We start from the raw sequence: 54070 nt of genomic DNA, 5'->3' as shown, positions 1-54070 counted from the left end.
GGCGACTGGCTGGTGGAGGAGCCCACGCTCGAGGAACTGGTCCTCGCCCATCTACGCAACACCGGGGTGCCTGCCCTGCTCACCGCCGACGCCACGCCCGCCCCCGTGTCCCCCCAGGAGGCCGCCGTATGACCGCCGTCGCCCCTCCCCCGCGCCCGCCCGCCCTGCGCGGCCTGCCCTGGTCGGTGGTGCGGCTGCATCGCGTGGCGCTGTGGTTGTGGATCGCCTTCGTCGCCGCCGGAGCGGGCTGGCTCCTGTGGGCCCTGTGGCTGACCGCGGGGTACGACCCCGCCTGCGCGCCGCGCTGCATCGACCGCGAGCCCTACAACGCCTTCATCCCCCTGCTCCTGCAGGGTCGCGTGATGGCGCTCCTTCCGCTCGCCGTCGCCGCGTTCGCGGGCGGCGCCCTGATCGGCCGGGAGATGGAGCGGGGCACGGCCGCGCTCGCCTGGACCCAGTCGGTCTCCCCGGCTCGCTGGCTCGCCGCCAAGCTGGCCGTCCCGGCGCTGCTGCTGACCGCGGGCACCGCAGGCCTGGCGCTGCTCTTCCGGTGGGTGTGGACCACGGGTCACCCGGAGGACCGTCCCCGGTGGTTCGAGAACGACGTCTTCCTCGCCACCGGCCCGGCCGGCCTCGCCCGTGTGCTTCTCGCCCTGGCCGTGGGGGCGCTGGCCGGGACGGTGGTGCGGCGCACGCTGAGCGGGATGGGACTGGCCTTCACCGCCACCCTGCTGACCACCGTCGCCCTCGCGCTGGCCCGGTCCCACCTGTGGCCGACGACCCGGTGGACCGGTTTCGAGGCGGCCCGCCTGCCCATCGGCTCGGACCGGATGGAGGTGGGCATCGTCACCGCCGGCGGGGAACTCGTGCCCGGGATCGAGTGCAACATGGACCGGCCGGGAGATCTCGAGCAGTGCCTGAGGGACAACGGGTGGACGGACGTCTACGCCGTGGGCCACCCCGCCTCGCACTACTGGCCGCTGCAGCTCGTCGAGACCGGCACCGTGCTGGCCCTCGCCGCCCTCGCCTGCTGGGCCTGCTTCGCGCTGCTCCGCCGCCGGACCGCCGAGGTCGGACCCGTAGGGTGATCGGCACAGCATCGTCCCGCCCGGCCCGGAGGCCCGATGACCCCCGACCAGCTGCCCATCTCCCGCATCCCGCGCACCGGACTGCCACCGTACGCGGTCGTCGTCGGCGACCCGGCGCGCGCGGCCGCGGTCGCCGCGCTGCTCACCGACCCGCGTGAGGTGTCGCACCACCGCGAGTACCGCACCTTCACCGGCGCCTGGAAGGGCACCCCTGTCGTGGTGTCCTCGCACGGAGTCGGCGCGCCGGGCGCGATGTGCCTGTTCCAGGAGCTGGCGGAGGCGGGGGTCCGGACCATCCTGCGCCTGGGCACGGCGGGCGCCATCCGCGCCGGGATAGGCGACGGCGACCTGGTGATCGCCGAGGCGGCGGTGCGGGACGACGGCGTGACCCAGCAGTTGCTGCCGCCGGAGTACCCGGCGTTCGCGGCGCCGGAGGCGGTGCTGGCGCTGCAGCGTGCGGCGCGGGCGGCCGGGGCGCCGCACCACCGGGGTGTGGTCTGGACGCGGGCGGCCTTCCAGCCGGGCTTCCTGCCGCTGCCCGGGGCCGCGTACGCGGCGGCCGGGATCGCCGCGATCGAGATGGAGCTGTCGGCGCTGCTGGTCCTGGCCTCGACCCGAGGCCTGGTCGCCGGCGGGGCGCTCATCGTCGACGGGGCCAACGCCGACGAGCTCGTCGACGTCGAGACCACCGGCGGCTACGACCCCCACCGGCGGGTGGTCGCCGAAGGGGTCGCCCGCGGCAGCCGGGTAACGTTGGACGCCTTGCATCTGCTGGCCACCGAGTACGGAAGCGACGAGAAGTGAGCGCTCAGGACGCCGATCTGCTGGTGCACGGCGGCGATGTGCTGACCGTCGACGCGTCGGGCACCGTCGTGCCGGGCGGCGCGGTCGCCGTGCGGGACGGCGAGATCGTCGCCGTCGGCCCGGCGGAGGAGGTGCGCGCGGCCCACCGCGCCGCCAAGGAGATCGACGCCTCGGGGTGCCTGGTGCTCCCCGGGCTGGTCAACACCCACACCCACCTGGCGATGACCCTGCTGCGAGGCTGCGCCGACGACGTCGACCTGCAGGAGTTCCTGGCCCGGGTCATCCCCCGCGAGGCCGAGCTGCTCTCGCCGCGGTCGGTGGCCGCGGGCGTGCGGGTGGCCGTGGCGGAGAGCGTACGTGCCGGCGTCACCACGGGCCTGGACATGTACTGGTTCCACGAGGCCGCCGAGCAGGCCGCACGGGCGGCGGGCTGGCGGCTGCTGGCCGGTCCGACGTTCATGGACGTGCCGGGGCCGCCGGACGGCCGTCCCTACGGCGACCGCATGGCGTGGGCCGCGGCGGACCTGGCCGCGCGCACCGCTCCGGCGCCGGGCACCCGTCCGGTGGTCTTCGCACACAGCGCCTACACCCTGGGCCCCGAGCAGCTCGTCGACATCTCCGCGCTCGCCCGCGAGCACGGCGCGCTGCTGCACATCCACGCGGCGGAGAACGCGGCCGAGGTCGCCATGGTGGTCGAGGCGCACGGCAAGCGGCCGGTCGAGCTGCTGGACTCGCTCGGTGTCCTCGGGCCCGACGTGCTGCTGGCGCACGCCGTGGACCTGACCGACGGCGAGATCGCGGCCCTGGCCAGGACCGGCACGTCGGTGGCGCACTGCCCGGTCTCCAACCTGAAGCTGGGCTGCGGCATCGCCCGCGTGCCGGATCTGCTGGCCGCCGGGGTCGCGGTCGGCCTCGGCACCGACGGCGTGGTGAGCTCCAACACCCTCGACGTCCTGGGCGCGGTGCGGGCCGCCGCGCTGGTCCACAAGGCCGGCGGCGACCCGACCGCCGTCGGCGCGGAGCAGGCGGTGCGGATGGCGACCATCGAGGCGGCCCGCGCGCTCGGCCTCGCCGACCACCTCGGCTCCCTGGAGCCGGGCAAGCGGGCCGACCTGGCCGTCCTGGACCTCGGCGGGCCGCACCTCGCGCCACGCCACGACCCCTGGTCGACGCTGGCGTACGCGGCCGCCGCGGCGGACGTACGGGACACCGTCGTCGACGGCCGGGTCCTCATGCGCGACCGGGTGCTGCTCACCCTCGACGAGGCGGCCGCGCTGCGGGAGCTCGAGGCGCTGGAGCTGGAGCACCCCGCATGAGCTCCGCCGTCGAACCCACCCGCGGTTTCACCGGGCGCGGCGCCGCCGGGGAGCGCGACCCGCGGCTGCCTCCCGGCCAGTACGACGCCCGCGACACCTGGCCGGTCCTCTCCGCCGAGGTCACGCCGACGATCGCGGCCGAGGACTGGACGCTGCGGGTGGACGGGCTGGTGGACCGCCCGCGCACCTGGGACTGGGACACGGCGCACTCCCTGCCCGCCTCCGAGTACCGGGGCGACATCCACTGCGTGACCGGCTGGTCCAAGTTCGGCATGCGCTTCGGCGGGGTGTCGGTCGACGCCTTCCTGGAGGCCGTGCGCCCCTCCCCCGCCGCCACCCACGTCGTCGCCTGGTCCCACACCGGCTACGCCGCCGATCTGCCGCTCGCCGACGTCACCGGCGGCCGCGCCTGGATCGCCTGGGAGTACGACGGCGCGCCGCTGCCCCCCGAGCACGGCGGCCCGGCCCGGCTGATCGTCCCGCACCTGTACTTCTGGAAGAGCGCCAAGTGGATCGCGGGCCTGCGCCTGCTCGACCACGACGAGTCGGGCTTCTGGGAGCAGCACGGCTACCACCCCCGGGGCAACCCCTGGCAGGAGCAGCGCTACGCCCATGACTGACCTCACCACCCCGGCCCCCGCACCCGTCCCGGCGTTCGTTCCGCCGACCCGCTTCGCCGTCCCCGGCCGGATCCCCGTCCCCGAGGCCGCGTCCTCGGTCTGGCGGCGCGCGGTGATCACGCAGATCCGGCCGGAGACCCCGCGCACGTCCACCTTCCGGCTGGCGGTGCCGGGCTGGGCGGGCCATCAGCCCGGCCAGTACGTGACGCTGCGCCTCACGGCCGCCGACGGCTACACGGCGCAGCGCAACTACTCGGTCGCCTCCGCCCCGGACTCCTCCGGCCACATCGAGCTGACCCTCGACCACGTGGTCGGCGGCGAGGTCTCCGGCCACCTGCACACCGTCGCCCGGCCCGGCGACACCGTCGAGGTCCGCGGCCCGCACAGCGGCTTCTTCGCCTGGAGCGGGGACCGTCCGGCGCTGCTGCTGGGTGCCGGGTCGGGCGTCGTCCCGCTGATGTCGATGGTGCGCCACCACCGGCTGCGCGGCCTGGACGTGCCGCTGCGGCTGATCGTCTCGGCCCGCACCCGTGAGGACCTGATCTACGCCGCCGAGTACGGGCCGGAGACGACCGTGCTGCTCACCCGTGCCGAGGGCCGTCTGACCGCCGCCCACCTGGCCCCGCACCTGTCGGATCCGCCCCGCGGCGGCTGGGAGGCGTACGTCTGCGGTGGCAACGGTTTCGCCGAGCACGCCTCGCGTCTGCTCGCGGACGGCGGGCAGCCGCTCGACCGGATCCGCATCGAGCGATTCGGCTGATCAGCGAGGTTCGGGTATCCTCCTCATTACGTGATCTTCCGGGGCGCCGCCCCGGGGGCCTCACCGGGACGTGGCGCAGCTTGGTAGCGCACTTGACTGGGGGTCAAGGGGTCGCAGGTTCAAATCCTGTCGTCCCGACGGTGATGTCGTGAGCCGCAAGGCCGTGTCCGCTGCTGCGGACACGGCCTTGCGGCGTTCTGGGGCCGAAGCGGTGGAGCGGGCCCTGCGACGAGGCCTCCCCGGAGGCGGCCGTGCGGGCATAATGGGCCGATACATCGGATGTCCGGGGAGGCGAGGGACTGATGTCGGTCACCGACGAGGCGATCGAGAAGATCAAGGACATGATCGTCTCCGGCGCGCTGCGCCCCGGCGACCGGCTCCCCAAGGAGAGCGAACTGGCCGCGGAGCTCGGGCTGTCGCGCAACTCCCTGCGCGAGGCGGTCCGCGCGCTGTCCCTGATCAGGATCCTCGACGTACGGCAGGGCGACGGCACCTACGTCACCAGCCTGGATCCGCAGCTGCTGCTGGAGGCGCTGAGCTTCGTGGTGGACTTCCACCGCGACGACACCGTCCTGGAGTTCCTCGCGGTGCGCCGCATCCTGGAGCCGGCGGCCACGGCGATGGCGGCGGCCCGCATATCCGAGTCCCGGCTCGACGCCCTGTCCGAGCAGCTGGACGCGCTGGGCGCGGCGCCCTCGGTGGAGGAACTGGTCGCCGGTGACCTGGAGTTCCACCGCGGCATCGTGCAGGCCTCGGGCAACTCGGTGCTGTGCTCGCTGCTGGACGGGCTGTCCGGGCCCACCACCCGGGCCCGGATCTGGCGCGGGCTGACCCAGGAGGACGCGGTCAGCCGGACCCTGCACGAGCACCGGGCGATCCTGGCGGCCCTGCGGGACCGGGACGCGGAGGCGGCGCGCTCCTGGGCGACGGTGCACGTCGCCAGCGTGGAGCAGTGGCTGCGCTCCACCCTCTGACATCCCCGGCGGCGCGCCCCGTATCCCCGGTGCCCCGCCCGCGGGCGAACCGTTCCGTGCCGGGGAGCGTCCGATCCTTCGTCTGTGTAATCGAGAAGAGGGATCGGATGAATCCACACCTCACGCTGCGCCTGCGCCGCCCCTCGGCCCGCACGCTGCGCCGCGCCGCGCTGCCGGCCGTCCTCGCCGTCCTGCTCCCGGTGCTCGCCGCCGGGCTCGCCCTGCGCCTGGAGTACGTCGGCGACCCCTCCGGCGCCGGCGCCGACCGGGGCCGGAACGCGGTGTGGCTCGGTCACGCGTGGGTGGACGGGGAACGGGGCAGCGCCGAGCTTGCCGAGCTGGCCCGTGAGGTGCGCGGCAGCGGCACCCGGGACCTGTATGTGCACACCGGGCCCCTGGAGTTCGACGGGCGCCTCGACGCCGGCCTCTACCCGGGCGCGCGGGACATGATCCGCCGACTGCACACCGCGCTGCCGGGGGTGCGCGTCCAGGCGTGGCTCGGCCAGGTCCTGTCGCACGACGGTTCCGAGGGGCTGCGCCTGGACGACCCGGCGACCCGCGCCCGCGTCGAGGCCGGCGCCGCCCAGGTCCTGGCGGCCGGCTTCGACGGGGTCCACCTGGATCTGGAGCCGATGTACTCCGACGACCGCGACTTCCTCACCCTGCTGGACTCGGTGCACCGGCTCACCGCCGCCCGGGGGGTTCCGCTGTCGGTCGCCACCCACCAGATCGACCCGCTGCCCTCCCTGCACACGGTCGGCGGCACGCTGTTCGGCCACCCGAAGTGGTGGTCGCAGCGCTACTTCGGCGAGGTGGCCCGGCGGGTCGACCAGGTCGCGATGATGACCTACGACACCGCCCTGCCCCTGGAGAGCCTCTACGGCGGCTACGTCGCCCAGCAGACGGCGCTGGCCCTGGAGGTGACCCCGGCGGACACGGACCTGCTCGTCGGCCTGCCCGGCTACCACACGGACAGCTGGGGCCACCACGCCGCGGCGGAGACCGTCGCGGCCGCCGTGCGCGGCGCCCGGCTGGGCCTCGCCCGGCAGGCGCCGGCCCGCGAGCGCTTCGGCCTCGCGCTGTACGTCGACTTCGCCGCCACCCCGGCGGACTGGGCCGCGTACCGCTCGGCCTGGAGTGGCGGATGACGACGCGTACGTCCGATGACGCGGGGGATCATCCCCTGTGAAGGCGGGGCGGCACCTGCCTCGCGAAGCCGTAGGCTGGTGCCGCACGCGAAGGAACGGCAGCCGGCGGGGGTGGACACGCCCCCTTCCGGCCGGAAGGAGGCGCTGGGTGATCGAGCTCGAGGGGGTTCCCGAGCTGATCGACCCGGTCATGGTGGCCGCGTTCGAGGGCTGGAACGATGCCGGGGACGCCGCCTCCGCCGCGGTCGGGCATCTGGACCGGGAGTTCAAGGGCGAGGTGTTCGCCGCGCTGGACGCCGAGGACTACTACGACTTCCAGGTCAACCGCCCCACGGTCTGGATGGACGGCAGCACACGGCGGATCACCTGGCCGACCACGCGGCTGTCGGTCATCCGCATCGAGACCCCCAAGCCACGCGACCTCGTCCTCGTACGGGGCATCGAGCCCAGCATGCGCTGGCGTTCGTTCTGCAACGAGATCCTGGGCTTCGCCCATGAGCTCGGCATCGAGATGGTGGTGGTCATGGGGGCGCTGCTCGGCGACACCCCGCACACCCGTCCGGTGCCGGTCACGGCCGTCACCTCCGACCCGGACCTGGCGACCGCACTCAGCCTGGAGGAGTCCCGCTACGAGGGCCCCACCGGCATCGTCGGCATCCTCCAGGAGGCCTGCACCCACGCAGGCATCCCGGCGGTCAGCCTGTGGGCGGCCGTGCCGCACTACGTGTCGCAGCCGCCGAACCCGAAGGCGACGCTGGCGCTGCTCAACCGTCTGGAGGACCTGCTCGACCTGCGCATCCCGCTCGGCGAGCTGCCGGAGGACGCGCGTGCCTGGCAGGTCGGCGTGGACCAACTGGCGGCCGAGGACAGCGAGGTCGCCGAGTACGTGCAGACGCTGGAGGAGGCCCGCGACACGGCGGAACTGCCGGAGGCCTCGGGGGAGGCCATCGCCCGCGAGTTCGAGCGCTACCTGCGGCGCCGCGACCCGCAGGCCGGTGAGTCCGACACGGGCCCCTACCTGCGGGACATGTCGCCGAAGCCCAAGGACGACCGGGACGAGAAGGAGGACGGCCCCGACGGGGAGTGACTCGGCGGGCCCATCCGGCCTCCTGCGGCCCACCAGCGCCATGCGGCCCACGGGCCCTTCCGGCCTGCCGGGGGCGGCCACGGCGAGGGCCCGGGACCTCGATGACGTCAGGAAAGCGAACGGCCCGGCCGCCGCCCCGCACGGGGACGGCGGCCGGGCCGCCCGTTTCCGCGGGAGCCTCCGGAAGGCTCCCGCGGCGCGTCAGAGCGCGACGCCGAGCAACGCGTCCACGGCGCGGGAGACCAGGCCGGGGGCGCCGGTGTCGCTGCCGCCCTCGGTCTCCTGCCGGGCGGCCCAGCGGTCCACGGCGGCGAGCGCGGCCGGGGCGTCCAGGTCGTCGGCGAGGGCCTCGCGAATCTCCTCGAGCAGCGCCTCCGCCGGCGGGCCGTCGGGCCGGGCGACGGCCGCGCGCCAGCGGGCCAGCCGCTCCACGGCGTCGGCGAGCACGGCGTCCGTCCACTCCCAGTCCGCGCGGTAGTGGTGGGCCAGCAGGCTGAGCCGTATGGCCGCCGGGTCCACCCCGTCGCGGCGCAGCCGGGAGACGAAGACGAGGTTGCCCTTGGACTTGGACATCTTCTCGCCGTCCAGCGCGACCATGCCGGCGTGCACATAGGCCTTCGCCATGGGGAACTCGCCGGTGAGTACCTGGGCGTGCGAAGCGCCCATCTCGTGGTGCGGGAAGGCGAGGTCGGAACCGCCGCCCTGCACGTCGAAACCCATGCCGAGGTGGTCGAGGGCGATGGCGACGCACTCGATGTGCCAGCCGGGACGTCCCCGGCCGAGGCTGCCGCCGTCCCAGCTGGGTTCCCCCTCGCGCGCGGCGAGCCACAGAACGGGGTCGAGGGGGTTCTTCTTGCCCGGGCGGTCCGGGTCGCCGCCGCGCTCGGCCGACAGGGCGCGCATCGCGGCCGCGTCCAGGTGGGAGACGCTGCCGAAGCGGGGGTCGGAGTCGACGTGGAAGTAGATGTCGCCGTCGAGTTCGTACGCTGCGCCGGCCTCGATCAGCCGCTCGACCAGCGGGACGATCCCCGGGATGGCCTCGACGGCGCCGATGTAGTGGGCCGGCGGCAGCATCCGCAGAGCGGTCATGTCCTCGCGGAACAGAGTGGTCTCGCGCTCGGCGAGGGCCGTCCAGTCCTCGCCGGTCTTGTCGGCCCGCTCCAGCAGCGGGTCGTCGACGTCCGTGACGTTCTGGACGTAGTGGACCTGGCGCTTCGTGTCGAGCCACACGCGCTGCACGAGGTCGAACGCGTTGTACGTGGCCGCGTGACCCATGTGGGTGGCGTCGTAGGGGGTGATGCCGCACACGTAGATGCGGGCTACCGGACCGGGGCTCAGGGTCACCGGGCCACCGGTCGCGGTGTCGTGGAGGCGGAGGTCGCGCCCTGTGCCCGGGAGGGCAGGGACGGCGGAAGCGGGCCAGGCATGCATGTCATGAGATTAACCGCCCGCGTCCGCGACAAACGACCCGGTGTACGCGCCGGGACGTCCGGGGCCGCGGATCAGATGGGCGGCCAGGGGATCGCGGGCCACTCCCCGGAGGGCTCGGGATGGCGCCCGGAGGCCAGCAGCGCGGCGACGCGGTCCCGCAGCGCCCCGAGCTCGTCGGCCGTGATGAGCTCCGCGAGCCGGGCGCCGAGGCTGCCGTCGGCGAGCTGCGCGGAGAGCGTGCCGAGGACTTCGACGATCTCGTCGGTGAGCGCTTCGCCGGCCCAGCCCCACAGCAGCGTGCGGAGTTTGTTCTGCGTGTTGAAGGTCACGCCGTGGTCGATCGCGTACAGCTGCCCGTCCGCGGCCGGCAGCAGGTGGCCGCCCTTGCGGTCGGCGTTGTTGATCACGGCGTCCAGGACGGCCAGCCGGCGCAGCCGGGGGTCGTCGGCGTGGACCAGCAGCGCGGTGCGGCCCTCGCCGACCTCGGCGAAGCCGACGGCCTTCCAACCCTCGCCCGGCTCCTCCCCCTCGACGAGAGCGAGGAGCCCTTCGCCGTCCTCCGGCGTGGTCTCGATCCACAGCTGGACCATCCCCTGGCCGTACGGGCCGTCCCGCAGCACGGTCGGCGGCACCAGGCTCCAGCCGGTGGCCTCGGAGACCAGATAGGCGGCGACCTCGCGCTGCGCGAGCGTCCCGTCGGGGAAGTCCCACAGCGGCCGCTCGCCGGCCACCGGCTTGTACACGCAGTGGGCGGACACCCCGTCGTGCTCGACGGCGCAGTAGAGCACCGCGTTGGAGGCGTCGCGCAGCCGCCCGCGCACGGTCAGTTCGCCATGCGTGAGCAGCTCGGCCGCTATGTCCCCGCTCAGGCCGTCGCCGACCGCCGGTACCCGTTCTGACGCGGGCATACGTGTCCTTCCGGATCCAGGGGCAGGCTGCACAGCGGGCAGGGCGGGCGGCCGGCCGCGACGACGTCGAGGGCGCGCTTGGCGAAGGAGCGGGCCTGGGCGCCGGTCAGGCGCACCCGCAGCAGCGGGGGCCCGTTCTCCTCGTCCTGCAGGAGCATCTCCTCGGCCGCCTCGAGGCCGTCCTCGTCCTCGGCCTCGATCTCGACCAGCGCCTGGGCCTCGAGGATCATCCGTTCCTCGGCGCCGTCCCAGGCCAGGGCCATCGTGCCGACCCGGAACTCCTCCTCGACGGGGACCTCGAGCGGCTTGTTGTCCATCAGCTCCGCGGGGGCCACGGCCGGCACCGGGGCGGCGCCGCCGGTGCGGCGCACGACCTCGTCCAGCAGTTCGTCGATGCGCTCGGCGAGGGCCTCGACCTGGGTCTTCTCCAGCGCGACGCTGGTCGTCCGGCCGGCGGCGCTCGCCTGCAGGAAGAAGGCGCGTTGACCTGGTTGGCCCACGGTGCCGGCGACGAAGCGTTCCGGCTTGTCGTAGAGGAACACCTGACGAGGCACGTCCTGCTCCGTTAGTTCGGTCTCTTGGCGGTTCGGTCCACCCTACTGCGGAAGCTGATCACGATGCGCCCGCGCCGCCTCCGACCTCCGCGTCACCCGGGGCCGCGGCGGGCCGCTCCCTCGGGCGCAGGCCGTCCAGGCTGCCGGTGTCCCCGAGCCGGAGCAGGAAGGGCCGCTCCTGGGTGTAGCGGATGGCGGTGACCGAGCAGGGATCGACGGCGATGCGCTGGAAGAGGTCCAGGTGCACGCCGAGGGCGTCGGCGACGATCGACTTGATGACGTCGCCGTGGGAGCACATCACATAGAGCGCGTCAGGTCCGTGGGTCTCCTCGATGCGCGTGTTCCACTCGCGTACCGCGTCGACGGCGCGGTTCTGCATGGCGCGCACCGACTCGCCCTCCTCACCGGGGAAGACGGCGGCCGAGGGATAGCGCTGCACCACGCCCCACAGCGGCTCGTCGGCCAGCTCGGCGAGCTTGCGGCCGCTCCAGTCGCCGTAGGCGCACTCCGTGATCCGCTCCTCGACATGGAGCGGCACACCGGGCAGCGCGTCCAGCAGCGGCTGCACGGTCTCCCGGCACCGCTGCAGCGGGCTGGTGACGACGGCGGCCGGCGGCAGTCCGGCCAGCCGGGCCGCCAGCGCCGCGGCCTGGTCGCGTCCGGTCTCGTCGAGGGCGACTCCGGGGAGCCGTCCGGCCAGCACTTTCTCCGCATTGGCGGTGGACCGGCCGTGCCGGACCAGGATCACGGTGGGCATGCCCGCCACCCTACGGCCACAGGTGTCCGGTGTGGTGCCGGCGGAGCGCGGAAAGGGACAGAGGCGATCGCCGACTCTGCCGTCCACCGCGTCGGGGGAGCGGACCGACGCCTCCGAGGACCTCGCCGAGGCGCCGGAGGGGGCGCCGCCGGTGACGGCCGCCTGCCGGGGGATCGTGTACGAGCCCGGAGCCCGTCGCGGGCCGCCGTGGGACCGCCCCGCGGACCTGGCCGTCGTCGCCGTGTCCGGGGCCCTGCCGTACCGGAACGTTCGAGCGGCACGCCGACCCCGAGCGGCTCCGGCGTCCCGCGCGGCACGCCGGCCGGGGGCGGAAGCCCGTTCAGAGAGCCGGTTCCGCCGCGGGCTCGGGACCGCCGAGGGCGTCACGCCGCTGGGGCATGGCGAGCCGGACCATCCGCCGCCAGCCGGCCAGCCGTTCGTACGCGTAGGCCCCGTGGATGCCGGCGCGCAGCACCGCCGCCTTCGCCCTGGACCAGCCGAGGATCCGCCCCATGTGCCCCATGACGGCCAGGCTCACGTCGCGGTGGACGCGGATCTCGGCGTGGGCGCACTCGCGCAGGGTGCGCTCGATGGTCGCGCCGTGGCCGGCGTCGGCAAGGCGCAGCAGTTCCTCGTGGCAGTAGGCGAGGTGGTTGTCCTCGTCGGCGGAGATCATGCGGACCGCCCTGCCGATGCCGGCATGGCCGGCGAAGTACCTGGTGAGCAGCGCCATCTGCTCGGAGGCACGCTGTTCGGTGACCCGGCTGTGCGCGAGGTAGGTGACGATGTCCCGCTCCGTCAGCGGCTCGTCGCGGCGCAGCTTGTCGTGGGCGAGACCGATGCCGCCGCGCTCGAGGAGCATGGTGTAGTCGGCCTCGGGCGGGACCGGCACGGGTTCGAGGCCGCGCTTGCGCATCAGGGCGTGGAAGATCCGGCCGTGCTTGTCCTCGTCCGCGCCGTGCCGGGCGATCTTGGGGGCCAGTTCCCGCTGGGACTCGGGGACCAGCGCGGCGATCCTTCCGTTCTCCCAGCCGCCCTGCGACTCCCCGCTGGCGGCGATCGAGCAGAACAGCCGGAAAGAGTCGTCGTTGTCGAGGATCTCCTGGAACAGATTCCGGGCGGAGAGCATGCCGTACCTCCTGCGCGAATCGGGCATTCGCAAGGGAGAGTCAAGTCGCCGTCCGGGAACGGGGCAACCTCCCCGGGCGCCGAATCGGCCGATCGGATGAGCGCCGTCCGGCACGGCGCGTAACCCCGGGCGCTTCCGGGCGTTGTGTTTGGTGACGGCCGTGGCGGGGAAGACCCCCGAGCCCCCACCACGGCCGCGGAAACCGAGGGGCCCTGCCGCAGGCCGAAGTGCCCGTGATTTCATAGCCCCTCGGAGGGGTCACGACCTAGACATGTTCAGCAAGGCGACGCGCAGCCGGACGACGGCGCTGCCCGGGGGCCCGGCGGGATCGGACTGGGCCCCTTACGCACGCCTTGACGATGCGGCACGCGCCTATTTCCTCCACGCCGATGTGGCTCTCGAGGCGATCGACGGCGTCCTGGGCAGGCGGCGGGTCCGCGGTTTCACCCTCGAACGCGTCGTCGACCTGACGGAGGCCGGCACCTCGGTGTGGCAGGAGGCCGCCGTCTGCGACGGCCGGCGGCTCATCCTGTGGCACAGCGAGGAGGTGGCCGACGAGGACGCGCCGGGCGGCCTGGTGCTGGACTCCTCCGTGCAGGTGCTGCCCCTGGCGGCGATCGGCCACGTCGGCATGCGCACCCTGGTGGGCCGCGACGAGCAGGGCCGGCGGATCGACCGCGGGGTGTTTGTGGTGCTGGCGACCACCATGCCGCAGGAGTTGAGCGCGGTGCGCGGCGACGCCGACGGCTCGGTCACCGCCGCCCGCTTCCGCCCGGAGTCGTTCCGGTTCAGCAAGTCCCTCGACGACGGCGGGGCGGGCCAGATAGCGCGCTTGATCGACTTCGGGCGGATGATGGGGCGCCTGGTCCAGGGCTGAGCCGGGACCGGTGTGGCCGCTCCCCCTGCGGCCGCCCGCCGACCCGGCTACTCCGCGAGCCCTGCGCGCTCCAGCGCCTCGACGCCCGCCCGCAGCGCGGCGACCCGCTCGTCGAGGGTGAATCCGGCCGGGGACAGGGTCAGCGTGGTGACGCCGGCGGCCGCGTAGGCCTGCATCCGGTCGGCGATCCGCGCCACGGAGCCCAGCAGGGTGGTCGCGTCGATGAGTTCGCGCGGGATCGCGGCGGCCGCGCCGTCCTTGTCGCCGGCCAGGTACTTGTCCTGGATCTCGGCCGCCTCCTTCTCGTACCCCATGCGCTGCGCCAGCCTGTTGTAGAAGTTCTGCTCCCGGCTTCCCATGCCGCCCACGTACAGGGCCGTGTAGGGGCGGAAGAGGTCGGCCAGGGCGTCCACGTCCTCGCCGACGGCCAGCGGCACGGTCGGGCAGACGTCGAAGCCGTCCATGGTCTTCCCGGCCTTCTCCCGGCCCGCCCGGATGTGGCGGAGCGCGGTGTCCTCCAGATGGCCGGCGGAGGCGAAGATCAGCAGCGCGCCGTCGGCGATCTCGCCGGTCTGCTCCAGGTTCTTCGGGCCGATCGCCGCGATGTACAGCGGGACGCGCTCGCGCACCGGGTGCACCGTCAGCTTGAGCGCCTTGCCGGGGCCGCCGGGCAGCGGCAGCGTCCAGTGCGCGCCCTCGTGGCTCAGCCGTTCCCGGGACATCGCCTTGCGGACGATCTCGACGTACTCGCGCGTGCGGGCCAGCGGCTTGTCGAACCTGACGCCGTACCAGCCCTCGGAGACCTGGGGCCCGGAAACGCCGAGGCCCAGCCGGAAGCGGCCGCCCGACAGGGAGTCGAGGGTGGCGGCGGTCATCGCCGTCATCGCGGGCGTCCGGGCCGGGATCTGGAGGATGGCCGATCCGACGTCGATGCGCTCGGTCTGCGCGGCCACCCACGCCAGCACGGTGGGCGCGTCCGAGCCGTAGGCCTCGGCCGCCCAGCACACGGCGTAGCCGAGGCGGTCCGCCTCCCGTGCCACGGCGAGGTTGTCGGCGTCCATCCCGGCGCCCCAGTATCCGAGATTGATCCCGAGCCGCATGGCGATCCCCTTACCGATGAGTAACGTCGTTGTCCCCCGGACCCTACCGGGTCCCGGCGCGCGCCGGAGCCTGTCGGGTACGTCACTTCTGCCCAAAGCTCCCGACGACCAGTAATCTCACCCCTCATGGAGCAAAGGCACCTCGGCCGCACGGGTCTTCGCGTGTCCCGGCTCGGGCTCGGCACACTGACCTGGGGACGCGACACCGGCGAACTCGACGCCGCCGACCAGCTCAAGGCCTTCTGGGAGGCCGGCGGCACGCTCGTGGACACCGCGGACGTGTACGGGGACGGCGGAGCCGAGTACCTCCTCGGGCGGCTGATCGAGGACGTGGTGCCGCGCTCGGACCTGGTGATCGCCACCAAGGCCGGCAGCGTCCCCGACCCCGACCGCCGCTTCGACGCCTCACGCGGCCATCTGCTGGCCGCGCTGGACGCCTCCTTGGAGCGGCTCGGGACGGACCACGTCGACCTGTGGCAGGTGCACGCGTACGACTCCGCCACCCCGCTCGAAGAGACCCTGCAGGCCCTCGACCTCGCAGTGAGCTCCGGCCGCGCCCGCTACGTGGGGGTGTCCAACTTCTGCGGCTGGCAGCTGGCGAAGGCGGCCACCTGGCAGCAGGCCGTGCCGACGCGCACACCGCTGGCCAGCACGCAGATGGAGTACTCGCTGCTGCAGCGCGGGATCGAACGCGAGGTGCTGCCCGCCGCGTTGGACCTGGGGGTCGGGCTGCTGCCCTCCTCGCCGCTGGGCCGCGGGGTGCTGACCGGCAAGTACCGGCACGGGACCCCGCAGGACTCCCGCGGTGGCTCCGCGGACATGGCGCCCTTCGTCGCCCCTTACCTCGACGGCACCGCCCGGCGCATCGTGGACGCGCTCGCCATAGCGGCCGACGGACTGGCAGCCAGCCCGCTGCAGGTGGCGCTCGCCTGGGTGCGGGACCGCCCCGGGGTCACGGCGCCGATCGTCGGGGCGCGTACCGCCAGGCAGCTCGCGGAGGCGTTGTCAGTGGAGACCCTTAGTCTTCCGGATGAGATCTGCCAGGCGCTGGACGACGTTTCTGCGCCGGTGCACCGCTATCCGGACCACGACTGGAGCACGCTGTGATCGGGCCCCGACCGTAGTCCGCCGTACAACGGAGGCCACCGTGACCGAGGACCGCGAGGAGCGCGCGGGGCGCGACCCCGAGGGGCGCGCCGTGCCGGAGGAGGCTGCCGGCGAGGAGACCCCGGCTCCCCGGCCGTCCACCGAGGGCGTCGGTTCGCAGCTGCCCGCCGAACTCACGGACCTGGCCGCCGCGGTGCGCGCCATCGAGCGCGGGGAGCGCCCGGCGCCCGCCCGGAGCGGGGGGTCCGCGCGTCCCACGCCGCCGCGCCCCGCGGCGGCCCCCTCCCCCGCGCCGGTGTCGGGCCCCGCGGCGCCGCCCGTGCTGCCGGCTCGGCTCAGCGGGGACGCCGTGGCAGCCGCGCGGACGGTGCTGGCGGCGGGCGGGGCCCCGGAGAGCCTGGCAGAGGCCGCCGTGGCGGCGCTGGGCGAGCGGGCCGGGGATGCGCTGCGCGAGGACCCGTGGCAGGTGCTGGCGCTCGCCGGGGTCCGGGTGGACCAGGCGGACGGCTTCGCCAAGGCGCTCCTCGGCAGCGGCTGCGACCCCGACGACCCGCGGCGGGTGCGGGCGCTGGTCGTCTGGCTGCTGGAGCGGGCGGCCGAGCGCGGCCACACCGCGCTCGAGTGGGGCGCGCTCGGCGCGGCGCTCGAACGCAACGGTGTCACCGACGCCGAGGAGACCCTGAGGGCCGCGGTCGCGGACGGCCTGGTGCTCGTCTTCCACGTACCGGACGAGCGCGTGGACGCCCGTCCGGCGGCCGGGGAGGAGGACGACGACGAGGCCCCGGTTCGGCTGCTTCTCGGCCTGGACCGCTACGCCCTGGCCGAGGAGAGCCTCGCGGACGGCCTGGGCAGGCTGCTGAACACCATCGACGCGGACGCGTCGCGGGACGAGGCCTCGCGGGACGAGATGCCGCAGGACTGGGAGGGCGCGGCGGGCGCGGTCCCGTCGCCGTCCGCCGCCGCGCTGATCCGGGCGGTCGCCTCAAGCGGGCTGGTCCTGCACACCGGCGGGGAGGCCGCCCGGGAGGAGCCGGCGGCGCTGGTGGCGGCCGCGCGCTCCCTCGGACTGCGGGCCTATGCCGTCGCGGCCACCGAGGACGGCAGGCGGCGGCTCGCCGGCTCCGTGGACACGGAGGCGACTGCCACCCTCGCCGGGCTGCTCTCGGGCTCCGAGGGCCCCGGCCGCGACGAGGACGACGCGCTGGCGCTCGACCTGCTGGCGGTGCTGGACGCGCCCCAGCTCGACGTGGAGACGGCCGCGACCCTGGTCGAGTCCGTTCCCGACGGGGCGCGCCTGGTGCTCTCCGGTGACCCGGCGGTGCTGTGGTCCGCAGGGCCCGGCCGGGTCTTCGCCGACCTGCTGGCGGCGAAGGTGTGCCCGCAGGTCGCCTCGCGCACGCCTGACCCGGGCCCGGTCGGCGAGCTGGTCTCCGGCATCGGCTTCGGCGAACTGGCCGCCGTCGACGCCCCGGGCAGGGAGGTCGTGATCGTCCCGGTGCGGGACGCGGGAGAAGCCGTGCACCGCACCGTCCAGCTGGTCGTGGACTCCGTGCCCCGGGTCATCGGCGTACCCCCGGAGCAGACCCAGGTGATCACTCCGGTGCACGGCGGCGCCGCAGGCACCGGGGCGCTCAACACCGCGCTCAAGGAGCGTCTCAACCCCGGACCGGGCCGCTTCGCGGGCTTCGACCCCGGCGACCGGATCGTGTACGCCCCGACACCGGGGGCGGCCGTCCCGGGCACGGTCGTCTCCGCAGACGCGCAGGGCCTGCGGCTCGACTGCGGGGGCACTCCCGTGGTGGTCGTGCCCGACGCGGTGCCCTCCGTGGTGCGGCACGGCTGGGCGATCACCGCGCACCAGGCGGCGGGCCGCCGCTGGCCGGCCGCCGTGGTGGTCCTGCCGGGGGACGCCGCGGAGATCCTCACCCGGGCCTGGATCTACACCGCCTTCAGCCGCGGGGAGCGCCATCTGTCGGTGGTGCAGGGCGTCGAGCAGGCGCTCCCGCGCGCCGTGGCGGAGGTCCCCCCGAGGGAGCGGACGACTCGGCTGCGGGACATCCTGCGCGAGCAGGCGGCCACCGCCGCCGAATGATCGCCGCGTGGGCCCGGGGCGGCTCCCCGGGCCCCGTTCCGGCTCCGCGGGCCTCGCCGCGGAGCCGCCCCGGCGCCGGCTCAGGCCAGTCGGTCGAGTGCGTCCGCGTCGGCCTCGTCGTCGTAGACCGCGCTGACGTCGAAGCGGCAGAGCAGATGCCGCGGGTCCACCTGGTCGAAGGGCGCGGAGAGCCATTCGCCCGGCTCCGCGGGCCCCGCCGCGGTGACCCAGAGCGTGGAGTCTCCCTCCTCCAGGCCGAACTCGCTGTGGCGCTCGGCGATCTCGTCGGGCTCGTACTCCCCGAAGAGGACACCCACCGCCGCGCCGACGTCCCCACCGTCGGCCGCGGCGGACTCGGAGAGCCGTTCCGCCTGCCGGCGCAGCCGCTCGGGGTCGGCCACGGTGTAGTCCCGGCGGATCAGCACACTGATCGCGTCCGGTTCCGCGGGCCCGGAGTAGTCCGGCAGGGTGTCCCCGAGCGGCACCTCGAAGGGTGTGACCTCGTCATAGGTGTCGTAGAGCAGCTCGTCGTAGGCCTCGGCGGCCGAGGCGAGCGCCTCGAAGGCCCGGTGGACCGCGGGATCGTCCTCCCCGGTGCGGTTCTCGACCGCGGCCAGATGGCGGTCCAGCGCGGCTTTCACCGCCTCGACGGCGGCTCGTACCTCGGCGACGGCGGGCTGCGCGGCATCAGACATGCAGAAGACGCTATCCGTATGGAGGCGTTCCCCGCACAATGGATGCGATGCCCGAATACGAATTCAGAGATGTGTACGTGCCACGTGAGGTCTCCCGCAAGGAGGCTCATCGCCTGCTGACCGACCACGCCGAGTACGGTCACTGGGAGCTCGACCGGCTCCGCCTCTACCCGGACGGCAGCCGAAGGGTGCGGCTCCGCCGCCGGATCATCCGGCAGATACGCGCCACCTGGTGAGGCGTCCCGGACATGGAACGGGGCCCCGCGAAACGCGGGGCCCCGAAAGGGTGAGACCGTGACGCTCAGTTCTTGACCGTGCGGGCACGGCGGTAGAGCAGCGCACCACCCAGCAGCAGACCGGCGCTGGTCAGCAGTCCTGTCGCCACGTCGCCGGCACCGGTGCGGGCCAGGGACGGACCGCCGTGGCCCATAGCCTGCTTGCCGCCACCGCCACCGCCGCCGCCACCGCCGCCACCGCCGCCGGCGCCACCACCGCCGCCACCACCGCCGCCGTGCTCCTTGCCCGGCTTGTTGCGGTCGCCGTGCTTGTCAGGACCGTGGTGCTGGCCCTTGCCGCCCTGCTCGTGGTAGTGGCCACCGGTGTTGGCGCAGGTGTTGCCCAGCGCCGGGTTCAGCACGCCCGGGATGTTGACCGTGTTGCCGCAGACGTTGACCGGGATGTTGACCGGCGCCTGGATCACGTTCCCGGACAGGACGCCCGGGGAACCGACCGCCGCGCCGCGGGCCGAGGCGCCGCTGCCGTGCCCGTGGCCGCCGGCACCGAGGGTGCGGTTCTGTCCGTAGCCCTTGGCACCGCCGTAGCTCTTGGCACCCTGGCCGTAGCTCTTGCCGCCGTAGCCACCCTTGCCGTAGCCGCCGTCCTTGTCGCGGTAGCTTCCGGCGGCCTTGGCGCCGTAGCCGCCACCGGCCTTCTTGCCGTAGCTCTTGGCGCCCTTGCCGTAGCCCTGGACCCCGCCGTGGTCGACGGAGCCGTTGACACAGACGTTGCCCGCCGCCGCGTTGAGCAGCCCGACGACGTTGACGGTGTTGCCGCAGACGTTGACCGGAATGTTCACCGGCGCCTGAATGGTGTTGCCGGACAGAACGCCCGGGGATCCGGCGGCGACCCCGGACGCGGTGGAGTCCGCGTAGGCCATACCGCCGGTGACGGCGAGCACGCCGCCTGTCGCGACTGCCGTGAGCAGCCCCTTTTTCGCGACTTGTCGCATTGAATGTCCCTGCCTCTTGCTTTTCCGATATGGAAACCGACGGACAGTCGCCCGCCGGGGGAATGAATGACCCCCCGGGGCCGGATAACCGGTGTCCCACCCCTAGCCGGTGCAGCGGCCCCGAAAGGCGGAAATCGCTCATCCGGGGCCGCCGGGATCAGGCCTGCAGCAGTGCGGCCCGCGGCGACGTCAGTCGTTGACGCAGACGTTGCCCAGGGCCGGGTTCAGCACACCCGGGATGTTGACGGTGTTGCCGCACAGGTTGACGGGGATGTTGACAGGCACCTGGATCACATTGCCGGAGAGGACCCCCGGGGAACCGACAGCGGCGGCCTGGGCGCCGGAGTCGGCGACGGCCACGCCGGCACCCGCAGCCACGAGCCCTCCGGTGACAGCGGCAGCAGCGACGACCTTCTTGATCATTTTTCCTCCTTGTTGGCAAAACGGCCCCAACCTCGGACCGCACACGAACCAACGACGAGAGGGAAGGCGCGCTACTGCCACCAGGATTCATTCACTCTTTTCGGCTAAGTGGCAAGAAATGTCGATGATGCGAACGTCGTTTCAGCAGTTGGCGAGAAAACGGTCGAGAACACGCACGCCGAACTTCAGTCCGTCGACCGGCACGCGCTCGTCCACGCCGTGGAACATGCCCGCGAAGTCGAGCTCCGGCGGCAGCTGCAGCGGGGCGAACCCGAAGCAGCGGATGCCGAGGTCGTCAAAGGACTTGGCGTCTGTACCGCCGGACAGGCAGTACGGCACCGCACGGGCGATCGGGTCCTCCGCCTTCAGCGCCGCCTGCATGGCCTCGACCAGGGCGCCGTCGAAGCTGGTCTCCAGCGCCTTGTCGGAGTGCAGGTCCTCGCGCTTGACGCGGGGACCGAGGATCCGGTCGACGTCGGCCAGGAACTCCTCCTCGTACCCGGGCAGGAAGCGCCCGTCCACGTGGGCGGTGGCCTGACCGGGGATGACGTTCACCTTGTAACCCGCGCCAAGCATGGTGGGGGCCGCCGTGTTGCGCAGGGTCGCCCCGATGATCTTCGCGATGCCGCCCAGCTTGGCCAGCGTGGCGTCCATGTCCTCCGGATCGAGCTCGGTGCCCAGGGCGTCGCCCAGCTCGTCCAGGAAACCCCGCACCGACTTGGTCACCCGCACCGGGAACTGATGCCTGCCGAGCCGTCCGACCGCCTCGCACAGCTCCGTGATGGCGTTGTCGGTGTTGGTCATCGAGCCGTGGCCGGCCGTGCCGTCCACGGTCAGGCGCATCCAGTGCATGCCCTTCTGGGCTGTCTCGATCAGGTACAGCCGGATGTCCTCGTTGACGGTGAAGGAGAAGCCGCCGACCTCTCCGATGGCCTCGGTCACGCCCTCGAAGAGGCCGGGGTGCCGGTCGACCAGGTGCCGTGCCCCGTAGACGCCGCCCGCCTCCTCGTCGGCCAGGAAGGCCAGCACGATGTCGCGGGGCGGACGGCGGCCGCTGCGCAGCATGTCGCGCACGACGGCCAGGGTCATCGCGTCCATGTCCTTCATGTCGACGGCGCCGCGGCCCCAGACGCACCCGTCGGCGATCTCACCGGAGAAGGGGTGGTGGGTCCAGTCGTCCGCGTTCGCGGGGACGACGTCGGTGTGGCCGTGGATCAGCAGGGCCGGACGGGAGGGGTCCTCGCCCGCGATGCGGGCGACGGTGGAGGCGCGCCCCTTGTGCGACTCGAAGATCTGCGGCTCCAGGCCGACCTCGGCCAGCTTCTCCGCCACGTACTCGGCAGCCGCCCGCTCACCCGGTCCCGAGTGGTCGCCGTAGTTGCTCGTGTCGATCCGGATCAGGTCCCGGCAGAGGTCGACGACCTCGTCCTCTCCGGTGATCGCGGGGACGGCCGGGTTCGACTCACTCACGTTGTCTCCTTCGTTCGTCGGTCCCGGCCATCCTCCCTCGCGTCCGCCGCGACCCGCGAGGGGCCCGGGGCGACAGTCACGCGTGGGCCGCTGGGAGCCTGCGATCGGGGACCTCCGGATGTTTGCTATTGTTTTCCACGTCGCCAGGCCGAAAGCCGGGTGGCGAACACCTTGTCCGGGTGGCGGAATGGCAGACGCGCTAGCTTGAGGTGCTAGTGCCCTTTATCGGGCGTGGGGGTTCAAGTCCCCCCTCGGACACCACGCAGACGCCTGTGGGCGGCACGACGGGAGACCGGCGGTGCCGCCCACAGGCGTCTTCGGCGCCCTCGGCGTCTTCATGGCGGGGCCCGCCCGTGCGCCGGTGACGGGCCGTTCAGCCGACTGGTCGCCTCCGGCATGACAGCGCCGGTGCGCCCGGGCAGCGTTGCCTTCGCACCGCTCTCCGCACAGACGAGGACGCTCACCATGGCAGATCTGGCAGATCTCCGGCGGCACGGCATCCGCGCCGGCGCCCTGTTCCTTCTGCTCGGCGCCGCGGGCTGCTCGGGCCTGACCCCCAAAGCGGTCGGCTCACTGGTGTACACCACCCCCGACGACAAGGTGGTGCAGATCGACAGCCCCTCGGTGGACGGCTGCCACCACCTGCCGCCCACGGGTGCGAAGACCGTCACGAACAACACGCTCAACGACGTGATCCTGCACACCGGCCCAGGCTGCAAGAACCTGGAGGGCACGGAGAGCTACTACCTGGCGACGAACACCAGCAACCCGGGCATGCCGGACGCGGAGCCCTGGATGAGCTTCACCGTCGTCGGCGGCAACGCCTGACCGGAGGCCGTCGCGGCCCGGCCGGGAGGCGAGGGTTGCACGCGCTCCTCCGCCAAGCGCCCCCGCTGGCCGGCCCGTCGCCGCGAGCGGTTGTCCGGCCCGTCCGGGATACGCACCAGGTCCTCCTGGCGGGCGCCGCGCGGCGCGCCGCTGTCGCCGGTGGAGCGGATCCGGACGTCCGGGCCGCACCGGACACGAACAGGGAAGAGCGACGGTCGGCCGGGCGGGAGACACCCGTAGCGGCCGCAGCCCCGCCGCCGGGCCCTCCCGGCCGGTCACGGCGGGCGCCCCCACCCACCCCGTGGGCGGCATCGGATGCCGTCCACCCGCCGGGGGGCCGGGCCCCGCTCGCTCCGCCGGCCCGCACGGCTCAGGGTGTGAGGCCGGCGGTTCGGGGCGAGGCCGCTGCGGGGGCGTTCCTTCGTCGCCCGTCGCGGTGGATCGCTGCGGCGGGCGCGCCACCCCGACGCGTCCGTCATGGCCGCGAGGACACCGGCCGCGGCGCCCGGCCCGGTGCCGAGGGCGGTCCCCCACCCGGCGGCGGCAGGGGCGGGATGTCCGGTCCCGGGGGCAGCAGTTCGACCACCACGAAGGCCACGACCACCGCGAGCACCACGACCGGAACAGAATCGGCGTTGCCGAGCAGGAGCACCACGAGCACCACGCTGCTGACCGGCAGGCGCATCGCGGCGGCGGCGGCCGCGGCCATACCCGCCGCCATCGCCGGCACCACCCCGAAGCCCGGCAGCGGCGCAGCCAGGAGACCTGCGGCGCCGCCCAGGAAGAGCGAGGGGAAGACCGGGCCGCCGCGCAGGCTGCCCAGGCACAGCGCGTATCCGGCGCCCTTGCACAGCAGCACCGCGCCCAGGGCGCCGGCCGGCCATGCCTGCGGATCGGCGGCCATACGTGCCAGCGCCGCCTGTCCGGAGGAGGCGACGTCCTCCGGCGTACGGCCCGTGGTCAGCGCGTACACGGCGGCGCAGGCGCCGGCGGCCAGCGCGCAGAGCACGGTGCGCGGCAGCGGCCGACCGGAGACGAACCCCGCGACGGCCCTGCCGCCGCTGACGATCAGGTGCACGACCGCCCCGACGGCCAGGGCGAGCAGCACGCCCCACACCACGTCGCCCGTGTCGAGCGTGGACGGGCGGGGCAGGCCGATGTCGAGCCGGGCCGTCTGCAGTCCCGTCCAGCGCCCGAAGCCGGTGAACACGATGTCGCCCACGCCGCTGGCGAGCAGGGCGGGCAGCATCACGGCGAACAGCCGCGGCCCGCCGACACCGGCCACCTCCATCAGAAGGACGGCGGCCACCACCGGGTTGCCGAAGATGGTGGCGATCGCCGCGGCGGAACCGGCCGCGCCCAGCAGCGCGTTGCTCCCCGGGGCGGCCGGCCTGCGGACCAGGGCGCGGAAGAGCAGCGCGACGCCCCCGCCGAACGCGATCAGCGGGGCCTCGGGGCCGAGCACCGCGCCCAGCGGCAGGCTCGCCAGCGCGGCGAAAACCACACCGGGCAGCGCCGCGGGGGACTGCCCTTCGGGGTGCAGACCGCCCGCCGGGATGTGGCCGCCGCGACCCGGCAGGCGGGTGGCGACCAGGCCCACGGCCGCTCCGGCGAGGGTGAGCAGCGGCAGCGGCCACCACCACGCGGGCGCCGCCCAGCCGAACCGCTCGGGCAGCACCTGCCACAGCAGCCGCTCCAGTTCGTGCAGCGCGACGAGGAACCAGAAGGCCAGCAAGGACACCGGAACACCGATCAGCGCGGAGAGCACGAGTGTCCTGCGGTACTCGGGCCGGCGCAGCAGTTCGCGCAGCTGGTCGGCCTCCTGAGGCTGGTTGCCGGGTTGGCTGATCGCAGTCCTCCACGGGCGCGAAGGGGCGGAACGGGCGATGTCCGGCGACATTACCGACGCGGGGCCGCACAGCGGCGCAGGCCGCGCTGGACGTTAGGGTGAGCCGACCGCGCGAGGAAGCGCGGCCCCGACGTATCTGGAGGTGCCATGGCCGCCCCCACCTGGGTCGCCGTGCCGGACGACTCCCCCTTCGGCGTCCGCAATCTGCCCTACGGGGTCTTCACCACCGCGGACCGTCCCCGGGAACGCCGGATCGGCGTCGCGATCGGAGACCATGTGCTCGACGCGGGCGCCGCCGCTCGCGCCGCCGGAGCGGGCACGGCCGGTCCGGAGGCCGGGCTGCTGACCGCGCCGACGCTCAACCCGCTGCTGGCGGCGGGCCGTTCGGCCTGGACCGCGGTGCGGTCGCTGATCACCGCCTGGCTGACCGACGAGGCGCACCGGTCGGCCGTCGAGCCGCACCTGCTGCCGCGCGACGCGGTCACGCTCCATCTCGCCTTCGACGTCGCGGACTACGTGGACTTCTACGCCTCGGAGCACCACGCCACGAACGTCGGACGGATCTTCCGCCCGGACGGGGAGCCGCTGCCGCCCAACTGGAAGCACCTGCCGATCGGTTACCACGGCCGCAGCGGCACGGTCGTCGTGTCGGGGACGCCGGTGGTGCGGCCCAACGGGCAGCGCAGGGGCGCCGGCCTGTCCGCCCCGTCCTTCGGGCCGTGCGAGCGGCTGGACTTCGAGGCCGAGCTCGGTTTCGTCGTCGGCGGTCCGACGGTGCAGGGTGTGCCGGTGCCTCTGGCGGAAGCCGAGGAGCACGTCTTCGGGGTCTGCCTGCTCAACGACTGGTCCGCCCGGGACATCCAGGCCTGGGAGACGGTGCCGCTCGGCCCGTTCCTCGGGAAGTCCTTCGCGACCTCCGTCTCCCCGTGGATCGTCCCCCTCGACGCGCTGTCGGCGGCACGCGTCGATCCGCCGGCGCACGACGTGGGAATCCTGCCCTACCTGGACGACCGGGGGACGGGGAGCGCGCCGCGCGGGCTGGACATCGCCGTGGAGGTCCGGCTGAGGGGCGAGGTCGTCTCCCGTCCGCCGTTCTCCACCATGTACTGGACGTACGCCCAGATGCTCACCCACATGACGGTGAACGGCGCCTCGCTGCGGGCGGGCGATCTCTTCGGTTCGGGCACCGTCAGCGGCCCGCGGCGCGAGCAGCGGGGCGCGCTGATCGAGCTGACGTGGAACGGCGAGGAGCCGCTCGTGTTGGCGGACGGGACGAAGCGGACGTTCCTGGAGGACGGCGACGAGCTCGCCATCTCGGCGACCGCCCCGGGCCCGGACGGCACCCGCATCGGCTTCGGCGAGGTCACGGGCCGGGTGGTGCCGGCGCCCGCGCTTGGGTGAATCGCCCGTCCACAGGGCTGTTCGAGCGCCGGGCGGGTGTGGTCTCCTCCGACGCGCGGCGTCCGGGCACGGCACGCCGCGCCGCCGCGTACGCGGGTGGGGTGGACGCGGGTCACGCGTACGCGGGTTGACGCGCGGGCACCTGGACGCGTGGCGACGTCCGCCCCGCTTCTGACGGCCCGGACGCCGCGGGGGAGCCATGTCGGAGACGCTGCCCTCCTCACCAGCCGAGGACGCCGGCCGTGCGTCCGATCCGCCTCCGCCCCGGCAGGTCCGGATCGGCTACGGCCTGGGATCGCTGGTCACCGGCGCCTTCGGCACGGTGCCCGGCCCGGCACATCGGCGAGGACGGCAACCGGGCGCTCGCCGAGCGCACCGCCGTGGCCGCCGACCGGCTGCTGCAGGGACTGCCTGCCGTCGCGGGGGTTCGGTGCTGGGCGATCAGCAGGCCGGGCTCGTCGCGTTCACGCTGCTGGGCGCCGACGGCGCGCCCGACCTGAGCCTGCGGCTCCACCTCGCCGGCGAGATGCGCGAACGCGGCTGGTACCTGCAGCCGCAACTGTCCTCCGGCGGGCTGCCGCCCAGTCCGCACCTGGCCCTGACCCCTGCGGCGGCCGGGCTGGTGGACGCGCTCCTCGCCGATCTGACGCCGCACCGAAGGCGGCGCGCGCCCTCGTACCGGTGGCGGTGGACCCGGGGATCGCCGAGGTCTCGGCCGGGCCGGACCCGGACGCTCTGGGCCCGCCGGAGGTGGCGGCGGTGCCGGCCTTCGCGGGCCTGGGCGCCGGCGCCCTGCCGCGGCCGACGGCGCCGGTGCTCGCGCTGCTCGACGCGCTGCCCGTGCCGCTCAAGGAGCGGCTGCTGACGGAATTCGTCGGGGCGGTCTTCCGCGTCTGACGGACAGGCGCAGTGGGGCGGCGGCGTCCTGGGCTTCGGCAGACCGGCGGGCCGGGCGGCACCGACGGGTGCGTCGGGCCCCCGTGCCGCGGGCGCCATGCGGCACGGACTCTGCGGCCGCGGCGAGGCGTTCGCCGACCAAGCCGGCGGCGCGGTCCAGCACGGTTCACGGGCCGCGCGGCGGCGGCGTGCCCGGGAGGCGCGCCTTCGCGGCACGTGTCGTGGGGGCCCCGCCGGTGGCGGTGCCCTGCGCGTGCGCTCACTCCGCGCGGCGCTGCCCTGGGACGAGCCCGACCGGAACGTCCGCCTCCAGCCCCCGCAGGTACTCGCCGAGTCCCTTCGCCTGCGGGTCGGGTCGGGTGGAGGCGGCGACGCCGTCGCCGAGCAGGCCGTGGAGGACGAAGTTCAGTGCGCGCAGATTGGGCAACTCATGACGCGTGACGGCGAGTTCCGCCGCCTCCGGCAGCAGCGTCCGCAACCGTGGGACGTCGAGCCAGTCGCGCAGCCAGGTGTAGGCGGCGTCGTCGCGGGTCCACAGGCCGACGTTGGCGTCGCCGCCCTTGTCGCCGGAGCGGGCGCCGACGAGCAGGCCCAGCGGGGCGCGCACGGTGGTGCCCCCGGTCGGCCGGGCGGGCGGTGCCGGGGGCTGCGCCGGGACGCGTGCCGCCGACGCGGCGGGCGGGCACGGCACCGGGATGCGGGTGCCGTCCTGGAGCACGACCTCGGGGCGGACGAGGCCGGCGGGGACGAGGGCCGGCCAGTGGACTCCGTACTCGGTGGCCCTGGCGGAGAAACGCTCCATGTGCAGCCCGGGCGCGGTGGACAGGCCGGTGCCGACGACGGCGCCGAACAGGGCGCGGCCGACTTTGTCCCGGTCGGGGTCCTTGACGGTGAGGGTGAGCCGCGCCCCGTTCGCGGTGGGCTCGGTGCGCAGGTCGTACGTCTCGAAGCGGGACGGCCCGCCGGTCGCGTCGAGCAGGGACGCCTCGGCGAAGCGGACCTTGGCCTCGATGTCGGGGCCGGTGAGCACGAAGGCGGCCGTATTGCGGTAGCCGCCGTGGTGGTTGAGGCACACCTTGAGGGTGTCCGGGGCGGCTTCGCCGCGTGCGCCGCTGACCAGCACCCGGTCGGGGCCTTCCTGCCGCAGCGTCACGGTGTCGAAGCGGGCGACGACGTCGGGGTTGAGGTAGGCCGGGCGGTCGATCTCGTACAGCAGTTGGGCGGTGACGGTGTCGACGGTGACCGCTCCCGCGGTGCCCTCGTGCTTGGTGATGACGCTGCAGCCGTCGGGCCGCAGTTCGGCGATGGGGAAGCCGGGGCGCACGGGGCGTTCGATCTCGGTGAAGAAGGAGTAGTTGCCGCCGGTGGCCTGGGCCCCGCACTCGATGATGTGCCCGGCGGTGACGGCGCCGGCGAGCCGGTCCCAGTCGTCGGTGGCCCAGTCGAAGGCCCAGGCGGCGGGGCCGACGACGAGGGAGGCGTCGGTGACGCGGCCGCAGATGACGACGTCGGCCCCGGCGCGCAGGGCCTCGGCGATGCCCCAGCCGCCGAGGTAGGCGTTGGCGGTGAGCGGGCGCACGCCCGCGTCGGCGAGCGGGAGGCCGGTGGACAGGTGGGCGAACGGGTGGCCCGCGCGCTGGATTTCGGGCAGCTGGTCGAGCAGGTCGTCGCCCTCCAGATGGGCGACCACGGGGTGCAGCCCGGCCGCCGCGGCCAGTTCGCGGAGCTTGCGGGCCAGCCCCGCGGGGTTGAGCCCGCCGGCGTTCACGACGATCTTGATGCCGCGGTCCAGGCAGGTGGCGAGGACGTCTCGCATCTGGGCGAGGAAGGAGGTGGCGTAGCCGGCCTCGGGGTCGCGCTGCCGGGCCTTCCAGAGCAGCAGCATCGTCAACTCGGCGAGGTAGTCGCCGGTCAGTACGTCGATCGGGCCGCCCTCGACCATCTCGCGGGCGGCAGACAGGCGGTCGCCGTAGAAGCCGGAGCAGTTGGCGATGCGCAGGGTCTCACGTCGCTGGGTCATGTCCCTCGCCGTCAGCGGTGTCGGTGTTCAGATGTATTCAGTTCAGATGTATTCAGAGGCGTTCAGAGATATTCAGATGTGTTCAGACCTGTTCGCATGCGGGATGGCGCGGTGTGGTGGGACAGCTGGTGCGAGCTCACGCGGCCGTCGCGCGCAGCGACTCGACGTGGCGGCGGATCTCCTCGGGCTTGAGGTAGATGTCGGTGACCTCGAAGTCCTTCAGCGCGGCCGGCCTGCGGGCCTGGAAACCGGTGCGGACGAAGTCGTCGCCGGCGACGGCGTTGAGGAACCAGCCCGCGGTGGCGCGGAAGCGCGCCGGGAAGGTGCGCAGCGCGCCCAGGTGGTAGCCGCGCGCGACCACCTGCGCGGGCAGGCCGCTGAGCGGGATGCCGAGCGGCTTGGAGACCGCCTCGATCCCCCCGAGGTCCACCACGAGCCCGAGGTCGCGGTGCCGGTAGGGCCGCATCGGACGGCCGCGCAGCGCGGCGACGACGTTCTCGGCGACGGCCTTGCCCTGCCGCATGGCGTGCTGCGCGGTGGGCGGGCAGATCGCGTCCCCGCCCACCGCGAGGTCGGGGACCGCGGCGGCGTCGCCGAGTCCGAAGACGCCATCGGCGCCAGGGACGCGCATCTCGGCGTCGGCGACGAGCCGGCCCTTGGCGATCTCGGTGCCGAGGGTGGTCACCAGCGGGCTGGACACGACGCCGGCGGTCCAGATCAGGGTGCGGCAGGGCAGTTTGCGGCCGTCGGTGAACGTGACGGTGTCGGGGGTGACCTCGGCGACGGATACGCCCAGCGAGACCTCCACGCCGCGTTCGCGGACGATCTGCAGAGCCTTCAGGCCGAGCTTCTCGCCGAGTTCCGGCATCAGGCGGGGCGCGATGTCGATCAGGTGCCACTTGATGAGCGCCGGGTCGAGGCGCGGATAGCGCTTCGCCGCCGCTGTCGTGAGCCGCTGGAGCACGGCGGCGGTCTCCGTGCCCGCGTAGCCGCCTCCGACCACCACGAACTGCAGCCGCGACTCCCACTCGGCCTGGTCGGTGGTGGCGGACGCCAGGTCCAGTTGCGCGATGACATGGTCGCGGATGTACGCCGCCTCCGCGAGGGTCTTCATCCCCCGCCCGTACTCGCTCAGGCCCGGGATGTCGAAGGTACGGGTCACGCTGCCGGGGGCCAGTACCAGGTAGTCGTACGGCTCCACGATCTCCTCGTCGGTGATCTTCTTGATCACGACGGCCTTGGCGGCCGGGTCCACCCCGATCGCCCGGCCGGGTATGACGGTCGTGCGGTGCAGCATCCGGCGCAGCGGGACCGCGACCGCCTGCGGGGTGAGCACCCCGGCGGCCACATGCGGCAGCAGGGGCAGGTAGAGCTGATGGCTCCAGGGCGTGACCAGTCGGATCTCGCCCTCGTCGTGACTCAGCCGCCGCTCGAGCCGGTGCGCGCACTCCATGCCCGCGAAGCCGCCGCCGACGACCAGGATCCTGGGTCGCTTCATCACTCGCCTCCCGTAGGACCGTCGGGGCCCGATTCCCTACCCGCGGCGTGTGCGGATACGCCTTCAACGACGCTCGCACACGCCTCGTCGCGGCGCGAACGGAACGGCGGCGTGCGGGGTCGGACACTGCCGCGGACGGCGCGACGGACGTGCGGGGCCGGGGCCGCGACCGCGGAGGACTTGGCCGGACCGTGCCGTGGGCCGATCATGGAACGCCTGGAGGACGCCATGGGGGCTCCGCGGAGCCGTACCCGCGACGGCCTTGTGCGCATGTGCGAAGGGAGAGCAGGCACGTGGAGGACGCCGCGCGCTCGGCGGACGAGCTGCTGGACATCGTGGACGAGCGGGACCGGGTGGTCGGCCGCGCGACGCGTGGCGAGGCCACCGCGCGCCGCCTGCGGCACCGCTGCGTCTTCGTGCTGGCGAGGGACGCCGAGGGCCGGGTGTTCGTGCACCGCCGCACCGCGGACAAGCTGGTCTTCCCCTCCCTCCACGACATGTTCGTCGGCGGTGTGGTGGGCGCGGGCGAGGAGTACGACGACGCGGCGCTGCGTGAGGCGGAGGAGGAGCTGGGGGTCTCGGGACTGCCGCTGCCGACGCCGCTGTTCAGCTTCCTGTACGAGGGGACGGGGGCGGCGGCGGGTCACACCTGGTGGTCCCGGGTGTACGAGGTGCGCTGCGACCTGCCGGTCGCGCCGCAGGCAGAAGAGGTCGCCTGGCACGACTTCGTGACGGAGGAGGAACTGGAGCGCCTCCTGCCGGAGCGGGACTGGGTGCCCGACGGCCTGGAGGCGTGGGAGCGGCTGCGCGCGTGGCGACGACGAAGGTGACGCTTATCAGCAGCGCCCAGGCGCCGAACTTGGCGAGCGAGACCGGCACCCACCCGTGCTCCTGGCCGGGGTAGCGCCAGGCGCCGACGTAGGTGGCGGCGTTCTCCGCGACCCAGAGGAAGAAGCCGATGAGGACGAAGGCGAGCGCGAGCGGCATCCGAAGGCGCACCCCGTCGACCGTGTAGTGCACCCAGGTGCCGGCGGTGGCCCACAGCAGCAGGACGGCCAGCAGCCACCGCGCGTCGGGCAGCCAGTGGTGCGTGAAGAAGTTGAGGTACACCGCCGCGGCCAGGATCGTCATGGCCCGGCGGCGGTAACCGGTCAGGCCCAGTGCGAACAGCCGCCAGGCGGCGCACACATAGCTGCCGACGGCGGCGTAGAGGAAGCCCCCGTACAGCGGGACGCCGCCGAACTTGGTGAGCGCGGGTTCGGGGTAGCTCCAGGAGCCCAGGCGCACCTTGACGAGTTCGAAGAGCAGCCCGACGGCGTGGCACACCGCGATGACGGCGACGTCCCGGCCGCGCTCCCAGCCGAGGGCCCAGAACAGCGCGCTGAGCGCCACGCAGTAGCACAGCAGCAGGTCGTAGCGGGCGACGGGCAGCGGGGGCAGCAGCCGCGAGCCGGCCACGCCCGCCATCAGCGCGACGGCGAAGGCGCAGCAGCGTGCCTCCGTCCAGCCGAACAGCGCGAGTCTCCGGATGACGGTGACGATCGGTCCCATGGGGAGGGGGACACCGCCGGGTGCCGCCCCGGTTCCGGGCGGTGCGGCGCGATCAGTCCAGGGAGCGCAGGGCGGTGTCGACGGCGTCCTCGACGAAGGCCCGGCCGAGGCCGGCCCGGCCGACGACGCGCAAGCCTTGGATGAAGGTGGTGAGGAAGCGGGCGAGCTCCACCGGCTGCTTGTCGGCGGACAGCTCCCCCCTCGCCTCCTCCTGCGGCGCGAATAACATTTCTGGATCGATTGATACAGGTTGCGCGCCTGCCTGGGTCGCCGCGTCCCGGGACCTCGCAGGCGCGCCCGGCCGCCCGGCGCTCGGTAGTGTGGTGCGGTGATCAATCGTGTGCGGGCCGCGGCCGGGGCGGTCGCCTTGTGGTTCGCCCCGACCCGGGTACGGGACGAGGGGACGACGCCCGACTACCGGTTCTCGCTCGCCAACGAGCGGACCTTCCTCGCCTGGCTGCGCACCGCGCTCGCGCTGGTGGGCGGCGGGTTCGCGGTCGACCAGTTCCTCCGCGACCTGCGCCGGCCGGTCCGGGTGACGCTGGCGGTGGTGCTGGTGGTCGGCGGCGCGATGTGCGCGATCCGTGCGGTGAACCACTGGGTGCGCTGCGAGCGGGCGATGCGGCGCGGGGAGGACCTGCCGGTCTCGCGTTTCCCCGCTGCGCTGGCCGTGCTGGTGGCGGCGGTGGCGGTGGCCATGCTGCTCACCGCGACGCTGGGGTGGGCGGGCTGATGGCCGCCCCCGGTGGCGACACGCCGCGGGACCCGGGCCTGCAGCCCGAGCGGACCCGGCTGGCCTGGCGCCGCACCACGCTCGCCTTCGCGGTGGCGGCGCTGCTGGCCGGGCGTGCGGCGGTGCTGCACGGGGGATCGCCGGCCGACCTGCTGGGGCTCTCCCTGTGCGCGGCGGCATGGCTGGCGTTCACCGTGACCGCTCAACGGCGGATCACCGCGCTGGGCGCGCGGCGGCCCGGCACGCTGCGGGCCGCACGGGCGTCGTGGGCGGTGCTGTGCGTACTGGTCCTGGCCGTCACGGGCGCGCTGCTGGTGTTCCTCGGCCCGCGCTGAGGGCGGCCGCTTCGAGGGGCCGCGCCGACGGTCCGCCGTCTCGGCCCGTTGCGTAGACTCGCGGACATGGGCACCCCGACCGCCGCGCAGCCCACCATGACCGAGCTGCTGGAACTGCTCGCCGCCGTCGGCGCCGCCCAGGGGCAGGACTTCGCCGCCGCGGCCGCCCGGCACGGGCTCACCTCCATGCAGGCCAAGGTGCTCGCCCAGCTCGACGGCCCGCTGTCCATGCACGCTCTGGCCGAGCGGCTCGCGTGCGACGCGTCCAACGTCACCGGCATCGTGGACCGGCTCCAGGCACACGGCTTCGTCCTCCGTGAGCCGAGCCCCACCGACCGTCGGGTCAAGAACGTCGTCCGCACCGAACGCGGACGCGAGACCATCCTCCACGTCCACCAGGAGATGCGGGCCACCCACGCGGCACTGGACTCCTTGGACGAAACCGAGCAGGCTGCCCTCTACGCCCTGCTCGAACGACTGCGCCCGATCATGGAATACCCCGCCGACGACCGCTGACGCCGTCCCGGGCCGGAACGGGCACGGGAACCGGCGTCCGGGCGGGAGCACGGGGGCGTCAGGCCCCGCAGCGGGGTGACGAGGGCGCGGACCTCGCGGTCGGCGAAGCCGGGCTCCCGTGAGATCACCCGCACCAGTTCCTCGCGCACCGCCCGTCCGCGACCCGCCTCGACCAGGGCCAGCGACTCGGCCAGCGCCGCCGGGAGCTCCGGCCCGTGCCAGGGCTCCGCGGCGTACGCGTCGAACCAGCGCCTCGGCGGAAACGACGGCTGCAGTTTGGGCTGGTCGTTCCCCAGGTACGACCACACCCACGGGTCCAGGGACACCCCGGTGACGTGCCCCGAGGGCAAGGACCGCGCCCAGTCTCCCGCGGTGTGCTGCCGCCAGCGCCACGTGGTGGGGCTGGTTCGCCGGCGGGACGTCACCCCGACGAAGCGCAGCTTGCGCCGGACCACCGGCCATGGCTCCCGGCTCTCGCGCACCCAGCCGGCGAGAGCGGCGAACAGGCTGTCGTACGTCCCCCCACCGGAGACGAGGTCGACCAGCGCGACCGGTCGGGACCGGCGGGCCAGGTCGTGCGGCGCGAGCCCGGCCGCGCCGAGGTGCTCGCGCAGGCGGGCCGTGTGGGCGGGCCCCGGTTCCGGACGCGGGCGCAGCGACAGCGGCAGGCGCCGCGACAGCCCCTGACGGGTGGTGCCCTCGAAGGCCCCGGTGAGCAGGTCGTACATGCTGTCCAGGGAGCGTCCGACGAAGCACAGATCGGCGCCGCCCGAGCGGGCGAGCACCTTTCCGGTGCACACGGTCAGTTCGGGCAGATACCACAGGCCAGGACGCGTGGCGCCCTCAACGAGGCTGCCCAGCCGGTCCGGCGGCGCCCCGCCGCGCGTGCGTGACAGGGCCCAGCGGTACGGCTGGGGCGGCGGGGCGTCCGGCACGGTCGTCATGCGTTCCAGTGCAGCAGTCCGGCGCCTGCCGGTCATCCGGTTTTCGGCCCGCCGGAGCGTTTCGCTTGACGTGTTCCGAACATAGGGTCGACCTGGCCGTCGTGCGGCATCCGGCGCCGCGACGGAGAGGGCACACGGCGTTGACGTACGAGCGATGCCCCTGATCGCCGGGATCCCCGCGTCGGGGAAGTCCACCGTGGCGCAGGCGCCGGCCGAGCGGCTGCACCGCTCGGCGCACGTCCGGGGTGACGGGTCCCGGCGGATGATCGTCGGCGGGCGGGCCGAGACGCTGCCCGGCGACGGTTCCGGCGACCTCGCGGCGCTGACCGGCGAGGCGCTGCGGCAGCTGCGGTTGCGGCACTCCCTCGCGGTGTCGAGCGCGGACGCCTACGCGGCGGTTCGGGTTCGCCCCCGTCCGGCAGGACGTCATCCTCAGGTGACGAACCGGCGCACGCCGTCGCCTTGTTGCGCACCCGCCCCCGCACATCGTGCTCCTCGCGCCCTCGCCGGAGGTGATCACCGCCCGCGCGGCGGGACGGGACGGGACGGGCGGGCCCGACGGACCTACGGCGCGTGGACGCCGGTGGACCTCGACCGCGCCCTGCGGGCGGGCACCCCTCGCATCGGCCTGTGGCTGCGCATCTCCCTTCAGACCCCGCAGGAGGTGGTGGACGCCATCCTCCGCCACGCGGGCCCCACCCGCTGACCCCGTTCTCGGCCCCCGCCGCCGCGGGGCACCGGGGACGCGCTCAGGGCGACAGGACGTCGAGCTCGCGCAGCGCGCCGACGCAGATCTCCCGCATCAGGCGCTCCGCGGACTCCGCGTCGCGGGCGCGGACCGCCTCGGCGACCCGGACATGGAGGGTGACCGCCTCGGGGTCGGGCGCGCTGAACATGACGTGGTGCTCGGTGCGCCCGGTCAGCACCTCGGCGACCACGTCGCCGAGGCGGGCGAACATCTCGTTGCCGGACGCGGTGAGCACCGCGCGGTGGAAGGCCACGTCGTGCACCAGGTAGGCGTCCAGGTCGGCCGCCCGCCCGGCCGCGGCCATCTCGGCGGCGCGGACGGTCAGTTCGCGGCACTGCCCGGGGGTCGCCGCGGCCGCCGCCAGACCGGCGGCGACGGGCTCGACGGCGGTGCGGAGCGTGGTGAGCGAACGCAGTTGCCGGGGCCGGTCCACCCCGGCCAGGCGCCAGCGGATGACGGCGGGGTCGAAGACGTTCCACTCCTCGGTGCGGCGCACCGTGATGCCGACCCGGCGCCGCGACTCGACGAGGTGCATGGCCTCCAGGACGCGTACGGCCTCGCGGACCACCGTGCGGGAGACGCCGTAGCGCCGCTCCAGCTCGTCGATGCGCAGCACCGTGCCGGACGGATACGCGCCCGAGGCGATGGCGGGCCCGAGCTCCGCCAGGACCCGGGCGTGCAGACCGCCGCGTTCTCCCTGCCGGTCCGCGGGCCGCTGTGTGGTGGGCCGATCCATGGGCGACACCCTACGCGGATTCCTCTTTCGTATGATGATTTTCCGGAGACCGCTTGATCACGTAGTACCTATGGCGTTACCTGGGCGGTCACGGACGTACGAGGAGGCACCTGTGGTGAACGAGGCAGACCAGGCGGGCCCGCACCTGCCCGTGGTCGTGGTGATGGGCGTGTCCGGTTCGGGCAAGTCCACCGTCGGCGGGCTGCTCGCGGAGCGGCTGGGCGTCCCGTACGCCGAGGCGGACGACTTCCACCCGCCCGCCAACATCGCCAAGATGTCGGCCGGGCACCCCCTGGACGACGAGGACCGGGCGCCCTGGCTGGACGCCATCGCGGCCTGGATCACCGGGCGCGGCGACCGGGGCGGCGTGGTCAGCTGCTCGGCACTGCGACGCCGTTACCGCGACCGGCTCCGCAAGGACAGCCCCGGGCTCTTCTTCCTCCACCTCGACGGCTCCGAGGAACTGATCGCCGCGCGTCTGGCGGCGCGGACGGGGCACTTCATGCCCGCCGGGCTGCTGCGCTCGCAGCTCGAGGCGCTCGAGCCCCTGGAGGCCGACGAGGCCGGCGCCGTCGTCGCGATCGGCGGCGACCCCGGGCAGATCTCCGAGCGCGCCCTGGCCGCGCTCCCCCGCTGAGACCCCCGCGCTGGAACTCCCGCAGAGGCACCCGCACCGGGGCTCCCGCACGCCGTGGCGGCGACTCCCCCGCGTCACCGCCGGTACACCCCGCCCTGATACGTTCCATGCGTCTGACCAGGGAAAGGCGTGAAAATGTCACAGCTGCACACCGAGCATCCGTTCACCCGCGAAGTCGCTCCCGGGGTCCACGCCTACGTACAGCCGGACGGGGGCTGGTGCCTGAACAACGCGGGCTGGGTGACCGACGGGAGCACCACGCTGCTGATCGACACCGCCGCCACCGAGCGCCGGGCGCTGATGCTGCGCGACGCCCTCCTCGCCTCCGGCGCCCCGATGCCGGCGCACGTGGTCAACACCCACCACCACGGCGACCACACCTACGGCAACAGCGTCTTCGCGCAGGGGGCCCGGATCGTCGGCCACACCGCGTGCGTCACCGAGCAGGTCGCGGCCGGCCACCAACTGCACGCGATCTGGCCGGACGTCGAGTACGGCGAGGTGCCGGTGATCCCGGCGACGGTCACCTACGAGGACCGGCTGACCCTCCACGTCGGCGAGGAGGAGGTGCAGCTCCTGCACCCCGGGGTGGCGCACACCCTCGGCGACACGATCGTCTGGCTCCCGGGCCGCAAGGTCGTCTTCACCGGCGACCTCGTCTTCAACGGCGGCGCGCCGTTCGTCCCTATGGGCTCGCTCGCGGGCTCGCTGCGCGCGCTGGACGTGCTGCGCTCGCTGGACGCCGAGATCGTCGTGCCGGGCCACGGCGGCATCTGCGACCCCTCCGTGTACGCCACCGTCGAGGGCTACCTGCGCTTCGTGACCGAGCTGGCGGCCGAGGGCCACAAGGCGGGGCGGACGCCGTTGGAGGTGGCGCGGGCGGCCGATCTCGGCGGGTTCGCGACGCTGCGCGAGCCGGAGCGGCTGGTCGCCAACCTGCACCGCGCGTACGCGGAGCTGGACGGCCTGCCGCTCGGGTCGCCCCTCGACCTTCCGCCGGTGATCACCGACATGGCCGTGCTCAACGGCGGCCGGGTCCCGGAGTGCCTGGCCTGAGCCCCGCCCGGGTCACCAGCGGCGGGTGACCCAACCGGGCTCGGCCCTGCGCATGGCGGCGGCGTCGTCCCTCTCGTGGAAGGCGCCGTCGTCCTCCAGCCAGCGCTGGTGGAGCATGCGCAGGGCCGTCCGGTCCAGTTCGACCCCCAGGCCGGGCTCGTCGGACACGGGCAGCCGGCCGCCGCGGAACTCGTGGCGGGTGGTGATGACGTCCTCGGTCTGCCAGGGGTAGTGCGAGTCGCAGGCGTGGTGCAGGTCGGGCACCGTGGCGGCGACGTGCGTCATGGCGGCGAGGCTGATGCCCAGGTGCGTGTTGGAGTGCATCGACAGGCCGACCCCGAAGGTACGGCAGATCGCGGCCAGTGCACGGGTGTTGCGCAACCCGCCCCAGTAGTGGTGGTCGGAGAGCACGATCTGGACCGCGTCCTTGGCGAAGGCCTCGGCGATCTCGGGGAAGGTCGTCACGCACATGTTGGTGGCGAGCGGCACGTCGGTGCCGGCGGACACCTCGGCCATCGCGGCGGTGCCCGCGGCCGGGTCCTCCAGGTACTCGAGGACGTCGCCGAGCTCCCGCGCCACGTGCAGCGAGGTCTCCACCGACCAGGCGCCGTTGGGGTCGAGCCGCAGCGGATGCCCTGGGAACTCCCGGGCCAGGGCCCGTACGGCGGCGATCTCCTGCTCGGGCGCGAAGACCCCGCCCTTGAGCTTGAACGAGGTGAAGCCGTGCTCACGCACCATCCTGCGGGCCTGCGCGACCACCCCGGCCGGGTCCAGCGCGGCGCCCCAGTCGTCCTTGGGACCCTGGCCGCCGGGGTGCTCGGCCCAGCGGTAGAAGAGGTAGGCGCTGTAGTCGACGGTGTCGCGGACCTTCCCGCCGAGCAGGGCGTGGACGGGCAGCCCGAGCACCTTGCCGAAAGCGTCCAGACAGGCCACCTCGAAGGCCGACACCACGGAGAGCAGCAGCTTGTCGGCGGTCTGGACGCCGCGCAGGCCGCCGGCGTCGACGGCGTCCGTGGTCGCCTCTGGCGTCGGGCACACCAGCGCCGCGAGGGTCGGCAGGTTGTTGAGGTCGTCGACGCGGCAGCCCGCCAGGGCCTCCGCCAGCGGCCGCGCGAGGTCCAGGTAGCGGGTGTCGCCGTAGGTCTCCCCGACGCCGCTCACGCCGCCCGCGGTGGTCACCTCGACGATCAGGCGCGGGGTGTAGGGCTGGTGCACGCCCTGGGTGTTGAGCAGCGGCGGGTCGGAGATGAGGACCGGGGTGAGGCTCACCCCGGTGATCGTCAGGTCCTTCTGCTGTGCCACTGCACGCCCCCTAGCGTTCATATATGTGAACTACATGCGTCCACTAGAACGCGACCCTAGGTGGACCCCCTCCCGCACGTCAAGAACGCGCAGGTCGGCGGCGCTACGCCGGTCCTGCGGAGGCGCGCGGGCGGCGCCGGGACGCAGCCGGGCGGTCGCCCAGAGCGCGCCCCCGGGAGTCCGGCCGCCCGGTGCGGCCGGCGGCGGCGCCCGGTGCCGCGAGGCCCATGGTCGGCACCGGCGTCCGCGGGCAGGGCCGCGCCCCGGGGGCAGGCGCCACGGCGAGCACAACGGCGGCGCACCCGCGGCGGGTACCGCCGTTCACCACCCCGTCCGAAGAGCACCGGGTGCGCGCGGTGTCATCGCCCCGGCGGCAGGGAACGGTCTTGGGCGTGATCCGGGTGTGCGGACAGCGCTCGACCGGCATGCGCCGCGCTGGACGACATACCGACTGGTCGGCATGATTGCTGGGACGGCTTCGACGGCGCGAGGAGCGATGATGAGCGGGACGCAGAACCCACCAGGGCTCGACCTGGAACGGCTGCGGCGGCACCTCGACGCCGGGCGGCCCGGGCTGACGGCGGGAGCACTCGAGGGCGAGCTCATCAAGGGCGGCCGGTCGAACCTGACCTACACGGTGACCGACAACGTCTCCCGCTGGGTCGTGCGGCGTCCCCCGCTCGGCCACGTCCTGGCGACGGCCCACGACATGGCCCGCGAACACCGCGTGATCAGCGCCCTGCGCGACACCCCCGTCCCCGTTCCGGGAGCCGTGCTGCTCTGCGAGGACCCCTCGGTCATCGGCGCGCCCTTCTACGTCATGGACTTCGTCGAGGGAACGCCCTACCGCACCGAGCGGCAGCTCGCGGCGCTCGGGCCTGAGCGCACCCGGGACGTCGTGCTGCGGCTGGTGGACACCCTCGTGGCGCTGCACCGTGTGGACCCCCGTGCGGCAGGGCTGGACGGCTTCGGCCGGCCCGAGGGCTTCCTCGAGCGGCAGCTGCGCCGCTGGGGCAAGCAGCTCGACGCCTCCCGCAGCCGCGAGCTGGCCGGCGTCGACGAGCTCGCGGCGCTGCTCGGCACGCGCCTGCCCGCCTCCGCGCCCCCGGCGGTCGTGCACGGCGACTACCGGCTCGACAACGTTCTCATCGGCGCCGACGACACCGTCCGGGCCGTCCTCGACTGGGAGATGTCAACCCTCGGCGACCCGCTCACCGACCTGGGCCTCCTGGTCATGTACAGCGAACTGCGCCCGACCCCGGGCACCCCGGTCTCCGCCACCGGGGGCGCGCCCGGCCACCCCTCACCGGCCGAGCTGGTCGAGCGCTACGCCGCCGGCTCCGGACGCGACGTGTCCTCGCTCGACTGGTACACCGCCTTCGCCTACTTCAAGCTCGCGGTCATCCTCGAGGGCATCCACTACCGCTACACCATCGGCCGGACCCTGGGCGCCGGCTTCGACCGGATCGGCGCCCTGGTGCCGGCCTTCATCGACAACGGCCTGCGGGCACTTCAGCAGGGAGGCTGAGCCGTGGACTTCGGTTACGACGCCAGGACCGAGGAACTGCGCGGGCGGCTGCTCGCGTTCATGGACGAGCAGGTGTACCCGGCCGAACCGGTCTTCCGGCGGCAGCGCGAGACGGCCGAGAAAGAGGCCGTGTGGAGCGCACCGCCGGTCGTGGAGGAGCTGAAGGCGAAGGCCCGCGAGCGGGGGCTGTGGAACCTCTTCCTCCCCGGCGAGCGCGGCGCCGGGCTGACCAATCTGCAGTACGCGCCCCTGGCCGAGATCACCGGCCGCAGCCCGCACCTCGCGCCGCCGGCCCTCAACTGCGCCGCGCCGGACACCGGCAACATGGAGCTGCTCAACGAGTTCGGCACCGAGGAGCAGCGCAAGACCTGGCTGGAGCCGCTGCTCGCGGGCGAGATCCGCTCGGCCTTCGCGATGACCGAACCCGACGTCGCCTCCTCCGACGCGACCAACATCGAGACGCGCATCGAGCGGGTCGGCGACGAGTACGTCATCAACGGCCGCAAGTGGTACATCTCCGGGGCCATGAACCCGCGCTGCCGGATCCTCATCGTCATGGGCCGGACCGACCCTGCCGCCGACCGGCACCGCCGGCAGAGCATGGTGCTGGTGCCGCGCGACACCCCCGGTCTCGAAGTGCGCCGCGGCATGAGGGTGTTCGGCTACGACGACGGGGACCACGGCGGCCATGCCGAGGTGGTCTTCCAGGACGTGCGGGTCCCCGTGGACCATCTGATCGGCGAGGAGGGCGGCGGCTTCGCCATCGCCCAGGCGCGTCTGGGGCCGGGCCGCATCAACCACTGCATGCGGCTGATCGGCATGGCCGAGCGGGCGGTGGAGCTGATGTGCCGGCGCGCCACGGAACGAGTGGCCTTCGGCAAGCCGCTGGCCGAGCAGGGCGTCGTGCAGCAGTGGATCGCCGAGGCCCGGGTGGAGATCGAGCAGCTGCGGCTGCTGGTGCTCAAGACCGCCTGGCTGATGGACACCGTCGGCAACCGGGGCGCCCACACCGAGATCCAGGCCATCAAGATCGCCACCCCCGAGAAGGTCGGGTTCATCCTGGACCGCGCCATCCAGCTGCACGGCGCAGGCGGCGTCAGCCAGGACTTCCCGCTGGCGGAGCTGTACGCGGCGGCCCGCACGCTGCGGTTGGCCGACGGACCCGACGAGGTCCACAAACGCTCCCTGGCCCGCCGCGAACTGAAGCGGTACGCCCGGGACGCCTGACCCCGCCTCCGCCGCTCGGCTCCCCGAGACCCTGGTCCCGGGGAGCCGCGGTGTCCCGCCGTCGCGCGCCCTTCGGCCGCGAGACGGCGGGACAGCCGACCACCTGCCGTCCCCTCCCCGCCGCATCCCTCGTCCTGTCAGCGGCATCAGCGGCGGCGTGCGGACGCACGCCGACGACGCGTGCGGTACGCCGTCAGCGCGGGACGACCACCACGCGGCCGGTCGTCGCGCCGTCCGCGACCCGCTGGACCGCGTCGGCCGCGTCCGCCAGCGGGAGGCGTTCGCTGACCAGGGGCCTGACCGCGCCCCGCGCGGCGAGGCGGGAGAGTTCCTCGTGGCAGCGGCGTACGGCGGCGGGGTCGTGGGTGTTGTACAGGCCCCAGTGCAGGCCGACGACGGAGTAGTTCTTGACCAGGGCGTGGTTGAGGCCTGGAGCGGCGATCGTGCCGCTGGCGAAGCCGACGACCAGGATGCGGCCCTCGAAGGCGACGCACTTGGTGGACCGGGTGTAGGCGTCGCCGCCCACCGGGTCGTACACGACGTCGGCGCCGCGACCGCCGGTCGCCTCCTTGACGACGGCCACGAAGTCCTCGCGGGTGCGGTCCACGACGACGTCGGCACCCAGTTCCCGCGCCGTCTTCGCCTTCTCCGGACCGCCGACCACGCCGATGACCGTGGCGCCCGCCGCCTTGCCGAGCTGGACGGCGGCACTGCCGACACCCCCCGCGGCGGCGTGCACGAGCAGGGTCTCGCCCTCGCGGAGCCCGGCCCGCCGGTGCAGGCCGAACCAGCCGGTCTGGTAGCCGATGTGGAGGGCGGCGGCCTCGGCGTCGTCCAGCTCGGCGGGCGCCGGCAGAACCTTCGCGGCCGGGACGACGGCGAGTTCGGCGAAGGCGCCGTCGGGCAGTGCGGCGGGGGCGATGACCCGGTCGCCGACCGTGTGCCCCGCGACCCCCTCGCCCACGGCGACGACCTCGCCGCAGAACTCGACGCCGGGGGTGAACGGCAGCGGCGGCCGCACCTGGTAGTGCCCCCGGCACAACAGCGCGTCGGGGAAGTTGACGTTCGCGGCGCGGACCTTCAGGAGCAGCTCACCGGGGCCCGGCTGCGGGTCGGCGACCTCGTCCAGGCGCATCGCCGCGCGAGGCTCCCCGTTCTCGTGCACTCGCCATGCCTTCATGCGTCTGCTCCCGGTTGAGTCAGGGCTGCCGCACCGAGTGCAGCAGCATGTCCGCGAAGTCGGCGGCCACCTGTCCGGCGGACAGCGGCCCGCCCTTCCGGTACCAGGTGCCGAGGTGGTGCACGGCGCCGAAGAAGAAGTCGACGACGAGGTCCGGCCGCACCTCCGGCCGGAACACGCCCTCTCGCTGCCCCTCCTCGACCAGCGCGCGGAACTTCTCGTGGTAGCGGCGGCGGTCGGCCCGCACTGCCTTCTGCTTCTCCGGGCTGAGCTGGTGCATCGACCGGAAGAAGATCTTGGTGTCGTCCAGGTTGTCGATGCTGGTGACGACCACGTCGGCGGCCGCCTCGACCAGGCGTTCGGCCACCGGCGCCGCCTCCTTGCCTGCGATCGACTCCAGGCGCTCCATCTGCAACCGCAGCACGCGCCCGTAGATCTCGTGCAGCAGGTCGTCCTTGCTGCCGAAGTAGTGGTACAGGGCGCCCTTGGTGACACCGGCCGCCTCGACGATCTCCTGCACCGACGTCCGGTCGTATCCGCGCTCGGCGAAGAGGCGGGTGGCCTCGGCGAGCAGCCGCTGGGGTACCGCGGTCGCGGTCGCCTTGGGTGAGGTGGTGCTGCGTGCCATGGCCTGCCCTCTCTCGGTACCGGTGCGCCCGCACAGCGTACCGACCGGTATGCGGCCCCTCCCTCCGCGCCCGCGGCTTCCCCGCCGTCCCCTCGCGCCGCGCTCAACCTCGCGGATCCCTCTGCCGTCCGGGCTCACGCGCCGGGTCCCTCCTCCAGCTTCCGCTGCACCCGGTTCATGCCGTCGATCCAGCGGTCGGTGTCCCCGGCGCGGGCCGCGTAGTAGGCGCCCGTCCCGGGATGCGGAAGGATCAGGAAGCGCTCGTCGGCGATGCCCTGGAACACGGCCTCCGCGACGTCCTCCGGTTCGATGGCCGTGGGCGCGAGCACGAGGTCGCCCGCGGGCCCGGCCGCGCGCAGCATGCCGGTGCGCACGCCCTCGGGGCAGACCGCGTGGACGCGCACACCCCGGTGGCGGTAGGTGACGGCGAGCCACTCGGCGAAGGCGAGGGCGCCGTGCTTGGTGACCGAGTACGGGGCGTCGCCGACCATGGTCAGCAGCCCGGCGGCGGAGACGGTGGCGACGAAGCGGCCCTCGCCGCGCTCCAGCCACTGCGGGAGCAGCGCCCGGGCCGCGCGCACGTGCGCCATGACGTTGACGTCCCAGACCCGCTCCCAGACGGCGTCGCCGACCTCGGCCCCGGCCATGCTGCCGATGCCGGCGTTGGCGCAGAACACGTCGACGCCCCCGCCGAGCGCCGCGCGGGCCGGCTCGACCACGACCGAGGCGTCCCCGGGGACGCAGATGCCGCCGATCTCGTCCGCGACGCTCTTGGCGGCGGCCTCGTCCAGGTCGTTGACGGCGACACGGGCGCCCCGCGCCGCGAACCCCCGGGCCAGCGCGGCCCCGATGCCGCCGCCGGCGCCGGTGACCACCACCCGGGCATCGCGCAGGGCTTCCATCGCGTCTCCTTCGCCTCGGGACGGCTCCGGGGCACAGACTAAGCGGTCGCTCAGCCCTTGGGAAGGGGCTACACGCGGGCCGGCTCCCGGCATGCCGTGGGACGGTCACCGGCCCGCACGGCCCGCACGGGCCATGCGCGACGGGTTGTCTTCGTCGACGGGCCCGGCCGGTGAGTCCCGGGCGGGGCCCCTTCGGCTCCGGGGACGTGGGCTTCACCCCAGGGCGCACACCTGAACCTGCTCGAGCCCGGTGCCGTCCGGGCGCTGCTCGATGCGGCGCCGGCCCGGGGTGGCGGCCGGAGGAGAGGCGGGCGGTGGAGGCCGACGGCTGGCCCCTCTTGGAGACGGCGGCCGCCGTGTGCTGGTAGGTGGGGCGGTTCTGCCGGCGACGTCCTGGCCGAGGTGGTCGCGCTCCACCCGTGGTCCTGGCCTCGGCCAGCTCCACGTGATGCTCAGGCCCGCGAAGGAGGCGCCGCGGGCACCGATGTCGGGGCTCTGGATCTCCTGCAGCAACAGCAGCGGTGGCGCGAAGGGGCCGGTCTCGGGCCGAGGACGGCTTCCCTACGCCATCCCGGCCGGAACCCGCCGGGCCGGGGATGGATCCGCAGCGCCGTCCGTTACGTCCATGCGAAAGCGATGCGACACCGACGACGGAGGTGGCACACATGGCCGGATTCAGGAGCCTCGCCAGACAGGTGCGCGATCCCCGGCGCTCCCCCACCCAGCGCCGCACCTACCTGCGCAGGTGCCTCGAGCGCTTCGCGCCGTACGGGCACCGCGCGACCTGGGACCACCTGTGCGCCGGCGCGGGGATCGCGCCCGACGACCGCGAGCCGGACCCTGCCCGCCTCCTCGCGGCCCTCGCGGAACTGGAGGAGGCGCGGGCGGTATGGCTCGCCTACGAGCGGGAGTTCGCGGCCCGCCGCAAGGAGGAGAAGCACTCCGGCATCCGGCAGCCCGGCGCGCTCGACGACTGGCACCGGCGCACCTGGGGCGGCAACGGGGTCGCCTGGTGCGAGGACCCCCGCGTCCACCCGGACGCCCGGCTGGCCGACGTGCTGCGGCGCCTCATCGCGGCGATCGACGCCGGGCCGGGAACGGGATGCCCGGTCTGCGGCGAGGAGCGGCTGCGGTGGCGGACCGGGCTCGACCACTACCCCGGCTCGGGGCCGGTGTGCGGGCGGTGCGGGATCGTTGTGCCGGTGCCGGTGCTCTGCGAGGCGGCGCTCGGGGAGGCACGCGGTGCGCTGCTGCGCACGGCCTGATCGTCCCGCGGAAGGCCCGGTCGCCGAGCACGGCGACCGGACGCGGGCGCGGCGGCGGGACGGCGCGTGAGCGCCGCGGGCCGCGGTCCGCTCGCCGCGGCCGGCAGAGCCCGGCCGGCTGCCGGCGCGGTCACCGAGTCGGACGTCCCGCGCCCTCCGTGCACGAGCGCTCCTCACACCTCGGGTGCCCTGGTCTCCGTCAGCTCCCCGCCGGTGAGGCGCAGCCACCGGTCGACGCCGATCTCGCGCAGGAACCGCTCGTCGTGGCTGACCACCACGAAGGCCCCCTGGTAGGAGCTGAGAGCGCTCTCCAGCTGTCCGACACTGACCAGGTCGAGGTTGTTCGTCGGCTCGTCCAGGAGCAGCAGGTGCGGCGCCGGTTCCGCGCAGAGCACACAGGCCAGGGTGGCGCGCAGCCGCTCGCCCCCGGAGAGCACCCCCACGGGCAGATGGGCGCGAGGCCCCCGGAAGAGGAAGCGGGCGAGCAGGTTCATCCGCTCGGCCTCCGGCCGCTGCGGGGCGTGGTCGGCGAAGTTCTCGGCGACCGTACGGTCCAGGTCGAGCAGGTCCAGGCGCTGCGAAAGGTAGGCGACACGACCGTCGGCCCGCGTGACCTCGCCGCTGAGCGGAGCCAGGTCGCCGCTCAGCAGGCGCAGCAGGGTACTTTTGCCGGCGCCGTTGGGACCGGTCAACGCGACGCGCTCCGGCCCCCTGATCGACAGGTCGACGCCGTGGCCGGCGAACACGTCCTTGTCTCCGAGGCGGACGCGAAGGTGCTCGCCGAGGAAGAGGTTGCGCCCGGCGGGCACATGGGTGTCGGGCAGATCGAGTGAGATGCGCTGCTCGTCGCGCAGCGCCCGCCCTGACTCGTCCAGCCGGGCTTTCGCCTCGCTGACCCGGCCGGCGTGCACCTGGCCCGCCCGGCCCGCGGACTCCTGTGCGCCCCGCTTCATGGTGCCGGCGAAGATGCGGGGCAGACCGGCGCTCTTCAGGTTGCGGGCGGCGTTGCTCTGCCGGCGTTCGGCGCGCTCGCGGGCCAGCTGCATCTCCCGCTTCTCCCGCTTCAGCTCCTGCTCGGCATTGCGGTGGTTCCTCTCCGCGGCCTCCTGCTCGGCCCGCACGGCTTCCTCGTACTCGGTGAAGCCGCCGCCGTGGAAGCGCAGATCGTCCCCTTCGAGTTCGGCGATGCGTTCCATGCGGTCGAGCAGCGCGCGGTCGTGGCTGACCAGAAGCAGGCAGCCGGTGAAGTCCTCCACCACGTCGTAGAGCGTGCGCCGGGCGTCGAGGTCGAGGTTGTTGGTGGGTTCGTCGAGCAGCAGGACGTCGGGCCGCTTCAGCAACTGTGCGGCGAGGCCGAGGGAGACGACCTGGCCGCCGCTGAGGGTGCGCAGCCGGCGGTCGAGGGCGAGGTCCGCCAGACCGAGGCGGTCGAGCTGGGCACGGGTGCGTTCCTCGATGTCCCAGTCGTCCCCGATGACGGTGAAGTGCCTCTCGTCGACGTCGCCGGAGGCGACGGCGTCGATGGCCTGGATGACCGCGGCGACGCCCAGCACCTCGGCAACCGTGAGGTCTCCCGTCAGCGGGAGGCTCTGCGGGAGGTAGCCGAGGCCGCCGGCCACGGAGATGGACCCGGCACCGGGCCGCAGCTCACCGGCGATGAGTTTGATCAGCGTGCTCTTGCCCGTGCCGTTGGGCGCGACCAGGCCCGTGCGGCCGGAGCCGAGGCTGAAGGACAGGTCGTGGAAGAGGGGAGTGTCGTCGGGCCAGGAGAAGGACAGGTTCGAGCAGACGACGGCAGCGTGCGACATGGGTGTGACCTCGTGAGGAGGGGCAGGGAAGACACCTCTGCCCCGGTGGTGGCGGAGGGCGGGAAAGGGGACGACAACGAGGCCACGCCGGCGGCGCTTGCGCGCGCCTGCCCGTGACCTGTCCTGTCCGGGTATCACCCGGAGATGTCGTCGTCCACCACCATGTCCGGTCTCCTCGATGAAAGGTCAATGTCTCTGCGAGGGTAACAGCGCGCGACCAAGACAAGGAACGAATAAGAGCGCGGCCCCCGCGAGCCACCAGGCCGTGGAAGCCCCACGACCCCTCTCTACGAGCGTTCGACGAGCCGCTCGCGGCGCGGAACGCTCGTGCGCCACAGCCGGACGCAGGAGACGAGCGCGGCGGCGACCAGCAGCGCGTTGCGGACGGCGACGATGGCGGCGCCCTGCCAGGTGGCGGCGGTGACGTCCGCGAAGAAGAGCGGGTAGTCGACCGTGGTGACGGCGGTGGCGAGCAGGATCAGCGCGGCGACCGGCCGCTGCGTGGTCTGCCGCATGGTCAGGCAGACCGCGCCGAGGCCGATCAGCCAGACCAGGTACTGAGGGCTGATGACGCGGCTGGTGACGGTGAACAGGAGCACGGCGCTCAGCGCGGCGTCGCTGGGGGTGGCCGGCGTCCAGCGCGCCGCCCGCACGCGCCACATCAGCAGCCACAGCAGGCAGATCCCGGTCAGCAGCAGGGAGGCGGTGGCGATCTCGCGGACGTAGGGGCCGGTGAACTCCAGCGACCCGTAGTGCGCGACCACCCGCCCCGGCCAGCCGAGCATCTCGGCAACGTGCAGGAAGGTGCCGCCGAGGGATTCGATCTCGACCCCGCGGTGGTGCTGCGCGGACAGGAACCCGAGCGCGCCGCGGAAGGCGGTGCACAGCACCAGCAGCAGAGCGCCGGCGGACACGGCGAGCGCGGTCCACATCTGCCGGGTGGTCCGGCCGCGCGGGGTGCCGAGCACGGTCAGCACGGGCCAGAGCTTGATCAGGGCGGCGAGCCCGGCGAGGGCGCCGCCGAGCCGGGGCCGCGACGGCAGCGCGAGCAGCGCGCCGACGGCGACGACGGTGACCAGCAGGTCGTAGCGGGCGTAGGGCAGGTGCATCAGCAGCGGCAGGGCGAGCGCCCACAGCCACGCACCGGCCGTGCTGCGTCCGGGCCGACCGGTCCCGGCCCGCAGGAGGAGGAGCAGCACGGCGGCGTCGGCGGCGAGCGAGAGCAGGACGAAGGCCTGGAAGTAGCTGAGCCCGGGCAGCAGCGCCGGCAGCAGCATCACCAGGGCGGCACCCGGCGGGTACTGCCACGTCACGTCGCCGACGGGAAAGGTCCCCCGCGCGAAGCCCTCGCTCCAGTGGCGGTAGAGGAAATGCACTTCGCGGGCGATGTCGCCCTGACCACTGCGCAGCAGGGCCAGCATCACCACCCGGCTGGCCAGCCAGTAGACGGCGAGGGCCGGCCAGGTCTGGGGCCAGGTCGCGGGACGCAGCAAGGCGGTGCGGACGGCCGGCGGGGAGGAGGTGCCGCCGCCGTGCCGGACCTCCACCGTGTGCCCGTCGGACGGGCTGGTCTCCGTGGGGGCCTCGGCCACTTCCGTCTCCTCAACCAGCGCGAACAGGGACACACAGAGATGAAAGGTAGTCACAAAACGGACGAACACCCTCGGTACGCGCCGGGTACGGGCGTTGACAGCGCTCCACCGGGGAGACCATGCTGAGCAAGCGCTTGGACAGCACGGGAGGCATGCATGGCAGAGGCCAGGATCTTCACCTCGGTCGACGAACTGAAGGCCGCCATCGGGGAGGGCCTCGGCACGACCGGCTGGCTGGAGGTCGACCAGAAGCGGATCGACCTGTTCGCGGACGCCACCGGGGACCACCAGTGGATCCACGTGGATCCCGCGAGGGCCGCCCAGGGCCCCTTCGGCTCCACCATCGCGCACGGCTATCTCACGCTGTCTCTGATCCCTTCCTTCACCCCGGAGTTGCTGCGGGTCGAGGGCGTGCGGATGGGCGTCAACTACGGGGTGAACAAGGTCCGCTTCCCAGCCCCTGTGCCGGTCGGCTCACGCCTGCGCGCCTCCGGCCGGATCAGCGACGTCAGCGAGGTGCCCGGCGGCGCGCAGCTCGTCGTCGGGATCACGGTGGAGCGGGAGGGCGGCGACAAGCCGGTCTGCGTCGCGGAGACGGTCGTCCGCTTCTACTTCTGACGGGGCGCGTACCCCGCCATGCGCAGGGCGAGGTCGGCGTACAGCGCCCCGATCCCGTCCGGCGTACGGCGCCCGCCGGGGTTGAACCAGCGGGCCACGTCGATGCACAGCGACAGCAGCGCGACCGTGGTCCCTGGGACGTCCGGCACGTCGAACTCCCCGGTCCGCACGCCGTCGTGGAGCACCGAGCGGACCACGGCCTCGCTCTCCCGGCGCAGCTCCACGACCTCGGCGTAGTGCTCGGGGCCGAGCGCGCCGAGCTCGTACTGCACGACGCGGCCCGTGGTGTGGTGTTCGGCGTGCCAGCGGACGAAGGTGCGCACGGCCGCGGCCAGCCGGTCGGCGGGGCCGCCCGCGCTGTTCGCGGCGTCCTGGAGCAGCCCGAGGGAGAGCCGGTGCCCGACCAGGCTGATCTGGTAGAGCAGCTCTTCCTTGGTCCTGTAGTGGATGTAGAGCGCCGCGGGGCTCATGCCGGCCCGGCCGGCGATGTCGCGCGTGGTCGTGGCGTGGTAGCCGCGCTCCGCGAACGCCTCGACCGCGGCGATCACCAGTCGCCGGGCGGCCTCGGGGGTGATCCCGTTCCACGCCTCGGTCCGCTGCGACCGCTCCTCCTCCACATTCATGGCGGACACCCTACCCGGCGCTGAGCAAGCGCTTAGATACCGAGCGGTCGGTCGGGGCCGGGCAGCCCCGTCAGAAGGCCGACACCCCCGTGAGCTCCCGGCCGATGAGCAGCTTCTGGATCTGGCTCGTCCCCTCGTAGAGGGTCATCACGCGGGCGTCCCGCAGCAGCTTGCCGACCGGGTACTCGTCGATGTAGCCATAGCCGCCGAAGACCTGCAGCGCGTTGTTGGCACAGCGCACCGCCGCCTCGCTCGCGAAGAGCTTCGCCTTGGACGACTCCGCCGCGAAGGGCAGGCCCCGGTCGATGAGGTCGGCGACCCGCCAGGTCAGCAGGCGAGCCGCGTCCACGTCGAGCGCGATGTCCGCCAGCAGCTCCTGCACCAGTTGGTGCGCGGCGATCGGCCGGCCGAACTGCTCGCGCTCCTTCGCATAGCCCACGGCGGCGTCCAGCGCCGCCTGCGCGATGCCCACGCACCCGGCGGCGACCGACATGCGCCCCTTGGCCAGGGCGGACATCGCCACGGAGAAGCCCTTCCCCTCGGGTCCGAGCATCGCCGAGGCCGGTACGCGCACGCCCTCCAGCACCAGCTCAGCCGTGGCCTGGCCGCGCAGACCCAGCTTCCCGTGCACCTCGCGCCGGGTGAGGCCGGGGCTGTCGGCGGGCACGAGGAAGGCGCTGACACCCCTGTGGCCGGGGGCGTCGCCGGTGCGGGCGAAGAGCAGGACGACATCCGCCCACGTGCCGTTCGTGATGAACATCTTGGCGCCGTCGATCACATAGTCGCCGCCGTCGCGCCGGGCCCGCGTGGTGAGGTTGCCGGCGTCCGAGCCGGTGCCGGGCTCGGTCAGCCCGAAACACCCCACCGCGTCTCCGGAGGCCAGCCGGGGCAGCCAGCTCCTCTTCTGCTCCTCCGTGCCCCAGTGGGCGACGGACTTCGCCACGAGCCCGAGCGAGACGGAGACGATCCCGCGCACCGAGGAGTCGCCGCGCCCCAGCTCCTCGGTGACCAGGCAGTAGGTCAGGTGGTCGCCGCCCGAGCCGCCGTACGCCTCGGGGATGGTGAGCCCCAGGAAGCCCAGGGCGCCCAGCTTCCCCACGATGCCCTGGTCCACGCCCTCCGCGCGGTCCCACGCCGCGGCGTGCGGCGCGATCTCGCGCCGCGTGAACTCGGCGGCCAGCGCACGGGCCGCGGCCTGCTCCTCGGACAGCTCAAGATCCATGGCACACCTCGGTCAGGCGATAAATTACCACTGCTAGTTTTCTTGGGACAGCCCCTACTATGTGCCGCATGGCCCGCCCCCGCAAGCCCCTGCTCAGCCGCGAACGCATCGTCGCCGCGGCACTCGCGCTCGTGGACGCCGAGGGACTGCAGGCCGTCTCCACACGTCGCCTCGCGGCGGAACTCGGCGTCAGCGGGCCGAGCCTCTACAACCACTTCACGACCAAGGACGAGATCCTGGACGCGGTCGCCGACGCGGTCGTCTCCGAGGTCGACCTCTCGATGTTCGACGAGGGCCGCGACTGGGCGGACGCCCTCGTCGCCTGGGCTCGCTCCTACCGCGCCGCGCTCGCGGCCCACCCCCACATCGTGCCGTTCCTCGCCCAGGGCCCGGGGCGCCGCCCGGCCGGCCTGCGCATGGCCGACGCGGTGTTCGGCGGCATGACGGCCGCCGGCTGGCCCCCGGCCCACGCCACCCGCGTGGGCGCGCTCATGCGGTACTTCGTGGCGGGTTCCGCCCTGGGCTCCTTCGCGCGGGGCTTCGTCGACGACCCCTCGGCGTACGACCCGGCGGACTATCCGCACCTCGGTCAGGCCCACCTCCTCGCGGAACGCCGGCAGCAGGTGGACGAGGGCGCCTTCGAGACGGGCCTGCGCGCCCTCGTCGACGGGCTCGCCCTGCAGTTCGCCGCGCTGGGCCCCACCGGCGCCTGAGGGCCGGGGCTGGGCTCACAGCCATCGGGGCGGCGAGGCAGACGAACGTGTGCGCCGGCCACGCCGCCGCAACGCCCCCGCAACCCCGACCGCGACGCACCCGCACGACGCCGCACCCGCCGTCGCACCCGCACACGGCAACCCGGCCGTCAGAAGACGACCAAGGCCCGCCCGCCCCTCCCCCGGAGCATCCCCTCGAACGCCCCCGGAATCCCCTCCAGCCCGATCCGCTCCGTCACCATCGCCGCCAGGTCGAGCCGCCCGGCCCGCACGTGCTCCGCCAGCACCGGCAGGTCCCGCGCCGGGTCGCTGTTGCCGTACACACAGCCGGACAGCGTCCGGCCGAAGTGGAAGATCTCCAGTGCGGAGAAGGAGACCAGGTCCTCCTTGCGGCCGATTCCCACCACCGTCGTGCGGCCGCCGCGTCGCGTCGAGGACCAGGCGGACCGGATCGTCTCCGCGCGCCCCACGCACTCGGTGGCGACGTCCGCGCCGTGCCCCCCGGTCAGCGCGCGGATCCGCTTCGCGACGTCCTCGCTCGCGGTGAGGAACTCCGTGGCGCCCGCCGCCCGTGCCAGGGCCTCCTTCTCCGGGGAGACGTCCACGGCCACGACGGTGCCCGCACCGGCGATGCGGGCGGACTGGAGGACGGCGAGGCCGACGCCCCCGACGCCGAAGACGGCGACGGACTCGCCGGGGCGCACCGCCGCGCTGTGGTGGACCGCCCCGTAACCGGTGAGCACCGCACACCCCAGGAGCGCGGCCTCCGTCAACGGCACCCCGTCGGGCAGCGGCAGCACCGCGCCCGCCGCGACCACGGTCTCCTCGGCGAAGGCGGCCGTCCCGAGCCCCGGGTAGAGCTCGGCCCCGCCGTACGCGAGCTTGGCGTAGGGCACCCCCGCCGCCGCGCCCGCGCCGGCGCACAGCCACGGCTCGCCGAGTCCGCAGTAGTGGCAGGCGCCGCAGGAAGGCGCCCAGTTGAGGACGACGCGGTCACCGGGGGCCACGTCCGTGACGCCTTCACCCACACTGACGACCGTGCCGGCGCCTTCGTGGCCGAGGACGGCGGGCACGGGCTGCCTGAGCGTCCCGTTGGACAGGGACAGGTCGGAGTGGCACACCCCCGCGGCGGCGAGCCTGACCCGCACCTGACCCGGCCCGGGTTCCGGGAGGTCGATCTCGGCGAGGGTGAGGGGCGCGTTGACGGCGGGCAGTACGGCGGCGCGGACCACGGTGTTCTCTCCTGCGCTCGGGGCTGTCGGAAGCATCAGGTTGCCAGATCCGGGAAAACCGGTCAGAACTGGAGGGACTTGGTCTGGAGGTACTCGCTGAGGCCGTGCGGGCCGAGCTCGCGGCCGAAGCCGGAGCGCTTGTACCCGCCGAACGGCGCCAGCGGGTTGAAGCGTCCGCCGTTGATGTCGACCTGGCCGGTGTCCATGCGCCGGGCGAAGGCGACGGCGGTGGCGTCGTCGGCCGCCCAGACGGCCCCCGCGAGGCCGTAGACGGTGCCGTTGGCGATGCGGAGCGCGTCCTCCTCGTCCTCGTACGCCAGGATCGACAGCACGGGGCCGAAGATCTCCTCCTGCGCGATCGCCATCTCGGGTGTCACATCGGCGAAGACGGTGGGGCTGACCCAGTAGCCCGGCGCACGCGGCGCGTCGGTGCCGCCGGCGACGAGGCGGGCGCCCTCCTCGATCCCCTTGGCGATGTAGCCGCGGACGCGTTCGTGCTGCCTGGCGTTGACGACGGGTCCGATGCGCTCGCCGGGAGCGTACTTGGCGGCGGCCGTCGCCGCGAGGGCAACCGCCTCCTCGTACTGGTCGCGGTGGACGAGCATGCGGGTCCAGGCGCTGCAGGTCTGCCCTGTGTTGGACATGACGTTGGCGACGCCCACGCCCACCGCCTTCGCCAGGTCCGAGCCAGGGAGGATGACGTTGGCGGACTTCCCGCCGAGCTCCAGGGCGACCCGCTTGACGGCGGCGCCCGCGGTCGCGGCGATCTGCCGGCCGACGGCGGTGGAACCCGTGAAGGAGACCAGGTCGACGTCCTCGTGGGCGGCCAGCGCCTGCCCGGCGACCGGGCCGAAACCGGTGACGAGGTTGAAGACGCCCGCGGGCACACCCGCTTCGTGGACGGCCTCGGCGA

At 73.8% G+C, this 54070-nt stretch carries 53 protein-coding genes, 2 tRNA genes and 3 pseudogenes (2 of these 58 cut by a window edge); 30 read left to right on the top strand and 28 right to left on the bottom strand.

The genetic code is table 11. The features are described 5' to 3' along the window. From ACRWND_RS05985 to ACRWND_RS05940, 10 genes are all read left to right on the top strand, one after another. Positions 1-132 carry the end of an ABC transporter ATP-binding protein gene (locus ACRWND_RS05985; RefSeq protein ID WP_431946658.1) on the top strand. Its footprint begins 786 nt before the window's first position, so 132 of the gene's 918 nt are visible here — the last part of the coding sequence; its start codon lies off the left edge, out of view; the stop codon is at positions 130-132. Next, positions 129-1088: an ABC transporter permease gene (locus ACRWND_RS05980; protein ID WP_431946656.1), complete on the top strand. Its 960-nt coding sequence runs from the start codon at positions 129-131 to the stop codon at positions 1086-1088. The genes ACRWND_RS05985 and ACRWND_RS05980 overlap by 4 nt, the downstream gene beginning before the upstream one ends. Positions 1089-1124: 36 nt before the next feature. Further along, a complete protein-coding gene (locus tag ACRWND_RS05975) occupies positions 1125-1892 on the top strand; it encodes a purine-nucleoside phosphorylase (RefSeq protein ID WP_431946654.1) in 768 nt (255 codons plus the stop codon). After that, positions 1889-3208: an amidohydrolase gene (locus ACRWND_RS05970; RefSeq protein ID WP_431946652.1), complete on the top strand. Its 1320-nt coding sequence runs from the start codon at positions 1889-1891 to the stop codon at positions 3206-3208. The genes ACRWND_RS05975 and ACRWND_RS05970 overlap by 4 nt, the downstream gene beginning before the upstream one ends. Continuing rightward, positions 3205-3828: a sulfite oxidase-like oxidoreductase gene (locus ACRWND_RS05965; protein ID WP_431946650.1), complete on the top strand. Its 624-nt coding sequence runs from the start codon at positions 3205-3207 to the stop codon at positions 3826-3828. The genes ACRWND_RS05970 and ACRWND_RS05965 overlap by 4 nt, the downstream gene beginning before the upstream one ends. Continuing rightward, positions 3821-4588: a ferredoxin reductase gene (locus ACRWND_RS05960; RefSeq protein WP_431946648.1), complete on the top strand. Its 768-nt coding sequence runs from the start codon at positions 3821-3823 to the stop codon at positions 4586-4588. Before ACRWND_RS05965 ends, ACRWND_RS05960 begins: the two co-directional genes overlap by 8 nt. 64 nt (positions 4589-4652) lie before the next feature. Then, positions 4653-4726, top strand: a tRNA-Pro gene (locus ACRWND_RS05955). Positions 4727-4890: 164 nt separating this feature from the next. Further along, entirely contained in the window at positions 4891-5562 is a 672-nt protein-coding gene (locus ACRWND_RS05950) for a FadR/GntR family transcriptional regulator (protein WP_431946646.1), read from the top strand. 107 nt (positions 5563-5669) lie between these two features. Next, positions 5670-6710: a hypothetical protein gene (locus tag ACRWND_RS05945; protein ID WP_431946644.1), complete on the top strand. Its 1041-nt coding sequence runs from the start codon at positions 5670-5672 to the stop codon at positions 6708-6710. 148 nt (positions 6711-6858) lie between these two features. After that, on the top strand, positions 6859-7797 hold the full coding sequence (locus ACRWND_RS05940; RefSeq protein ID WP_431946642.1) for a PAC2 family protein: 939 nt from the start codon (positions 6859-6861) through the stop codon (positions 7795-7797). 201 nt (positions 7798-7998) lie between these two features. Here ACRWND_RS05940 and mshC read toward each other — a convergent pair whose 3' ends face one another. From mshC to ACRWND_RS05915, 5 genes are all read right to left on the bottom strand, one after another. After that, complete coding sequence (gene mshC, locus ACRWND_RS05935) at positions 7999-9228, bottom strand: cysteine--1-D-myo-inosityl 2-amino-2-deoxy-alpha-D-glucopyranoside ligase (protein WP_431946641.1); 1230 nt, start codon at positions 9226-9228, stop codon at positions 7999-8001. Between the two features lie 71 nt (positions 9229-9299). Next, complete coding sequence (locus tag ACRWND_RS05930) at positions 9300-10136, bottom strand: SCO1664 family protein (RefSeq protein ID WP_431946639.1); 837 nt, start codon at positions 10134-10136, stop codon at positions 9300-9302. After that, positions 10094-10690: a DUF3090 domain-containing protein gene (locus tag ACRWND_RS05925; protein ID WP_431946637.1), complete on the bottom strand. Its 597-nt coding sequence runs from the start codon at positions 10688-10690 to the stop codon at positions 10094-10096. Before ACRWND_RS05925 ends, ACRWND_RS05930 begins: the two co-directional genes overlap by 43 nt. A 58-nt stretch (positions 10691-10748) precedes the next feature. Further along, positions 10749-11447, bottom strand: coding sequence for a histidine phosphatase family protein (locus ACRWND_RS05920; protein ID WP_431946635.1), 699 nt, complete (start codon positions 11445-11447; stop codon positions 10749-10751). Between the two features lie 340 nt (positions 11448-11787). Then, positions 11788-12576, bottom strand: a complete 789-nt coding sequence (locus tag ACRWND_RS05915) for a ferritin-like domain-containing protein (RefSeq protein ID WP_431946633.1) — start codon at positions 12574-12576, stop codon at positions 11788-11790. A 271-nt stretch (positions 12577-12847) separates the two neighbouring features. Here ACRWND_RS05915 and ACRWND_RS05910 point away from each other — a divergent pair, with 271 nt between their 5' ends. Beyond that, on the top strand, positions 12848-13453 hold the full coding sequence (locus ACRWND_RS05910) for a hypothetical protein (protein WP_431946631.1): 606 nt from the start codon (positions 12848-12850) through the stop codon (positions 13451-13453). A 47-nt stretch (positions 13454-13500) separates the two neighbouring features. Here the strand turns inward: ACRWND_RS05910 and ACRWND_RS05905 are convergent, their stop codons facing one another. Next, entirely contained in the window at positions 13501-14553 is a 1053-nt protein-coding gene (locus tag ACRWND_RS05905; RefSeq protein WP_431946629.1) for an LLM class F420-dependent oxidoreductase, read from the bottom strand. Positions 14554-14679: 126 nt separating this feature from the next. Between ACRWND_RS05905 and ACRWND_RS05900 the strand changes: the two genes are divergently transcribed. Next, positions 14680-15660: an aldo/keto reductase gene (locus ACRWND_RS05900; RefSeq protein WP_431946628.1), complete on the top strand. Its 981-nt coding sequence runs from the start codon at positions 14680-14682 to the stop codon at positions 15658-15660. 40 nt (positions 15661-15700) lie between these two features. Continuing rightward, positions 15701-17752: a helix-hairpin-helix domain-containing protein gene (locus ACRWND_RS05895; protein WP_431946627.1), complete on the top strand. Its 2052-nt coding sequence runs from the start codon at positions 15701-15703 to the stop codon at positions 17750-17752. Between the two features lie 80 nt (positions 17753-17832). Here ACRWND_RS05895 and ACRWND_RS05890 read toward each other — a convergent pair whose 3' ends face one another. Next, positions 17833-18447: a hypothetical protein gene (locus ACRWND_RS05890; protein WP_431946625.1), complete on the bottom strand. Its 615-nt coding sequence runs from the start codon at positions 18445-18447 to the stop codon at positions 17833-17835. Positions 18448-18494: 47 nt separating this feature from the next. Here ACRWND_RS05890 and ACRWND_RS05885 point away from each other — a divergent pair, with 47 nt between their 5' ends. After that, positions 18495-18683 carry a DUF5703 family protein gene (locus tag ACRWND_RS05885; protein WP_431946624.1) on the top strand — a complete coding sequence of 63 codons (189 nt, stop codon included), beginning with the start codon at positions 18495-18497 and terminating at the stop codon, positions 18681-18683. Between the two features lie 65 nt (positions 18684-18748). Here ACRWND_RS05885 and ACRWND_RS05880 read toward each other — a convergent pair whose 3' ends face one another. From ACRWND_RS05880 to ACRWND_RS05870, 3 genes are all read right to left on the bottom strand, one after another. Next, the gene (locus tag ACRWND_RS05880; RefSeq protein ID WP_431946623.1) at positions 18749-19675 is read right to left on the bottom strand and encodes a chaplin; all 927 of its coding nucleotides are present in this window, start codon (positions 19673-19675) and stop codon (positions 18749-18751) included. A 189-nt stretch (positions 19676-19864) separates the two neighbouring features. Continuing rightward, positions 19865-20098, bottom strand: a complete 234-nt coding sequence (locus ACRWND_RS05875; protein ID WP_431946622.1) for a chaplin — start codon at positions 20096-20098, stop codon at positions 19865-19867. A gap of 141 nt (positions 20099-20239) precedes the next feature. Next, complete coding sequence (locus ACRWND_RS05870) at positions 20240-21568, bottom strand: M20/M25/M40 family metallo-hydrolase (RefSeq protein WP_431946620.1); 1329 nt, start codon at positions 21566-21568, stop codon at positions 20240-20242. 173 nt (positions 21569-21741) lie between these two features. Between ACRWND_RS05870 and ACRWND_RS05865 the strand changes: the two genes are divergently transcribed. Both ACRWND_RS05865 and ACRWND_RS05860 read left to right on the top strand, forming a co-directional pair. Continuing rightward, positions 21742-21829 (top strand) — tRNA-Leu (locus ACRWND_RS05865). 204 nt (positions 21830-22033) lie between these two features. Then, positions 22034-22396, top strand: a complete 363-nt coding sequence (locus ACRWND_RS05860; RefSeq protein WP_431946618.1) for a hypothetical protein — start codon at positions 22034-22036, stop codon at positions 22394-22396. A gap of 475 nt (positions 22397-22871) precedes the next feature. On the opposite strand, the gene ACRWND_RS05855 is transcribed toward ACRWND_RS05860, so the two are convergent. Next, positions 22872-24296 (bottom strand): chloride channel protein, encoded by a 1425-nt coding sequence (locus ACRWND_RS05855; RefSeq protein ID WP_431946616.1) that lies wholly within the window; start codon positions 24294-24296, stop codon positions 22872-22874. Positions 24297-24392: 96 nt separating this feature from the next. Between ACRWND_RS05855 and fahA the strand changes: the two genes are divergently transcribed. After that, the gene (fahA, locus tag ACRWND_RS05850; RefSeq protein WP_431946614.1) at positions 24393-25646 is read left to right on the top strand and encodes a fumarylacetoacetase; all 1254 of its coding nucleotides are present in this window, start codon (positions 24393-24395) and stop codon (positions 25644-25646) included. A 332-nt stretch (positions 25647-25978) separates the two neighbouring features. After that, positions 25979-26543 (top strand): annotated as a pseudogene (locus ACRWND_RS05845) (aspartate aminotransferase family protein); the annotation flags it as partial. Between the two features lie 259 nt (positions 26544-26802). Here ACRWND_RS05845 and ACRWND_RS05840 read toward each other — a convergent pair. Next, positions 26803-28563: an acyclic terpene utilization AtuA family protein gene (locus ACRWND_RS05840; RefSeq protein ID WP_431946612.1), complete on the bottom strand. Its 1761-nt coding sequence runs from the start codon at positions 28561-28563 to the stop codon at positions 26803-26805. Between the two features lie 136 nt (positions 28564-28699). Then, complete coding sequence (locus ACRWND_RS05835; RefSeq protein WP_431946610.1) at positions 28700-30061, bottom strand: NAD(P)/FAD-dependent oxidoreductase; 1362 nt, start codon at positions 30059-30061, stop codon at positions 28700-28702. A 293-nt stretch (positions 30062-30354) separates the two neighbouring features. Between ACRWND_RS05835 and ACRWND_RS05830 the strand changes: the two genes are divergently transcribed. Next, a complete protein-coding gene (locus tag ACRWND_RS05830; RefSeq protein ID WP_431946608.1) occupies positions 30355-30891 on the top strand; it encodes an NUDIX hydrolase in 537 nt (178 codons plus the stop codon). Here the strand turns inward: ACRWND_RS05830 and ACRWND_RS05825 are convergent. Beyond that, positions 30839-31612: pseudogene (locus tag ACRWND_RS05825) on the bottom strand (DUF817 domain-containing protein); the annotation flags it as partial. The gene ACRWND_RS05830 and the pseudogene ACRWND_RS05825 sit on opposite strands and share 53 nt — an antisense overlap. A 52-nt stretch (positions 31613-31664) precedes the next feature. Further along, the gene (locus tag ACRWND_RS05820) at positions 31665-31841 is read right to left on the bottom strand and encodes a hypothetical protein (protein WP_431946606.1); all 177 of its coding nucleotides are present in this window, start codon (positions 31839-31841) and stop codon (positions 31665-31667) included. 99 nt (positions 31842-31940) lie between these two features. Between ACRWND_RS05820 and ACRWND_RS05815 the strand changes: the two genes are divergently transcribed. The 3 genes from ACRWND_RS05815 (at position 31941) to ACRWND_RS05805 (ending at position 33196) form a co-directional block, all read left to right on the top strand. Then, positions 31941-32345 (top strand): YidH family protein, encoded by a 405-nt coding sequence (locus ACRWND_RS05815; RefSeq protein WP_431946604.1) that lies wholly within the window; start codon positions 31941-31943, stop codon positions 32343-32345. After that, complete coding sequence (locus tag ACRWND_RS05810; RefSeq protein ID WP_431946602.1) at positions 32345-32680, top strand: DUF202 domain-containing protein; 336 nt, start codon at positions 32345-32347, stop codon at positions 32678-32680. Before ACRWND_RS05815 ends, ACRWND_RS05810 begins: the two co-directional genes overlap by 1 nt. Positions 32681-32746: 66 nt before the next feature. Beyond that, complete coding sequence (locus ACRWND_RS05805; RefSeq protein ID WP_431946600.1) at positions 32747-33196, top strand: MarR family winged helix-turn-helix transcriptional regulator; 450 nt, start codon at positions 32747-32749, stop codon at positions 33194-33196. Here ACRWND_RS05805 and ACRWND_RS05800 read toward each other — a convergent pair. Beyond that, positions 33139-34140 carry a hypothetical protein gene (locus tag ACRWND_RS05800; RefSeq protein ID WP_431946598.1) on the bottom strand — a complete coding sequence of 334 codons (1002 nt, stop codon included), beginning with the start codon at positions 34138-34140 and terminating at the stop codon, positions 33139-33141. The genes ACRWND_RS05805 and ACRWND_RS05800 overlap by 58 nt on opposite strands. Before the next feature lie 154 nt (positions 34141-34294). On the opposite strand from ACRWND_RS05800, the gene ACRWND_RS05795 reads away from it, so the two are divergent. After that, complete coding sequence (locus ACRWND_RS05795; RefSeq protein WP_431946596.1) at positions 34295-34846, top strand: phosphotransferase; 552 nt, start codon at positions 34295-34297, stop codon at positions 34844-34846. Between the two features lie 43 nt (positions 34847-34889). Here ACRWND_RS05795 and ACRWND_RS05790 read toward each other — a convergent pair whose 3' ends face one another. Further along, positions 34890-35624, bottom strand: a complete 735-nt coding sequence (locus tag ACRWND_RS05790) for a FadR/GntR family transcriptional regulator (protein WP_431946594.1) — start codon at positions 35622-35624, stop codon at positions 34890-34892. Positions 35625-35787: 163 nt separating this feature from the next. Between ACRWND_RS05790 and ACRWND_RS05785 the strand changes: the two genes are divergently transcribed. After that, positions 35788-36261, top strand: coding sequence for a gluconokinase (locus tag ACRWND_RS05785; protein WP_431946692.1), 474 nt, complete (start codon positions 35788-35790; stop codon positions 36259-36261). Positions 36262-36396: 135 nt separating this feature from the next. Continuing rightward, complete coding sequence (locus tag ACRWND_RS05780) at positions 36397-37317, top strand: MBL fold metallo-hydrolase (protein WP_431946592.1); 921 nt, start codon at positions 36397-36399, stop codon at positions 37315-37317. A gap of 12 nt (positions 37318-37329) precedes the next feature. Here the strand turns inward: ACRWND_RS05780 and ACRWND_RS05775 are convergent, their stop codons facing one another. Continuing rightward, complete coding sequence (locus tag ACRWND_RS05775; RefSeq protein WP_431946590.1) at positions 37330-38640, bottom strand: glucarate dehydratase family protein; 1311 nt, start codon at positions 38638-38640, stop codon at positions 37330-37332. A gap of 478 nt (positions 38641-39118) precedes the next feature. On the opposite strand from ACRWND_RS05775, the gene ACRWND_RS05770 reads away from it, so the two are divergent. Then, positions 39119-40147, top strand: coding sequence for a phosphotransferase family protein (locus tag ACRWND_RS05770; protein WP_431946588.1), 1029 nt, complete (start codon positions 39119-39121; stop codon positions 40145-40147). A gap of 3 nt (positions 40148-40150) precedes the next feature. Then, entirely contained in the window at positions 40151-41374 is a 1224-nt protein-coding gene (locus ACRWND_RS05765; RefSeq protein WP_431946586.1) for an acyl-CoA dehydrogenase family protein, read from the top strand. 193 nt (positions 41375-41567) lie between these two features. Here the strand turns inward: ACRWND_RS05765 and ACRWND_RS05760 are convergent, their stop codons facing one another. The 4 genes and pseudogenes from ACRWND_RS05760 to ACRWND_RS05745 all read right to left on the bottom strand — a co-directional run. Beyond that, a complete protein-coding gene (locus ACRWND_RS05760) occupies positions 41568-42554 on the bottom strand; it encodes an NADPH:quinone oxidoreductase family protein (RefSeq protein ID WP_431946584.1) in 987 nt (328 codons plus the stop codon). 19 nt (positions 42555-42573) lie between these two features. After that, a complete protein-coding gene (locus ACRWND_RS05755; RefSeq protein WP_431946582.1) occupies positions 42574-43182 on the bottom strand; it encodes a TetR/AcrR family transcriptional regulator in 609 nt (202 codons plus the stop codon). A 134-nt stretch (positions 43183-43316) separates the two neighbouring features. Beyond that, positions 43317-44084 carry an SDR family oxidoreductase gene (locus ACRWND_RS05750; RefSeq protein WP_431946580.1) on the bottom strand — a complete coding sequence of 256 codons (768 nt, stop codon included), beginning with the start codon at positions 44082-44084 and terminating at the stop codon, positions 43317-43319. Between the two features lie 392 nt (positions 44085-44476). After that, positions 44477-44630: pseudogene (locus ACRWND_RS05745) on the bottom strand (penicillin acylase family protein); the annotation flags it as partial. 119 nt (positions 44631-44749) lie between these two features. Here ACRWND_RS05745 and ACRWND_RS05740 point away from each other — a divergent pair. After that, the gene (locus ACRWND_RS05740; RefSeq protein WP_431946578.1) at positions 44750-45349 is read left to right on the top strand and encodes a hypothetical protein; all 600 of its coding nucleotides are present in this window, start codon (positions 44750-44752) and stop codon (positions 45347-45349) included. A 173-nt stretch (positions 45350-45522) separates the two neighbouring features. Here ACRWND_RS05740 and ACRWND_RS05735 read toward each other — a convergent pair whose 3' ends face one another. Continuing rightward, entirely contained in the window at positions 45523-47157 is a 1635-nt protein-coding gene (locus tag ACRWND_RS05735) for an ABC-F family ATP-binding cassette domain-containing protein (protein WP_431946576.1), read from the bottom strand. A gap of 287 nt (positions 47158-47444) precedes the next feature. Next, on the bottom strand, positions 47445-48749 hold the full coding sequence (locus tag ACRWND_RS05730) for a glycosyltransferase 87 family protein (protein WP_431946574.1): 1305 nt from the start codon (positions 48747-48749) through the stop codon (positions 47445-47447). 156 nt (positions 48750-48905) lie between these two features. Here ACRWND_RS05730 and ACRWND_RS05725 point away from each other — a divergent pair, with 156 nt between their 5' ends. Then, a complete protein-coding gene (locus ACRWND_RS05725; RefSeq protein ID WP_431946572.1) occupies positions 48906-49367 on the top strand; it encodes a MaoC family dehydratase in 462 nt (153 codons plus the stop codon). Here the strand turns inward: ACRWND_RS05725 and ACRWND_RS05720 are convergent. Both ACRWND_RS05720 and ACRWND_RS05715 read right to left on the bottom strand, forming a co-directional pair. Then, positions 49358-49990 (bottom strand): TetR/AcrR family transcriptional regulator, encoded by a 633-nt coding sequence (locus tag ACRWND_RS05720; RefSeq protein ID WP_431946570.1) that lies wholly within the window; start codon positions 49988-49990, stop codon positions 49358-49360. The two genes, ACRWND_RS05725 and ACRWND_RS05720, sit on opposite strands and share 10 nt — an antisense overlap. Positions 49991-50060: 70 nt before the next feature. After that, on the bottom strand, positions 50061-51212 hold the full coding sequence (locus tag ACRWND_RS05715; protein ID WP_431946568.1) for an acyl-CoA dehydrogenase family protein: 1152 nt from the start codon (positions 51210-51212) through the stop codon (positions 50061-50063). Positions 51213-51280: 68 nt separating this feature from the next. On the opposite strand from ACRWND_RS05715, the gene ACRWND_RS05710 reads away from it, so the two are divergent. After that, entirely contained in the window at positions 51281-51925 is a 645-nt protein-coding gene (locus ACRWND_RS05710; RefSeq protein ID WP_431946566.1) for a TetR/AcrR family transcriptional regulator, read from the top strand. A gap of 149 nt (positions 51926-52074) precedes the next feature. On the opposite strand, the gene ACRWND_RS05705 is transcribed toward ACRWND_RS05710, so the two are convergent. After that, positions 52075-53157: a zinc-binding dehydrogenase gene (locus ACRWND_RS05705; protein ID WP_431946565.1), complete on the bottom strand. Its 1083-nt coding sequence runs from the start codon at positions 53155-53157 to the stop codon at positions 52075-52077. Positions 53158-53219: 62 nt separating this feature from the next. Further along, positions 53220-54070 carry the 3' portion of an aldehyde dehydrogenase family protein gene (locus ACRWND_RS05700; protein WP_431946563.1) on the bottom strand. The gene runs 544 nt beyond the window's last position, so the window shows 851 of its 1395 coding nt (coding positions 545-1395); its start codon lies beyond the right edge, outside the window; the stop codon is at positions 53220-53222.

This window comes from Actinacidiphila sp. bgisy167 (genome assembly GCF_965342175.1).
GTDB lineage: Bacteria > Actinomycetota > Actinomycetes > Streptomycetales > Streptomycetaceae > Actinacidiphila.
The sequence above is the reverse complement of the archived record's forward strand: the minus strand, read 5'-3'. Positions and strand labels throughout refer to the sequence as shown.

Bases quoted from the DNA above. Each gene is read 5' to 3' on its own strand.
- ACRWND_RS05885 (WP_431946624.1), top strand. From the start codon at position 18,495: ATGCCCGAATACGAATTCAGAGATGTGTACGTGCCACGTGAGGTCTCC.
- ACRWND_RS05775 (WP_431946590.1), bottom strand. From the start codon at position 38,640: ATGAACGCTAGGGGGCGTGCAGTGGCACAGCAGAAGGACCTGACGATC.
- ACRWND_RS05790 (WP_431946594.1), bottom strand. From the start codon at position 35,624: ATGGATCGGCCCACCACACAGCGGCCCGCGGACCGGCAGGGAGAACGC.
- ACRWND_RS05720 (WP_431946570.1), bottom strand. From the start codon at position 49,990: ATGAATGTGGAGGAGGAGCGGTCGCAGCGGACCGAGGCGTGGAACGGG.
- ACRWND_RS05960 (WP_431946648.1), top strand. From the start codon at position 3,821: ATGACTGACCTCACCACCCCGGCCCCCGCACCCGTCCCGGCGTTCGTT.
- ACRWND_RS05750 (WP_431946580.1), bottom strand. From the start codon at position 44,084: ATGGAAGCCCTGCGCGATGCCCGGGTGGTGGTCACCGGCGCCGGCGGC.
- fahA (WP_431946614.1), top strand. From the start codon at position 24,393: ATGGCCGCCCCCACCTGGGTCGCCGTGCCGGACGACTCCCCCTTCGGC.
- mshC (WP_431946641.1), bottom strand. From the start codon at position 9,228: ATGCATGCCTGGCCCGCTTCCGCCGTCCCTGCCCTCCCGGGCACAGGG.
- ACRWND_RS05930 (WP_431946639.1), bottom strand. From the start codon at position 10,136: ATGCCCGCGTCAGAACGGGTACCGGCGGTCGGCGACGGCCTGAGCGGG.
- ACRWND_RS05770 (WP_431946588.1), top strand. From the start codon at position 39,119: ATGAGCGGGACGCAGAACCCACCAGGGCTCGACCTGGAACGGCTGCGG.
- ACRWND_RS05840 (WP_431946612.1), bottom strand. From the start codon at position 28,563: ATGACCCAGCGACGTGAGACCCTGCGCATCGCCAACTGCTCCGGCTTC.
- ACRWND_RS05880 (WP_431946623.1), bottom strand. From the start codon at position 19,675: ATGCGACAAGTCGCGAAAAAGGGGCTGCTCACGGCAGTCGCGACAGGC.
- ACRWND_RS05805 (WP_431946600.1), top strand. From the start codon at position 32,747: ATGGGCACCCCGACCGCCGCGCAGCCCACCATGACCGAGCTGCTGGAA.
- ACRWND_RS05810 (WP_431946602.1), top strand. From the start codon at position 32,345: ATGGCCGCCCCCGGTGGCGACACGCCGCGGGACCCGGGCCTGCAGCCC.
- ACRWND_RS05725 (WP_431946572.1), top strand. From the start codon at position 48,906: ATGGCAGAGGCCAGGATCTTCACCTCGGTCGACGAACTGAAGGCCGCC.
- ACRWND_RS05760 (WP_431946584.1), bottom strand. From the start codon at position 42,554: ATGAAGGCATGGCGAGTGCACGAGAACGGGGAGCCTCGCGCGGCGATG.
- ACRWND_RS05950 (WP_431946646.1), top strand. From the start codon at position 4,891: ATGTCGGTCACCGACGAGGCGATCGAGAAGATCAAGGACATGATCGTC.
- ACRWND_RS05900 (WP_431946628.1), top strand. From the start codon at position 14,680: ATGGAGCAAAGGCACCTCGGCCGCACGGGTCTTCGCGTGTCCCGGCTC.
- ACRWND_RS05905 (WP_431946629.1), bottom strand. From the start codon at position 14,553: ATGCGGCTCGGGATCAATCTCGGATACTGGGGCGCCGGGATGGACGCC.
- ACRWND_RS05795 (WP_431946596.1), top strand. From the start codon at position 34,295: ATGCCCCTGATCGCCGGGATCCCCGCGTCGGGGAAGTCCACCGTGGCG.
- ACRWND_RS05890 (WP_431946625.1), bottom strand. From the start codon at position 18,447: ATGTCTGATGCCGCGCAGCCCGCCGTCGCCGAGGTACGAGCCGCCGTC.
- ACRWND_RS05875 (WP_431946622.1), bottom strand. From the start codon at position 20,098: ATGATCAAGAAGGTCGTCGCTGCTGCCGCTGTCACCGGAGGGCTCGTG.
- ACRWND_RS05800 (WP_431946598.1), bottom strand. From the start codon at position 34,140: ATGACGACCGTGCCGGACGCCCCGCCGCCCCAGCCGTACCGCTGGGCC.
- ACRWND_RS05945 (WP_431946644.1), top strand. From the start codon at position 5,670: ATGAATCCACACCTCACGCTGCGCCTGCGCCGCCCCTCGGCCCGCACG.
- ACRWND_RS05975 (WP_431946654.1), top strand. From the start codon at position 1,125: ATGACCCCCGACCAGCTGCCCATCTCCCGCATCCCGCGCACCGGACTG.
- ACRWND_RS05820 (WP_431946606.1), bottom strand. From the start codon at position 31,841: ATGTTATTCGCGCCGCAGGAGGAGGCGAGGGGGGAGCTGTCCGCCGAC.
- ACRWND_RS05785 (WP_431946692.1), top strand. From the start codon at position 35,788: ATGGGCGTGTCCGGTTCGGGCAAGTCCACCGTCGGCGGGCTGCTCGCG.
- ACRWND_RS05715 (WP_431946568.1), bottom strand. From the start codon at position 51,212: ATGGATCTTGAGCTGTCCGAGGAGCAGGCCGCGGCCCGTGCGCTGGCC.
- ACRWND_RS05980 (WP_431946656.1), top strand. From the start codon at position 129: ATGACCGCCGTCGCCCCTCCCCCGCGCCCGCCCGCCCTGCGCGGCCTG.
- ACRWND_RS05780 (WP_431946592.1), top strand. From the start codon at position 36,397: ATGTCACAGCTGCACACCGAGCATCCGTTCACCCGCGAAGTCGCTCCC.
- ACRWND_RS05755 (WP_431946582.1), bottom strand. From the start codon at position 43,182: ATGGCACGCAGCACCACCTCACCCAAGGCGACCGCGACCGCGGTACCC.
- ACRWND_RS05910 (WP_431946631.1), top strand. From the start codon at position 12,848: ATGTTCAGCAAGGCGACGCGCAGCCGGACGACGGCGCTGCCCGGGGGC.
- ACRWND_RS05915 (WP_431946633.1), bottom strand. From the start codon at position 12,576: ATGCTCTCCGCCCGGAATCTGTTCCAGGAGATCCTCGACAACGACGAC.
- ACRWND_RS05735 (WP_431946576.1), bottom strand. From the start codon at position 47,157: ATGTCGCACGCTGCCGTCGTCTGCTCGAACCTGTCCTTCTCCTGGCCC.
- ACRWND_RS05835 (WP_431946610.1), bottom strand. From the start codon at position 30,061: ATGAAGCGACCCAGGATCCTGGTCGTCGGCGGCGGCTTCGCGGGCATG.
- ACRWND_RS05710 (WP_431946566.1), top strand. From the start codon at position 51,281: ATGGCCCGCCCCCGCAAGCCCCTGCTCAGCCGCGAACGCATCGTCGCC.
- ACRWND_RS05740 (WP_431946578.1), top strand. From the start codon at position 44,750: ATGGCCGGATTCAGGAGCCTCGCCAGACAGGTGCGCGATCCCCGGCGC.
- ACRWND_RS05860 (WP_431946618.1), top strand. From the start codon at position 22,034: ATGGCAGATCTGGCAGATCTCCGGCGGCACGGCATCCGCGCCGGCGCC.
- ACRWND_RS05920 (WP_431946635.1), bottom strand. From the start codon at position 11,447: ATGCCCACCGTGATCCTGGTCCGGCACGGCCGGTCCACCGCCAATGCG.
- ACRWND_RS05855 (WP_431946616.1), bottom strand. From the start codon at position 24,296: ATGTCGCCGGACATCGCCCGTTCCGCCCCTTCGCGCCCGTGGAGGACT.
- ACRWND_RS05965 (WP_431946650.1), top strand. From the start codon at position 3,205: ATGAGCTCCGCCGTCGAACCCACCCGCGGTTTCACCGGGCGCGGCGCC.